The organism is Kocuria rosea (genome assembly GCF_023715525.1).
Lineage (GTDB): Bacteria > Actinomycetota > Actinomycetes > Actinomycetales > Micrococcaceae > Kocuria > Kocuria rosea_A.
The window spans coordinates 111,680-169,350 of the sequence record NZ_JAMBOG010000004.1; the positions used below are offsets into that span (position 1 = coordinate 111,680).

The 57,671-nt window shown below is 73.2% G+C and carries 40 protein-coding genes, 1 tRNA gene and 3 pseudogenes (2 of these 44 running past the window's edge); 10 read left to right on the top strand and 34 right to left on the bottom strand.

Going from position 1 to position 57,671, the window contains the following annotated elements; all coding sequences use genetic code 11:
• A protein-coding gene (locus tag M3185_RS04130; protein WP_251332408.1) for a MarR family winged helix-turn-helix transcriptional regulator crosses the window boundary here: on the bottom strand, positions 1-329 show its 5' portion. 238 nt of this gene lie to the left of the window's left edge; 329 of the gene's 567 nt are visible here — the first part of the coding sequence; the start codon lies at positions 327-329; its stop codon lies beyond the left edge, outside the window.
• A 959-nt stretch (positions 330-1,288) separates the two neighbouring features.
• The gene (locus M3185_RS04135) at positions 1,289-1,513 is read right to left on the bottom strand and encodes a hypothetical protein (protein ID WP_251332409.1); all 225 of its coding nucleotides are present in this window, start codon (positions 1,511-1,513) and stop codon (positions 1,289-1,291) included.
• A 512-nt stretch (positions 1,514-2,025) separates the two neighbouring features.
• Between M3185_RS04135 and M3185_RS04140 the strand changes: the two genes are divergently transcribed.
• From M3185_RS04140 to M3185_RS04155, 4 genes are read left to right on the top strand one after another with little or no spacing between them, the layout of a single operon-like run.
• The gene (locus M3185_RS04140) at positions 2,026-2,685 is read left to right on the top strand and encodes an MBL fold metallo-hydrolase (protein ID WP_251332410.1); all 660 of its coding nucleotides are present in this window, start codon (positions 2,026-2,028) and stop codon (positions 2,683-2,685) included.
• Positions 2,679-3,665 (top strand): bile acid:sodium symporter family protein, encoded by a 987-nt coding sequence (locus M3185_RS04145; RefSeq protein ID WP_374238458.1) that lies wholly within the window; start codon positions 2,679-2,681, stop codon positions 3,663-3,665. The genes M3185_RS04140 and M3185_RS04145 overlap by 7 nt, the downstream gene beginning before the upstream one ends.
• An 18-nt stretch (positions 3,666-3,683) precedes the next feature.
• Complete coding sequence (locus tag M3185_RS04150; RefSeq protein WP_251332412.1) at positions 3,684-7,220, top strand: DUF3376 domain-containing protein; 3,537 nt, start codon at positions 3,684-3,686, stop codon at positions 7,218-7,220.
• Entirely contained in the window at positions 7,217-9,829 is a 2,613-nt protein-coding gene (locus M3185_RS04155; protein ID WP_251332413.1) for a DEAD/DEAH box helicase, read from the top strand. The genes M3185_RS04150 and M3185_RS04155 overlap by 4 nt, the downstream gene beginning before the upstream one ends.
• Positions 9,830-9,913: 84 nt before the next feature.
• On the opposite strand, the gene M3185_RS04160 is transcribed toward M3185_RS04155, so the two are convergent.
• From M3185_RS04160 to uvrB, 3 genes and pseudogenes are all read right to left on the bottom strand, one after another.
• Positions 9,914-11,245 (bottom strand): TerC family protein, encoded by a 1,332-nt coding sequence (locus tag M3185_RS04160; protein WP_251332414.1) that lies wholly within the window; start codon positions 11,243-11,245, stop codon positions 9,914-9,916.
• A 533-nt stretch (positions 11,246-11,778) separates the two neighbouring features.
• Positions 11,779-12,768, bottom strand: a pseudogene (locus M3185_RS04165) (TerC family protein); the annotation flags it as partial.
• 317 nt (positions 12,769-13,085) lie between these two features.
• Complete coding sequence (gene uvrB, locus M3185_RS04170) at positions 13,086-15,206, bottom strand: excinuclease ABC subunit UvrB (RefSeq protein WP_251332415.1); 2,121 nt, start codon at positions 15,204-15,206, stop codon at positions 13,086-13,088.
• Between the two features lie 150 nt (positions 15,207-15,356).
• Here uvrB and M3185_RS04175 point away from each other — a divergent pair, with 150 nt between their 5' ends.
• The gene (locus M3185_RS04175) at positions 15,357-16,211 is read left to right on the top strand and encodes an SDR family oxidoreductase (RefSeq protein WP_251332416.1); all 855 of its coding nucleotides are present in this window, start codon (positions 15,357-15,359) and stop codon (positions 16,209-16,211) included.
• Positions 16,212-16,341: 130 nt separating this feature from the next.
• Here the strand turns inward: M3185_RS04175 and M3185_RS04180 are convergent, their stop codons facing one another.
• The 7 genes from M3185_RS04180 to M3185_RS04210 form a co-directional block, all read right to left on the bottom strand.
• Positions 16,342-17,340, bottom strand: coding sequence for a sugar phosphate isomerase/epimerase family protein (locus M3185_RS04180; RefSeq protein WP_251332417.1), 999 nt, complete (start codon positions 17,338-17,340; stop codon positions 16,342-16,344).
• A gap of 46 nt (positions 17,341-17,386) precedes the next feature.
• Positions 17,387-18,562, bottom strand: a complete 1,176-nt coding sequence (locus M3185_RS04185; RefSeq protein WP_251332418.1) for a Gfo/Idh/MocA family protein — start codon at positions 18,560-18,562, stop codon at positions 17,387-17,389.
• Positions 18,559-19,428, bottom strand: coding sequence for a sugar phosphate isomerase/epimerase family protein (locus M3185_RS04190; RefSeq protein ID WP_251332419.1), 870 nt, complete (start codon positions 19,426-19,428; stop codon positions 18,559-18,561). The genes M3185_RS04185 and M3185_RS04190 overlap by 4 nt, the downstream gene beginning before the upstream one ends.
• A 103-nt stretch (positions 19,429-19,531) precedes the next feature.
• Positions 19,532-20,782 (bottom strand): substrate-binding domain-containing protein, encoded by a 1,251-nt coding sequence (locus M3185_RS04195; protein ID WP_251332502.1) that lies wholly within the window; start codon positions 20,780-20,782, stop codon positions 19,532-19,534.
• Positions 20,782-21,879 (bottom strand): ABC transporter permease, encoded by a 1,098-nt coding sequence (locus tag M3185_RS04200; RefSeq protein ID WP_251332420.1) that lies wholly within the window; start codon positions 21,877-21,879, stop codon positions 20,782-20,784. The genes M3185_RS04195 and M3185_RS04200 overlap by 1 nt, the downstream gene beginning before the upstream one ends.
• Positions 21,876-22,886 (bottom strand): ABC transporter permease, encoded by a 1,011-nt coding sequence (locus M3185_RS04205; RefSeq protein ID WP_251332421.1) that lies wholly within the window; start codon positions 22,884-22,886, stop codon positions 21,876-21,878. The genes M3185_RS04200 and M3185_RS04205 overlap by 4 nt, the downstream gene beginning before the upstream one ends.
• Positions 22,883-24,391 carry a sugar ABC transporter ATP-binding protein gene (locus M3185_RS04210; protein WP_251332422.1) on the bottom strand — a complete coding sequence of 503 codons (1,509 nt, stop codon included), beginning with the start codon at positions 24,389-24,391 and terminating at the stop codon, positions 22,883-22,885. The genes M3185_RS04205 and M3185_RS04210 overlap by 4 nt, the downstream gene beginning before the upstream one ends.
• A 115-nt stretch (positions 24,392-24,506) precedes the next feature.
• Here M3185_RS04210 and M3185_RS04215 point away from each other — a divergent pair, with 115 nt between their 5' ends.
• From M3185_RS04215 to M3185_RS04225, 3 genes are all read left to right on the top strand, one after another.
• Positions 24,507-25,727 (top strand): ROK family transcriptional regulator, encoded by a 1,221-nt coding sequence (locus tag M3185_RS04215; RefSeq protein ID WP_251332423.1) that lies wholly within the window; start codon positions 24,507-24,509, stop codon positions 25,725-25,727.
• Positions 25,728-25,939: 212 nt separating this feature from the next.
• Positions 25,940-26,773, top strand: coding sequence for a hypothetical protein (locus M3185_RS04220; RefSeq protein ID WP_251332424.1), 834 nt, complete (start codon positions 25,940-25,942; stop codon positions 26,771-26,773).
• Positions 26,774-27,462: 689 nt separating this feature from the next.
• A complete protein-coding gene (locus tag M3185_RS04225; RefSeq protein ID WP_251332425.1) occupies positions 27,463-27,612 on the top strand; it encodes a hypothetical protein in 150 nt (49 codons plus the stop codon).
• 55 nt (positions 27,613-27,667) lie between these two features.
• Here M3185_RS04225 and M3185_RS04230 read toward each other — a convergent pair whose 3' ends face one another.
• The 5 genes from M3185_RS04230 to coaE form a co-directional block, all read right to left on the bottom strand.
• On the bottom strand, positions 27,668-28,534 hold the full coding sequence (locus M3185_RS04230) for a fructosamine kinase family protein (protein WP_251332426.1): 867 nt from the start codon (positions 28,532-28,534) through the stop codon (positions 27,668-27,670).
• A 38-nt stretch (positions 28,535-28,572) separates the two neighbouring features.
• Positions 28,573-30,963 carry an ATP-binding cassette domain-containing protein gene (locus M3185_RS04235; protein WP_251332427.1) on the bottom strand — a complete coding sequence of 797 codons (2,391 nt, stop codon included), beginning with the start codon at positions 30,961-30,963 and terminating at the stop codon, positions 28,573-28,575.
• Between the two features lie 168 nt (positions 30,964-31,131).
• Positions 31,132-31,959: a DUF1206 domain-containing protein gene (locus M3185_RS04240; protein ID WP_251332428.1), complete on the bottom strand. Its 828-nt coding sequence runs from the start codon at positions 31,957-31,959 to the stop codon at positions 31,132-31,134.
• 80 nt (positions 31,960-32,039) lie between these two features.
• Positions 32,040-32,312 carry a hypothetical protein gene (locus tag M3185_RS04245; protein ID WP_251332429.1) on the bottom strand — a complete coding sequence of 91 codons (273 nt, stop codon included), beginning with the start codon at positions 32,310-32,312 and terminating at the stop codon, positions 32,040-32,042.
• 76 nt (positions 32,313-32,388) lie between these two features.
• Positions 32,389-32,985: a dephospho-CoA kinase gene (gene coaE / locus M3185_RS04250; RefSeq protein ID WP_251332430.1), complete on the bottom strand. Its 597-nt coding sequence runs from the start codon at positions 32,983-32,985 to the stop codon at positions 32,389-32,391.
• A gap of 114 nt (positions 32,986-33,099) precedes the next feature.
• Here coaE and M3185_RS04255 point away from each other — a divergent pair, with 114 nt between their 5' ends.
• Positions 33,100-33,807 (top strand): IMPACT family protein, encoded by a 708-nt coding sequence (locus tag M3185_RS04255; protein ID WP_251332431.1) that lies wholly within the window; start codon positions 33,100-33,102, stop codon positions 33,805-33,807.
• A gap of 95 nt (positions 33,808-33,902) precedes the next feature.
• Here the strand turns inward: M3185_RS04255 and rpsA are convergent, their stop codons facing one another.
• The 4 genes from rpsA to M3185_RS04275 form a co-directional block, all read right to left on the bottom strand.
• A complete protein-coding gene (gene rpsA, locus M3185_RS04260) occupies positions 33,903-35,369 on the bottom strand; it encodes a 30S ribosomal protein S1 (protein ID WP_251332432.1) in 1,467 nt (488 codons plus the stop codon).
• A 172-nt stretch (positions 35,370-35,541) separates the two neighbouring features.
• The gene (locus M3185_RS04265; protein WP_251332433.1) at positions 35,542-36,948 is read right to left on the bottom strand and encodes a GNAT family N-acetyltransferase; all 1,407 of its coding nucleotides are present in this window, start codon (positions 36,946-36,948) and stop codon (positions 35,542-35,544) included.
• 56 nt (positions 36,949-37,004) lie between these two features.
• On the bottom strand, positions 37,005-39,905 hold the full coding sequence (gene polA / locus M3185_RS04270; RefSeq protein WP_374238459.1) for a DNA polymerase I: 2,901 nt from the start codon (positions 39,903-39,905) through the stop codon (positions 37,005-37,007).
• 53 nt (positions 39,906-39,958) lie between these two features.
• Positions 39,959-40,534 (bottom strand): ANTAR domain-containing response regulator, encoded by a 576-nt coding sequence (locus M3185_RS04275; RefSeq protein ID WP_251332503.1) that lies wholly within the window; start codon positions 40,532-40,534, stop codon positions 39,959-39,961.
• A gap of 263 nt (positions 40,535-40,797) precedes the next feature.
• Here M3185_RS04275 and M3185_RS04280 point away from each other — a divergent pair.
• Positions 40,798-40,879, top strand: a tRNA-Leu gene (locus M3185_RS04280).
• 39 nt (positions 40,880-40,918) lie between these two features.
• On the opposite strand, the gene M3185_RS04285 is transcribed toward M3185_RS04280, so the two are convergent.
• From M3185_RS04285 to M3185_RS04345, 13 genes and pseudogenes are all read right to left on the bottom strand, one after another.
• Positions 40,919-41,374, bottom strand: a complete 456-nt coding sequence (locus M3185_RS04285; RefSeq protein ID WP_251332435.1) for a PaaI family thioesterase — start codon at positions 41,372-41,374, stop codon at positions 40,919-40,921.
• 14 nt (positions 41,375-41,388) lie between these two features.
• A complete protein-coding gene (gene pyk / locus M3185_RS04290) occupies positions 41,389-42,867 on the bottom strand; it encodes a pyruvate kinase (protein WP_251332436.1) in 1,479 nt (492 codons plus the stop codon).
• Between the two features lie 243 nt (positions 42,868-43,110).
• Positions 43,111-44,574, bottom strand: a complete 1,464-nt coding sequence (locus M3185_RS04295) for a glutamate synthase subunit beta (protein WP_251332437.1) — start codon at positions 44,572-44,574, stop codon at positions 43,111-43,113.
• Positions 44,567-49,237 (bottom strand): glutamate synthase large subunit, encoded by a 4,671-nt coding sequence (gene gltB / locus M3185_RS04300; RefSeq protein ID WP_251332438.1) that lies wholly within the window; start codon positions 49,235-49,237, stop codon positions 44,567-44,569. The genes M3185_RS04295 and gltB overlap by 8 nt, the downstream gene beginning before the upstream one ends.
• A 302-nt stretch (positions 49,238-49,539) precedes the next feature.
• Positions 49,540-50,415 (bottom strand): prolipoprotein diacylglyceryl transferase, encoded by an 876-nt coding sequence (gene lgt / locus M3185_RS04305; RefSeq protein ID WP_251332439.1) that lies wholly within the window; start codon positions 50,413-50,415, stop codon positions 49,540-49,542.
• Positions 50,416-50,481: 66 nt separating this feature from the next.
• Positions 50,482-51,288: a tryptophan synthase subunit alpha gene (gene trpA, locus M3185_RS04310; RefSeq protein WP_374238463.1), complete on the bottom strand. Its 807-nt coding sequence runs from the start codon at positions 51,286-51,288 to the stop codon at positions 50,482-50,484.
• Between the two features lie 59 nt (positions 51,289-51,347).
• Positions 51,348-52,607, bottom strand: a pseudogene (gene trpB / locus M3185_RS17320) (tryptophan synthase subunit beta); the annotation flags it as partial.
• A gap of 102 nt (positions 52,608-52,709) precedes the next feature.
• A pseudogene (gene trpC / locus M3185_RS17325) lies at positions 52,710-53,546 on the bottom strand (indole-3-glycerol phosphate synthase TrpC); the annotation flags it as partial.
• 92 nt (positions 53,547-53,638) lie between these two features.
• On the bottom strand, positions 53,639-53,896 hold the full coding sequence (locus M3185_RS04325; RefSeq protein WP_251332440.1) for an HGxxPAAW family protein: 258 nt from the start codon (positions 53,894-53,896) through the stop codon (positions 53,639-53,641).
• A gap of 140 nt (positions 53,897-54,036) precedes the next feature.
• Positions 54,037-54,639 carry a Trp biosynthesis-associated membrane protein gene (locus tag M3185_RS04330; RefSeq protein WP_251332441.1) on the bottom strand — a complete coding sequence of 201 codons (603 nt, stop codon included), beginning with the start codon at positions 54,637-54,639 and terminating at the stop codon, positions 54,037-54,039.
• Positions 54,632-56,233, bottom strand: a complete 1,602-nt coding sequence (locus M3185_RS04335) for an anthranilate synthase component I (protein ID WP_251332442.1) — start codon at positions 56,231-56,233, stop codon at positions 54,632-54,634. The genes M3185_RS04330 and M3185_RS04335 overlap by 8 nt, the downstream gene beginning before the upstream one ends.
• Before the next feature lie 69 nt (positions 56,234-56,302).
• Positions 56,303-56,677, bottom strand: a complete 375-nt coding sequence (gene hisI, locus M3185_RS04340) for a phosphoribosyl-AMP cyclohydrolase (protein ID WP_251332443.1) — start codon at positions 56,675-56,677, stop codon at positions 56,303-56,305.
• Between the two features lie 75 nt (positions 56,678-56,752).
• Positions 56,753-57,671, bottom strand: partial view of a helix-turn-helix transcriptional regulator gene (locus M3185_RS04345; protein ID WP_251332444.1) — the 3' portion only. Its footprint extends 41 nt past the window's final position; only the last 919 of its 960 coding nucleotides appear in the window; its start codon lies beyond the right edge, outside the window; its stop codon occupies positions 56,753-56,755.

A 57,671-nucleotide genomic window follows, 5' to 3' on the forward strand; every position in this document is an offset into this window, starting at 1 on the left:
TCCACGACCGCCTGGACCTCGGCCCGGCCGCGCTCCGTGATGGCCACCAGGGCGGCCCGGCCGTCCACGGGGTCCGGGGTGCGCTCCACAAGCCCGGCCTCCTCCAGCCCTGCGAGCTGGCGGCTGAGCCCGGACGGGCCGAGTCCGGTGTCGGAGGCCATGGCGGTGGCGCGCCGCGGGCCCGTGCCGTCCAGGTAGTACAGCAGTGCCACGGCGGTGGGGTTGAGCGGGCGCTGGCCGGGCTCGGTCTTGGTCACGCGCTTCATGACGCGCTGCAGCTCGAGCAGGTCGCGGACCAGCTCCACGGCGGTGTCGTGGGAGACGGGCAAGGGACACTCCTCCTCGACGAGGCGGTCGGCAGGACGAACGGGGGAACGACGACAGGGCACTGGACCTGCACGTCCCGCAGCGGCTCGCACCGGTCCCGCGGGGATCGCGTCGACGGCGCCGTCCGGTGAGCACAGCCGGCAGCCCAGATGATTTGTTGCCTCACGCAACTTTACGGGCTCGGGCGGCGGTCCACAAGGCGCGACAGGGTGCGTCCCGTCACGTCCGGCCGGCGGGGACCGGCGGAGGAGTCCCTCGGAGCCGAGGCCGGAGCGGCGCGGGAACGGGCGGGCCGGAGCGCCCGGACGGCCGCTCTCGTCGGGTCGCGGCGCTCCTGGCCCGCGGACGGTCGACGGCAGGAACCGGCCGGACAGTGGACGGCGGAGCGGCCGGCTACGCGGGGCCGGGCGACGCGGCCGGTGCGGCAGATGGTCTGGCGGAGGCCGCGGGGTGTCCGCCGGGGGCCTCGGACGTGTCCGAGACGGTGGAGCAGCCGACCGGGGCGGGCCTCACGGGAACCGGCACGACCGGTGAGAGCTTTCCCGGCATGGCACCGCCCTTCGATCCGCCGGCCGGTGCTGAGCCCGGGCCTCCTCCCTCCATGTTCCCTAAAGCGAACCCAAAGCGCCAGGGCCGGAGATCACGATCCGGCCACCGGCGCGTCCTGCACCCCTCCCCCACGGGTCACAGCAGCGGCCCTGGTCCCGGCGAGCAGGGCGGCGGCCCGCCCATCGCCCCCGACGGACCAGCGCCGGCACGACGCCGAGCGGGTCGTCACTGCCGGGGGGCTCGATGCGCTCCGCGCCCCGGACGGGGCCGAGGTCGGCGGGCCGCGGAGGCCTGTGGCCGCCCGACTGGCTCCCTGGGAGATTCCTGAGCAGCCCGTGTTGCAGCACGGGTCTCTTCCATCAGCCGGAGGGAAGGACGGTAGGGGCATCGGTGCCTGAACCTGATCCCCGAGTTATTCGCCCGTGTAGTAATCCACGGTCCCGGCGTTGACCATCTTGCACTCATTGACAGCACCGGACGTGACCGGCAGGTAGAGCTCACGGAAGGCTTCGTAGCAGGACATTCCGTTCTGCCACTCGGCGTACGCCTGGTCGTAGTAGAACTGACCCGGGTCAGGGGCTTCAGCCTCTTCAATGGCCTTGCCGATCACCGGATCGATGTAGCCCTGTTCAATCACGTGGCAGGTCTGCACTTCCCGGAAGTCGTCGGGGTGTACTGCGGGCAGAACTACCCGTAGGCCCTCGCGCCACAGGCCACAGCCTGAAAGGTTTCGTCCTGGGTCATCGGTATCTGAGCCTCAGAAGCCGGGTAGCAGGGGCTTCCGTGGCCTCCGGGGTGGACGCAGCAGAAGGGGCCTTGGACGGCTTATGGCTGGCCGGCTTGCGGAGTCGCGGTGACGCCGGCAGAGGCCGTAGGAGAGGCGCTGGGGCTTTCCTGGGGCGGCCAGGAGGCGTTGCTGCAGCCGGTGACAGTAAGTGCGATTGCCGCAGTTGTGGCGGCAAGTCGGAAGGCGGTCTTCAAGGTGGCCCCCTTCCCCGGTGAGTGATTTGGCCTCAGTAAGGAACCTGCCGGAGAGGGCGACACACCTGGGCCTGTCGACGGCTCCTGTGCGGCGCTCCCCGCCCTGCCGCCGCACCGCTCCTACGGGCGAAGTGGCACGGACTACAGCGCGGGAGTACGGTCGTGCCCATGCACGCAACACGTACTCAGGTGATCGATCTGAGCGAGGTCACGATCCGCTACATACAGGTCGGGGAGATGGACAACAACGTCTACCTGCTCACCTCCAAGGACGAGGGCACACAGGTCCTCATCGACGCGGCCGACGACGCCCGGGCCATCGCCGGCCTCGTGGGCGCCGGCAACGGCGACTGCTCCGCCTCCTACGGCAACCTCCAGCTCATCATCACCACCCACTCCCACTGGGACCACGTGCGCGCCCTCGAGGAGGTCAAGTCCCGCTCCGAGGCCATGACCGCGTGCGGCGCCGACGACGAGGCCGACATCGCGGTGCCCATGGACCTCACCTTCGAGGACGGCGACACCGCCGAGTTCGACGGCTTCGACCTGGAGGTCATCGGGCTGCGCGGGCACACCCCCGGATCGATCGCCCTCGTCTACCGCGACCCCGCGGGCCCGGCGCACATCTTCTCCGGCGACTCGCTGTTCCCGGGCGGCGTGGGCAAGACTAGCAGCCCCGAGGACTTCCGCCGGCTGATCACCGACGTCACCGAGCGGATCTTCGAGCGGTTCGACGACGACACCGTGGTCCACCCCGGCCACGGCAAGCCGACCACCCTGGGGGCCGAGCGCCCGCACCTGGACGAGTGGCGAGCCCGGGGATGGTGAGCGCCCAGGACACCGCGACCCCCACGACCGACGCCGACCGCGGCGCCTACGCCGCCGTCCTGATCTTCCCCGCGCTCGTCCTCGTCGGCGGGCTCGTGGGCTTCCTCGCCCCCGGCTCCGTGAGCGGGCTCTCCGGGTGGGTCAACCCGCTGCTCGGGATCGTCATGTTCGGCATGGGCCTGACCCTGCGCCCCGTGGACTTCGCGCTCGTGGCCAGGCGGCCCCTGCCCGTGCTGCTCGGCGTCGTGGCGCAGTACGTGCTCATGCCCCTGATCGCCGTCGTGGTGGTCCTCGCGCTCCGGCTCCCGGCGGAGATCGCGGCCGGGGTGATCCTCGTGGGCTGCGCCCCCGGGGGGACGGCCTCCAACGTGGTGTCCTACCTGGCGCGCGGCGACGTCGCGCTCTCCGTGGCCATGACGTCGATCTCCACCCTGGTCGCCCCGATCCTGACCCCCCTGCTCACGCTGTGGCTGGCCGGACAGTACATGCCCCTCGACGGCGCCTCGATGGCGTGGTCGATCGTCAGGATCGTGCTGCTGCCCGTGGTCCTGGGCCTGGCGGTGCGCCTGCTCGTGCCCCGGCTCGTGGAGCGGGCCCTGCCGGTCCTGCCGTGGCTGTCGGTCACGGCGATCTCGCTGATCGTCGCGATCGTCGTCTCCCGCAGCGCCGACAGGATCGTCGAGGCCGGCCTGCTGGTGCTCGCCGCCGTGGCCCTGCACAACGGCCTGGGCCTGGGCCTCGGCTACCTGGTGGGCGTGGTCACCCGCCAGCCGGTGGCCGCGCGCCGGACCGTCGCGATCGAGGTGGGGATGCAGAACTCGGGGCTCGCCGCGGGACTCGCCGCGCAGTACATGAACCCCCTCTCCGCCCTGCCCGGTGCGGTGTTCTCGGTCTGGCACAACCTCTCCGGCGCCGTGTTCGCCCTGCTCTGCCGCCGCGCCGACGCCCGCCGCGCCGACGCCCGCCGCGCCCGCCGCTGAGCACCGGCCCACGCCCGCATGGCCCCGGAGGAGCAGCCCGCCCCGGGACTCGGCCTGCCCCTCACCGTCGTGCCGCCCTCGCGCTCCCTGGTGGCGGCCACCGCGGGCCGGGCCCCGGCGTTCGGGCGCACCCTGCGCTGCGCCCTCGCGCTGCGCGGCGGAGTGAGCCTGGCCGTGTGGATCGGCGGGGCCGTGGCCGAGCTGGACGTGCTGCGCCGGATCCGCATCCACCGGGACGGCGCGGGGAGCCTGCACGCCTACCTGCTGCAGCCCGCCGAGGCCGCCGACCCCCGGCTCGCGGAACGGGCGGCGGTCTACGCCGGGCTGCTCGCCGGCGCCGGCTACGACCGCGTGGAGTTCGACGTCCTCGCGGGCGCGAGCGCGGGCGGGCTCAACGCGGTGGTGCACGCCGTGGCCCAGCGCGCGGGGGCCGGCCTGGACCCCCTGGGCCGGCTGTGGGAGGACACCGCCGGGCTCTCCCGGCTGCTGCGCCCGCTCGGGCCGCTCCCGGTGGACTCGATGCTGCGCGGCGACGGGTACCTGTGGCCGCGGCTGGCGGAGGTCCTCGCCGCCGTGCACACGGGTCCGGAGCACCACCCCGACCTGGTCGCCGAGCACGTCACGGTGGAGCTCTCCGCCACGGTGCTCGACAGCGACCCCACCGCCCGAGGAGAGGCCGCGGAGGGCCGCGGCGACTTCCGCTTCGCCTCCCCCGACCCGGGCTCCCCCGCTCCCCCGCTGGGCAACGGCATCCCTGCCCGCCCGCCGCGCGGCGCGGCCGGCGAGGCCGCCGACGACGAGGCCGAGCGTGCCGCGGCCCTGTCCCGGCTCGCCTACGCCGCGCGTGCGACCGCCTCGTTCCCCGGCGCCTTCGAGCCCGCGGCGGTGTGGTCCGCCGCCACGTCCGGGCCGCTGCGCAACACGCCGCGGCCCGACCTCAGCCACGCGTTCTCGGCCCACCGGGCCCCGGAGGAGCTGCCGTACCGGGTGGTCGACGGCGGGGTGTTCGACAACGTGCCCATCGACCGGGCGATCGAGGCCGCCCGGACCCGCCGGTCCCTGCGCCACGCCGACCGGTGCCTGCTCTACCTGGACCCGGACCCCCCGCACCGGGCGGGGCCGTCCTCCCGGCACCTCGACCTCCCGCGCCTGGTCCGGACCCTGGGGGTCACGCTCACCCGGCTCCGGCGCCGGGAGACGGGCGAGGACGAGGTGCTGGCGCTGTCCGACCTCCTCGCGGAGCAGCTGGTCGAGCGCGGGCGGCGGAGCCAGCTCGCCCCGCTGCTCCACGAGTGGGGCACGGCACAGCGGGAGGAGCGCCGGCGCGCCCACCTGCGCTACCGGGCCCGCGCGGACGCGCACCTGCTCGGCGCGGTCCTCACGCGCCCGGCCGAGTGGCAGCTCACCTCGACGCTGGCCTCCCGCTCGGTGCTGCGGGCGCGCACCCCCGCGGAGCTCGCCCCCCTGACGGAGGAGCTGGTGCGCCGCGGCGACGCCCTCTCCCGCGGCCCGCTCGGGGCCGCCGCCGCCCGCGCCGTGCTCGGGGGCCCGCAGGCCCTGGTCGACGCCGCGTCCTGCGTGCTGTCCTGGGTGCGCTTCCTGGAGGACCTCGCCCCGACGCCGGAGCGGACCCCCGCGCCCCTGCGGGGCCTCGACTCCGCACCGGCCCGCGCCGGCGCGTACCGGGTGCTCGCGGTGGCCGTGCACGAGCGGGACAAGGTGCTCCGCGACGTCCTCGCCGCGACGGCGGCCCCCTCGGCCCCCGTCGAGGCCGCCGCGCCGGTGTGGCTGCGCCCGGTGGCCCTGGAGGGCTGGTGGGCCGAGCTGGACACCGTCGTCGACGGCCTCCGGGCCCTGCACCCGGCCCTGGAGGCCGCCGCCGGCGCGCCTGGCGCGGAGGACTGGCGGGCCCTGTGGTGCGAGTCCCCGTGGCGCCGGATCCCCGCCCCGCCGGCTGCGCTCGGGGCGCCCGACCTGCCCCCGGCCCTGGCGGCGGCCGGGATCCCCGGCACGGTCTCCGGGATCGCCTACGGGGAGATCCGCGGGGACCAGCTGCCGTCCCGCCCCGCCGACGTGCCGCGGCTGCGCCGGGGCTGGGCGGACCAGCGGATCCAGCGGGCCCTCGACGCCGCCGGCGCCACCGACGCGCAGCTGCGCGAGGTGCTCGCCGCCGACCCCGGCCGCCTCCCGGCCGGCAGCAAGCTCGCCGGCACGGGCCTGGCCAACTTCCGCGGCTTCCTCGCCACCGCGTGGCGGACCAACGACTGGTGGTGGGGCCGGCTCGACGCCGCCGCCGGCGTCGCCGGCTTCCTGCGTGGCCTGCCCGCCCGGCCCGCGGCCGGCACGGAGGGGTCCGCCGAGCCCGCGGTGCCGGCCGCCGAGCACACCGGCCCGGCGGCGGAGCCTCCCGCGGTCCAGGGGCTCCAGGAGAGCCTGCTGCGCCAGCTGGGCGACGGGGACGCGGACCGGGCCCGCGGCGTGCTCGGTGGCGGCGCCGACGGCCTGGACCGGCTCGCTCCCGGCTACCGCATCGCGCTGGCGTCCCGGAGCCTGCGCGTGCTCGGCCGGGCCCTGGCCGGCACGCCGGACCTGCCCCGCGGGGTGTGGGAGCTCGGGCTGTTCCTGCTCCAGCCCCTCCTGGTCCTGGCGCCGCTGCTGCTGACGCCGGTGCGGGCGGCCCTGGCCCTCGTCGTGGGCGCGGCGGCGCTGCGGCTCGCCGCGGCCCCGGCGCCGGACGGGTCGACGACCGGGAGCGTGCTCGTCGTCCTCGCGGCCTCGGTGCTCGGCCTCTCCCTCGTGCGCACGGCCCGGCGCTCCCGGCGGCGCTGGACGCGGGTCCTCGCGGCCGCCGGCGCCTCTCCGCCCCGGCCCCGCGCGGTGGCCGGCGTCCCGACGGCGGACACCGCCGCAGGGGACGTCACTGCGGCGGACGTGGCCGCCGCCCGGCGGGGTGCCGTCCGCCGCGCCGCCGTGAGCGGCACCGCGGCCGCCGCCCTCCTGCTGCCCGCAGCGGCCTGGGCGTCCAGCGGCTCCGCCCTGGCGCTGCTGCTGACCGCCGTGCTCGTCCTGGACCGGACCGCCGCGGCGCTGTGCCTGCGGGTGCCGGGCCGGGGTGCCGCCGACGAGGTGCTGCGCGCGGGCGGCGTCGTGCTCGCCGCCGTCGGGGCGTGGGCCCTCGGCGCCCTGGCCCTGGTGCTCGGGGACGGGCTCCCCTGGGTCCCCGGCACGGTTCCGGCCCGCGCGGCGGTGGTGGCCCTCGCCGCGGCCGGGCTCGGGGCCCTGGTGCTCACCGGGTTCCTCCGCCCCGCCTGGGCGGCGCTGCTGTCCCTGGCCGCAGGAGCCGCCGGCGGCGGCGCCGCCGCCCTCGTGTGGTCGCTGGCGGGCGCGCCCGGCCAGGCGGGCGCCGGCCTCCCCGCCGCGGCCGCGGCCGTGCTCGCGGGGGCGGCGGTGCTGTGGTGGGCGCCCGCCGAGGGCATGCTGCGCCCCTACGGGCCGGAGGACGAGCTCGTCCCGGCCCGACCCGCAGGGCGCCCGCGGATAAGCTGGAGGGGATGAAACTCCTCGAAGCCCTCTCCCCGCAGCTCGGCACGCCCGGCCACTCCTACTACCGCGGCGACTACGTCACCAACCCCCTGACCGGCGACGAGGTGTACGAGGGCTTCCTCGGGTGGATCGCCTCCCGGGACATGGAGCTCTACCCCGCCCAGGACGAGGCCGTCCTCGAGTTCGCCGGCGGCGCCAACGTCGTCCTGGCGACCCCCACCGGCTCGGGGAAGTCGACCGTGGCGGTCGCCGCGCACTTCGCGGGCCTCGCCGCCGGGCAGCGCTCCTACTACACCGCGCCCATCAAGGCTTTGGTGTCCGAGAAGTTCTTCGCGCTCGTGGAGATCTTCGGCGCCGAGAACGTCGGGATGGTCACGGGCGACTCCGCCGTCAACGCGGACGCGCCCATCGTGTGCTGCACCGCCGAGATCCTCGCCAATGTGGCCCTGCGGGAGGGCCGGGACGCCGACGTGGGGCCCGTGGTCATGGACGAGTTCCACTTCTACTCCGACCCGCAGCGCGGCTGGGCGTGGCAGGTGCCGCTGCTCGAGCTGCCGCAGGCGCAGTTCCTGCTGATGAGCGCCACCCTCGGGGACGTCACCCGCTTCGAGGAGGGCCTCACGGCGCTCACCGGGCGTCCCACGACGACGGTGTCCTCCGCCGAGCGGCCCATCCCGCTGCACCACTACTGGTCCGAGGAGCCCATCCACGACGCCCTCGAGGAGTTGCTCGCCACGAACCAGGCGCCGGTGTACGTGGTGCACTTCTCCCAGCTGCAGGCCATGGACCAGGCGCAGAACCTGATGTCCGTCAATGTCCTGTCCAAGGAGGAGAAGGAGCGCATCGGGGAGCTGATCGGCGGGTTCCGCTTCGCGGCCGGCTTCGGCAAGACCCTCAACCGGCTGGTGCGCCACGGCATCGGCGTCCACCACGCCGGGATGCTCCCCAAGTACCGCCGGCTCGTGGAGCAGCTCGCCCAGACGGGGCTGCTCAAGGTGATCTGCGGCACCGACACCCTGGGCGTGGGCATCAACGTGCCCATCCGCACCGTGGTGATCACCGCGCTGTCCAAGTTCGACGGCGAGCGCACGCGCCGGCTCAACGCCCGCGAGTTCCACCAGATCGCCGGCCGGGCCGGCCGCGCCGGCTACGACACGGCGGGCACCGTCGTGGTCCAGGCCCCCGAGCACGTCATCGAGAACAACCGGGCGCTGAAGAAGGCGCAGGCCAAGTTCGGCGACGACCAGAAGAAGCTGCGGCAGGTGCCGCGGAAGAAGCCGCCGCAGGGCTTCGTCTCCTGGGGGAGGCCGACGTTCGAGACGCTCGTGGCCTCCGAGCCCGAGCCGCTCACGTCGTCGTTCACGGTCACCCACTCGATGCTGCTCAACATCCTGCAGCGCCCCGGGAACCCCGTGCAGGCGGCGTGGCACCTGCTGACCCACAACCACGAGACCCGGCAGCGGCAGCGGGCGCTGCTCAAGCAGGCGATCGGCATCCTCAAGGAGCTGCGGGCCGCGGGCGTCGTCGAGAAGCTGGAGACCCCCGACGAGGAGGGCCGCACCTGGCGCCTGACCGTGGAGCTGCAGGAGAACTTCGCGCTCAACCAGCCCCTGTCCCCCTTCGCCCTGGCGGCCCTGACCCTGCTGGACGCCGAGGACCCGGACTACGCGCTCGACGTCGTCTCGGTCATCGAGGCGACCCTGGAGAAGCCCCGCCAGGTGCTCAACCTGCAGGAGAAGAAGGCCCGCGGCGAGGCCGTGGCCGCGATGAAGGCCGAGGGCCTCGACTACGACCAGCGGATGAAGGAGCTCGAGGAGGTCAGCTACCCCAAGCCCTTGGAGGAGCTGCTGACCCAGGCGTTCGAGACCTACCGCACGAGCGCCCCGTGGGTCGCCCAGTTCGAGCTGGCCCCGAAGTCCGTGGTCCGGGACATGTACGAGCGGGCGATGACGTTCGGCGACTACGTCCAGTTCTACGGCCTGGCCCGCTCCGAGGGCATCCTGCTGCGCTACCTCTCCGACGCGTACAAGGCGCTGCGCCAGACCGTGCCGCTGGACATGCTGCGGGAGGACCTCGAGGACCTCATCGAGTGGCTCGGCGAGCTGATCCGCCAGACCGACAACTCCCTGCTGGACGAGTGGGAGAAGCTCGCCGCGGGCGAGGAGTCGCCCATGGGCACCTCCGCGGACTCCCTCGAGGAGCTCATCGACGAGCAGCCGCCGGCGATCACCGCGAACACCCGGGCCTTCCGGGTCATGGTGCGCAACGCCCTGTTCCAGCGCGTCGAGCTGTTCGCCGCCGAGAAGGACAAGGTGCTGGGCGCCCTCGACGGCGAGCACGGCTGGGACCGCGACCGGTGGGCGGACGCCATGGACGCGTACTTCGGCGAGTACGACGACCTCTACACCGACGCCCAGTCGCGCGGGCCCGCCCTGATCCGCATCGACGAGCACCCCGAGGGCCTCGACGGCTACTGGACCGTCGTCCAGGTCTTCGACGACCCGGACGGCCACCACGACTGGGGGATCAACGCCCGCATCGACCTGCGCGCCTCCGACGAGGACGGCTTCCCGGCCGTGGTCCTCGACAACGTCGGGCCGATCACCGAGACCGGCCGCTGACGCGGCTCCGGCACGGGTGAGCCCCGGTTCCACCGGTGCGGTGGAACCGGGGCTCACCCGGGGGACACCGACGGCGGCGCCGGATCAGGCCGGGCTGCTGCCGCCCGGCCCGCGCCCCGGATCCGGGGTCGTGGTGCCGGCCGTGGCCTGGGCGTCGGCCCGCTCCCCCTCCACGGACTCGGCCTCGGCCGGGGGCACCGGCTCCGGCTCGGGGGCCACACCGGTCCGTTCGTACTGGCGGTGCTTGCCGCGGGCGCGGTCCAGCAGGTCGCGGAACTGCTTCTCGGACGCGACGAGCTCGTTGCGGTACCGGGCCGGGACCGTCTCCAGCCGCTCCTGGTAGCGGCCGGCCTTGGCGGCGAGCCGGAGACGCTGCTCCTCCGGGGCGTCCTGGGGCAGGGTCACGTACTTCTCGGCGGTCGTCTGCAGCCCGTTGATCACCCGCAGCGCACGGCCCTTGGGGCTGAACAGCGACGCGAGCACGGTCACGGCCAGCACGCCGACGATCACGGACAGGGACGTCCCGATGGTGACCTCGACGACGTCCACGTGCTCGCCCCCGTTGATGAAGGGCAGGGTGTTCTCGTGCAGGGCGTGGATGATCAGCTTCACGCCGATGAAGCCGAGGATGATCGCCAGGCCCCAGGACAGGTAGATGAGCCGATCCAGCAGGCCGTCGATGAGGAAGTAGAGCTGGCGCAGGCCCATCAGGGAGAACGCCACGGCGGTGAACACCAGGTAGGTCTCCTGGGTCAGGCCGAAGATCGCCGGGATGGAGTCGAAGGCGAAGAGGATGTCGGTGCCGCCGATGGCGACCATCACCAGCAGCATCGGGGTCATGGCCCGCTTGCCGTGGTGGACGGTGAACAGCTTGTCGCCGTCGTAGTGGTCGGTGGTGTGGATGAAGCGCTTGGCCAGCCGCACCACGACGTTGTCCCCCTCGTCGTGCGACCCGCCGGAGAGCTCGCCCTTGATGAGGGAGCCGGCGGTCAGGATGAGGAACAGCCCGAAGATGTAGAAGAGCCAGGCCCAGGCGTTCAGGGCGGCGGCCCCGATGAAGATGAAGGCCGTACGGGCGACGAGCGCGAAGGTGATGCCGAAGAGCAGGACCTTCTGCTGGTCCGCGCGCGGGACCTTGAACGAGGCCATGATGACGAGGAACACGAAGAGGTTGTCGACCGACAGGGCCTTCTCCGTGATGTAGCCGGCGTAGTACTCCCCGGCGTAGCGCCCGCCCCATCGCAGGAGGACGAACAGGCCGAACAGGAGCGCGACGCCCACGTAGATCGCGGACCAGACCGCGGCCTCCTTGAGCTTCGGCTCGTGGGCTCTGCGGACGTGGAAGACGTAGTCGAAGAGGAGCATGCCGACGATGAGAGCCATCGTCACCGTCCACACGGTGGGTGAGACGTCCATAATTCTGCCTTCGGGGTCGAGAACGGTCTCGCCGTAAGTCTCTCCGCCGCTTCCCGGGCCCGGACGGTCCGGCCAGTCTGAGCCGGTCGGTTCCGCCGTGCTGGGATCGGCCGCTGCGTCCGGCCGGGCACCGTGTGCTCGGCGTGCTGACGTCCGCAGCGCTGAGGGATACTCCCCTAGGCTGGGTCCAGTCTAACGGAGCCCCTCCCCGACGCACGCGAAAGGGCCTGTCCCGCCGCGCGGCGGGACAGGCCCTTCGGTGCTGCCGGGGCCTCCGGGCCCTGTGGATCAGTGCGCCGGGGCGCTCAGCGCTCGGTCTCCCGGGGCTCGACGGAGCTGGAGCCCTCGCTCTCGGCGTGGTGCTCGTCGACCGACTTGCCGGTGTGCTCGTGCAGGTCGGGCACGTCCAGGGGCGCGCGCTCCACGGCGGCCCGGGCGGCGTGGTGCTTGCGCACGAGGTCGGCCTGCACCAGGCGGATCTCCTGGGTGGGGGTGCCCTCCGGGATGCCCCGGTAGACCTCGATGGCCCGGTGCAGCTCGGCGACGGCGTGCGCGGCGCGGCCCTTCGGGCTGGCCATCGACGCGATCGTCGCGACGGCGATGATCGCCACGATCACGCCGAGGGACACGAACGTGGGGATCTCCGGGGCCCACTCGATGTGCTGGCCGCCGTTGATGAAGGGCAGCTCGTTCTCGTGCATGGCGTGCAGGATGAGCTTCACGCCGATGAAGGCCAGGATCAGGGACAGGCCGTGCTTGAGGTAGATGAGGCGCTCCATCAGCCCGCCGAGCAGGAAGTAGAGCTGGCGCAGGCCCATGAGCGCGAAGATGTTGGCCGTGAACACGATGAACGGGCTCTGCGTGAGGCCGAAGATCGCGGGGATGGAGTCGAAGGCGAACATGAGGTCGGTCACGCCGATGGTGACGAACACGATCAGCATGGGGGTGAAGACCTTTTTGCCGTTCACCACCGCACGCAGCTTGCTGCCGTTGTACTCCTCCGTCATGGGGACCACGGTGCGCAGCTTGCGGATGACCGGGTTCTCCTCGGTCTCGTCCTCGCCGTCGTCCTTGGCCTGGTGGTAGGCCGTCCACAGCAGGAAGACGCCGAAGATGTAGAAGACCCACGAGAAGTTCGCGATGATCGTGGCGCCCAGCAGGATGAAGATCCCGCGCAGGACCAGCGCGATGATGATGCCCACCATCAGCACCTCCTGCTGGTACTTCCGCGGCACGGCGAACCGGGTCATGATCACGATGAACACGAACAGGTTGTCGATGCTGAGGCTGTACTCCGTGATCCAGCCGGCGATGAACTGGGTGCCCGGCTCGACGCCGGCGAACACGAACATCAGGGCGCCGAAGACGAGGGCGAGGGCGACGTAGATGCCCACCCAGATGCCGGCCTCCTTCATGGAGGGCTCGTGGGGGCGCTTGACGACCATGAGGAGGTCGAAGAGCAGGATCAGGCCGAGGACGACGAACGAGCCGATCTCGAACCACGCTGGTAGTTGTGTGTGCACGCGAGTACTTTCGCTTCGAGGTGGCGGCACCCGCCGTCCGCCGCGTCCCGGGACGCGGCGGTGAGGGCACCGGAATGAGCCGCAAGTCTCTCCGCCGTCCTCGCGGGCCGGGGCCCGCGTGCCGAGGCCGACCGTTGCGTCCGGCCGGACCCCATTGGCCGGCGTGCTGACGTCCGCAACGCTTCGGGATACTCCCCTACGCGCTGAGCAGTCTATCCGAAGCTGAAAGAACGCTTGGAACGCCTCCGTCCGGCGGCGTCTCGGACGGGGCCCCGGGCCGGGTGCCGGTCGGCATCCCGGAGGGCCTGGGCGGCGCCTCAGGCGTGACCGGCCTGCTGCATCTGCCGCAGCTCCTTCTTCAGGTCGGAGAGCTCGTCGCGGATCCGGGCGGCCAGCTCGAACTGCAGGTCCTCGGCCGCGGCCTGCATCTGCTGGGTCATCTGCGCGATGAGGTCCACGAGGTCCTCGGCCGGCGCGGCCGTGATCCCGTCCTGGCGCAGCTTCTGCTCCGCGGCCGCCGCGGCGTCGCGCCCGCCCCGCTTGCCGGTCGGGGCCGTCTTCTTGCCGGCGGCCGCGCGCTGGGCCAGCAGCTCGCGGGTGTCCTCCTCCTCGCGCTGGAGCTGGTCGGTGATGTCCGCGATCCGCTTGCGCAGCGGCTGCGGGTCGATCCCGTGCTCCTTGTTGTAGGCGACCTGGATCTCCCGGCGCCGGTTGGTCTCGTCGATGGCGGTGGCCATCGAGTCGGTGATCCGGTCGGCGTACATGTGCACCTGCCCGGAGACGTTGCGGGCGGCGCGGCCGATGGTCTGGATGAGGGACGTCGTCGAGCGCAGGAAGCCCTCCTTGTCCGCGTCGAGGATCGCGACCAGGGAGACCTCGGGCAGGTCCAGGCCCTCGCGCAGGAGGTTGATGCCCACGAGCACGTCGAAGGCGCCCATCCGCAGCTCGCGCAGCAGCTCCACGCGGCGGAGGGTGTCGACGTCGGAGTGCAGGTACTGCACCTTGACCCCGTGCTCCATGAGGTACTCGGTGAGGTCCTCGGCCATCCGCTTGGTCAGCGTGGTGACCAGGACGCGCTCGTCGCGCTCGACGCGCAGGTTGATCTCGTCGAGCAGGTCGTCGATCTGGCCCTTCGTGGGCTTGACGATGACCTCTGGGTCCACGAGCCCGGTGGGGCGGATGATTTGCTCCACGTAGCCGTCGGCCTGGGAGAGCTCGTACTTGCCCGGGGTCGCGGAGAGGTAGACGGTCTGCCCGATCCGGCCCAGGAACTCGTCCCACTTCAGCGGCCGGTTGTCCATCGCGGAGGGCAGCCGGAAGCCGTGCTCCACGAGCGTGCGCTTGCGGGACATGTCTCCCTCGTACATCCCGCCGATCTGCGGGATGGTCACGTGGGACTCGTCGACCACCAGCAGGAAGTCGTCGGGGAAGTAGTCGATGAGGCAGTGCGGGGCGGATCCCCGCGGGCGGCCGTCGATGTGCAGCGAGTAGTTCTCGATGCCGTTGCAGTAGCCCATCTGCTCCATCATCTCGAGGTCGTAGGTGGTGCGCATGCGCAGCCGCTGGGCCTCGACGAGCTTGTTCTGGGACTCCAGCTCCTTGAGCCGGGCGGCGAGCTCGGCCTCGATGGACTTGATCGCCGTGGCCATCCGGTCGGCACCGGCCACGTAGTGGGAGGCCGGGAAGACGTACATCTCCTCCTCCTCCCGGATGATCTCCCCGGTGAGGGGGTGGAGGGTGTAGATGGACTCGATCTCGTCGCCGAAGAACTCCACGCGGACGGCGTGCTCCTCGTACATCGGGATGATCTCCACGGTGTCCCCGCGCACCCGGAAGGTGCCGCGGTGGAAGTCGACGTCGTTGCGGGCGTACTGCATGTTCACGAACCGGCGCAGCAGCTCGTCGCGGTCCATCTCGTCGCCCTTGCGCAGCGTCACCATCTGCGCCACGTACTCCTCGGGGGTGCCCAGGCCGTAGATGCAGGACACGGTGGCGACGACGACGACGTCCCGGCGCGTGAGCAGGGCGTTGGTCGCGGAGTGGCGCAGCCGCTCGACCTCCTCGTTGATGGAGGAGTCCTTCTCGATGAAGGTGTCCGTTTGCGGGACGTAGGCCTCGGGCTGGTAGTAGTCGTAGTAGGAGACGAAGTACTCGACCGCGTTGTTGGGCAGCAGCTCCCGCAGCTCGTTGGCGAGCTGCGCGGCGAGCGTCTTGTTCTGCACCATGACCAGCGTGGGGCGCTGGACGCGCTCGATCAGCCACGCCGCGGTGGCCGACTTGCCGGTGCCGGTGGCGCCCAGGAGCACGACGTCCTTCTCGCCGGCCTCGATGCGGGCGGCGAGCTCCTCGATCGCCTTCGGCTGGTCGCCGGCGGGGACGTAGTCGGAGATGACCTCGAAGGGGGCGACGACACGGTTGATCTTCTGCGCCAGGCTCATGCGTCCAAGGCTACGCGCCACCCCGGACACGCGAGCGGGGTTCCTCCGGAGGCGATCAGCCGGCCCGGGTGCGGAAATACGCCGGGGAACCGCCCCGTTGCACCGGACACACCACCGCGCCCGCGCACGGACCCCGTCGAGAGGAACCCCATGTCCATCGTCATCACCGGTGCCACCGGCCGGCTGGGCCGGCTCGTGCTCAGCTCCCTGATCCGCCTGGACGTCCCCCGCGAGGAGCTGGTGGCCGCGGGCCGCAACGAGGGCAAGCTCGGCGACCTCGGCGGGCTCGGGGTCCGGACCGTGCGGGTCGACTACGACGACGCCGCGAGCCTCGACGCCGCCTTCGAGGGGGCGGGCACGGTGCTGCTGGTCTCCAGCAGCGAGGTGGGCCGGCGCGTGGACCAGCACCGGAACGCGATCGAGGCGGCCGCCCGCGCAGGGGTCTCCCGCCTCGTCTACACCAGCGCCCTCGGGGCGGACCTCGGCCGGCTCATCCTCGCCGACGAGCACCTGGCCACCGAGCAGCTCCTCACCGACTCCGGGCTCCCGTACACGATCCTGCGCAACGGCTGGTACACGGAGAACTTCGAGCCGGCTCTGCGGCACGCCGAGAGCACGGGGCAGGTGCTGACCAACGCCGGCGACGGCCGCGTCGCCAGCGCGACCCGGGAGGACTACGCGGAGGCGGTCGCGGCGGTGCTGGCCCAGGACGGGCACGCGTGGCAGACCTACGAGCTGTCCGGGGACGAGGCGTGGAGCTTCGACGAGCTCGCGGCCGCGCTCACGGAGGTGCTCGGCCGCGAGGTCGTCCACCACCGCCTGACGCCCGAGCGGCACCTGGCGGCGCTGGAGGAGGCCGGGGTGGACGAGGACACCGCGCGGTTCCTGGTCGCCCTCGACGCCAACATCGAGGACGGCGCGCTGGAGCTGGTCACCGGCGACCTGTCCCGGCTGATCGGACGCCCCACCACTCCCCTGCTCGAGGCGCTGCGGGCCATGCGCTGAGCGCGCCCCGCCGGGCCGGGCGACCGGCCCGGCGGGGACCGGTGGACGGGGTGGCGCGACGCGTGCACGACCCGGCTGACCGTCCGCTGTCGGCCCCGGCGGGCGGGCAGCGGGCGGGAGCAGGAACCCTCTACTGCTCGAAGGCCGCGTCGAACGAGGCGCCCGAGGGGCCGAAGTCGAAGCCCTTGAGGAACGCCAGCGCCTCCGGTGCCCCGCGCAGGCGGTCCATCCCGGCGTCCTCCCACTCCACGGAGATGGGCCCGTCGTAGCCGATCGCGGTGAGGGCGCGGAAGCTGTCCTCCCAGGGCACGTCCCCGCGGCCCGTCGAGACGAAGTCCCACCCGCGGCGCGGGTCCCCCCAGGGCAGGTGGGAGGAGAGGATGCCGTTGCGCCCGCCGCCCACCCGCAGCTTCGTGTCCTTGCAGTCCACGTGGTAGATCCGCTCGGCGAAGTCCGAGATGAACGCCACCGGGTCGATCCGCTGCCACATGAAGTGGCTGGGGTCCCAGTTCAGCCCGAAGGCCTCCCGGTGGCCGACGGCGTCGAGGGCCCGCTGCGTGGACCAGTAGTCGTAGGCGATCTCGGTGGGGTGCACCTCGTGGGCGAAGCGCACCCCGCACTCGTCGAAGACGTCGAGGATGGGGTTCCACCGGTCGGCGAAGTCCTGGTAGCCGGCGTCGATCACGTCCTGGGACACCGGGGGGAACATCGCCACGTACTGCCAGATGGAGGACCCGGTGAAGCCCACCACGGTGTCCACGCCGAGCCGCTGCGCCAGGCGCGCCGTCAGCTTCATCTCCTCCGCGGCCCGCGCGCGCACGCCCTCCGGCTCCCCGTCGCCCCAGACCCGGGGCCCGACGATGGACCGGTGCCGGAAGTCGATGGGGTCGTCGCACACGGCCTGGCCCTTGAGGTGGTTGGAGATCGCCCAGACCTTCAGCCCGTGGCGCTCCAGGATGTCCAGCCGCTCCCGGACGTAGGCGTCGTCGTCCCACCGCCAGGCGTCGAGGTGCTCCCCGGAGACGGCGATCTCCAGGCCGTCGTAGCCCCAGCCGGCGGCCAGCGCGGCCACCTCCTCGAGCGGGAGGTCGGCCCACTGGCCGGTGAACAGCGTGTAGCGGTGTCCCATGGAAGTCCTTTGCCGTCGGGAGGGTGTGCGTGTCGGTCGGTCGGGGTCAGAGGTCCACGGCGGCGCCGGCGCGGGCCGCGCTGGTCTCGACGGCGTCGAGCACCCGCTGGACCTCCAGGCCGTCCTCGAAGGACGGGGAGACGGCGGCGCCCGACGCGATGGCCTGCAGGAAGTCGGCGGCCTGGCTCGTGAAGGTGTGGTCCCAGCCCAGGGTGTGCCCGGCCGGCCACCACGCCCGCACGTAGGGATGGGACTGCTCGGTGACGAGGACCCGGCTGTAGCCCTGGGCCTCGGCCGGGGCGGTGGCGTCGAAGAACTGCAGCTCGTTGAGCCGCTCCAGGTCGAAGCGCAGCCCGCCGGAGGAGCCGTACACCTCGATCTGCAGGGCGTTCTTGCGCCCGGTCGCGCAGCGGGAGACCTCCAGGCTGGCCACGGCGCCGGAGGCCGTGCGCAGGGTGGCCCAGGCGGCGTCGTCGACGCTCACCCGCTCCGGTCCGTCGGCGCCGGCACGGGTCCTGACGAAGGTCTCGAGCGTGCCCGCGGCGGAGGTGACCGGGGAGCCCAGGAGGAAGCGCACCTGGTCGACGGCGTGGGAGGCGAGGTCGCCCAGCGCGCCGGAGCCCGCGGTCTGCCTGCGCAGGCGCCACGTCATGGGGGCGTGCTCGTCGGCGAGCCAGTCCTGCAGGTAGCTCGCGCGCACCTGCCGGACCTGGCCGATCCGCCCGTCGGCAATCAGGTCCCGCGCGAGCGCGAGGGCCGGCACCCGGCGGTAGTTGAAGCCCACCATGGACCGGACGCCGTGGGCCTGCGCCGCGGCCGCGGCGGCCACCATCCGCTCGGCCTCGGCCACCGTGTTGGCCAGGGGCTTCTCCACGAGCACGTGCTTGCCGGCCTCGAGGGCGGCCACAGCCATCTCGGCGTGCAGGTGGCCGGGCGCGCAGATGTCGACGACGTGGACGTCGTCGCGCTCCAGCACCGACCGCCAGTCGGTGGCGCTGCCCTCCCAGCCGTACTGCTGCGCGGCCGCGGCCACGTGCCGGGCGTCCCGGCCCACCAGCACCCTCTGCGCCACGCGCGGGGTGGAGTAGAAGGCGTTGACGTTGCGCCACGCGTTGGAGTGGGCCTTGCCCATGAAGGAGTAGCCAAGCACGGCGACGCCCAGGACGCCGGTGGCGGACCCGCGGTCGCGGACGCCGGCGGGGTCGGGCACGGTGGTGGTCATAGGTCGTCTCCTTGGCGCCGGGCGCCGGCCGAGCGCAGGAACTCGAGTCCCTGCTCCGCGAGTTGGTCCTGGGTCCGCGCCAGGGGCCGCCAGATGGAGGCGGCGGTGGCGATGCTGGCGTTGGACGCGGTGAAGCTCTCGATGTTCAGGGCCCCGGTGTAGCCCACGGCGTCCAGGGCCTCGAAGACGCCCGCCCAGTCCGTCTGGTCCCCGCCCGGGGCGCCCCGGTCGTTGCCGCAGACCTGGACGTGCACGAGGTGCTCCCCGGCCGCCCGGACGGCGTCGGCCGAGGAGCGCTCCTCGATGCCGAGGTGGTAGGTGTCCAGGGCCAGGCCCACGCCGTGGCCGAGCAGCGGCCCGAGGGCCTCCAGCGCCTGGGCGGTGGTGTTGAGCAGGGACGTCTCGTAGCGGTTGAGCGGTTCGATGCCGAGGACGACGCCGGCGGCCTCGGCCTCGGCGGCCAGGGGCGCCAGGTTCCGGCGCAGCTGCGCGTACGCCTCCGCCCGTTCCGCCGCGTCCATCCGCCACACCCGGCCCGTGTGCGCGTAGAAGGGCCCGCACACGGCCGGCGCGCCGACGTCGTGGGCCAGCTCGATGCAGGCACCGAGGTAGCGCTGGGTCCGGGCGATCACCGCGTCGTCGGCCAGGACGAGCTCCCGCCCGGGCGACATGGCGCCCACGATCCACGGCCGCAGGCCCGCGAGCGCGCCGCGCACCGCCCCGGCCGAGAGGTCGCCGGCGTTCTCCAGGGGCAGCTCGACGGCGTCGAAGCCCATGGCCGCGATCTTCTCCAGCAGCGGAGCCAGGTTCGCGTCGGTGAGCGGGGACTCCCACACCCAGGTGTTGACGCCGATCAAGCGCTGCACGGGCCGGCCTCCTCTCGGTTCCTTCTCGGTGGGGTGGGGGCCGCCCCGCCGGCCGGGGAACTCCCGGTGACGGGCCGGTGGCAGGCAGGGCGGCCGGTGCCGGTCAGGGGATGGTGCGCTCCCGCCAGACGTCGGGGTAGCCCGGGAGGTCCTCCCCGCCGAACTTGGCGTAGTGGCCGTCGGGCATCCCCTCGTTGTCGGCGAGGAACCCGGCCCGCTGGTCCTCGGTGATGGGCTCCTGCGGCAGGACCCACTCGGCGGGGACCTCCTCGCCGGCGAAGATCCGCTCGAGCGCCAGCAGCGGGGTGCGCCACTGGAAGTTCGAGTAGACCGGGGCGATCCCGGTCAGGCCGGTCTGCTCCCACTTGCGCAGGAAGCTCATCTCGTCCTCGCCGGTCATCACCGGGTAGTCCGCGCCGGCGTCCTCGAAGGCCTCGATGGCCGCGACGGCGCCGTCCCCGGCGTCCATCCACACGCCCTGCACGTCCCCGGTGGCGAGCTCGTCGGAGATGATCTTCTTGATCTCGGTGGGGTCGGCGCCGGTGAAGTAGTCCGTGGCCTCGATCCCGTTCTCCTCGAAGATCTTCTCGGCCGCGGCCCAGCGCTGCTCCAGCACGTCGACGCCCGGGAGGATGCGCAGGGCCACCACCTTGTCGCCCTCCTGGAGGTTGTCCACCAGGAAGGTCGCGGAGTCGATGCCCCAGGCGAAGCCGCCGATCGGGTGGATGAACGTCGTCGCGCAGTCGGTCTCCACCCCGCGGTCGAAGACGACCACCGGCTTGCCGGTCTCGCAGGCGCGCTCCACGGCGGGCGTCAGGGCGGCGGTGGAGTTGGGCGAGATGATGAACGCGTCGCAGTCGCCCTCGGCGATGAAGTAGTCGATGTCGGCGATCTGCGTGTTGTCGTCGTCCTGCGCGTCCCGGGTCTCCATCTCGGAGATCACCCCGCGGTCCTGGAGCACCTTGAGCTGCTCGTTCATGGTGATCCAGCCGGTCTGGCGCCACGGGTTGGAGATGGAGGCGTTGGAGAAGCACGCCTTCTGCGGTCCCTCGGCCGCGAGGTCCGCCGTCGCCGTCATCTCACCGTCGATGTACTGCGTCCAGGGCTGCTGCGGATCCCCCTCGAAGGAGGCCGTGCGCTGGTCGAACTGCCGGTCGTACTCCGCCTGGTCGAACCACTCGTCACCGCCCTCCGCGGCCGGGGTGGCGGCGCCCTCCGCGGCGGGGGAGGCGGCGTCCCCGCCCTCGGTGGCCGCAGGCGGGTTCTCGATCGACGAATCGGTGGTGCAGGCGGTCAGGCCCAGCAGCGCTGCCGCTGCCACCACGGTGGCCTTGGTCTGGATGCTTCGGCGCATCATCTTCCTTCCTCATCGGTGCCCACGGTGGGCTCTGGTGCCAGGACACGCTGTTCTTCGTGGGCGGCTCGCCCGCGTCCGCGCCTCCGGCGTTGCCAGGTCTGGGTCCCGGCCGCGACGGCCAGGATGATGATCACGCCCTGCACGGTCTCCCGCCAGGTGGACTCGACGCCCAGGAAGTTCAGGAGCGCGAAGAGGGTCTCCAGCGCGAAGGCGCCGGCCGCCGCGGAGAGCACCCAGCCGCGTCCGCCGCCGAGCACGACCCCGCCGAGGACGACGGCCGTGATGGCCGTGAACTCGTAGCCCCGCCCCACGGAGGGGTGCACCCCGGCGTAGCCGACGAGGATGATCCCCGCCACGGTCGCGGCCAGGGAGGAGAGCATGAACGCGCGGGTGCGGATCCACCAGACGCGGGCGCCCGTCAGGGCCGCGGCCCGGGGGTTGTCGCCGACGGCGATGAGCGTCCGGCCGTAGGGCCGGCGCATGAGCCACACGGCGCCGGCGGCGACGACGGCGAGGACGACCACGGGGTAGGGCAGGATCTCCAGGACCGGGATCCCGTCGATGCCGCCCCGGCCGATCCGGCGGAAGCTGTCCGCCGGGTTGCCGGTGGCCGCGCCGCCGGTCCAGTAGAGCACCAGCCCCAGCAGGGCGAGCATCGTGCCCAGGGTGACGATGAAGCTCGGCACCTTGAGCAGGGTGGTCAGCAACCCGTTGACGAGGCCGACACCGGCGCCGAGGAGCAGCATCAGCACCAGGACGGGCACGGTCCGGCCGTCGTCCTGGCCGACGAGGTTGCCCGCCAGGAACACCTGGGCCGTGACCACCGAGCCCATGGAGAGGTCGAACTCCCCGGAGACGATCACGAAGTACTGTCCGATGGCCGCGATGGCGATCGGCGCCGTGCGGCCGGCGAAGCGGATCAGGGACCCCGGCTCGCCGAAGGACGGGTTGGCCGCGACGACGGCGGCCAGCAGGACGGCGAGGAGCACGAACACGGCCCCGCTGGGCGTGCGCAGGGAGCGCAGCACGCGCCGGCCCCACGGGGAGCGGTTGTGCGGCAGGACCGCGGCCCGGTCCGTCACGGCGGTGCTCATGCGGCGACCTCCTGCTCGGTGCGGGCCCGTGGGTGGCCGCCGAAGCGCGCGGGCCGGCTGATCACCCGGCGCCGCGCGTAGACGGCCACGGCGACCACGATGACGATGCCGCGGACGACGTCCTTGAGGAAGGGGTTGATCTGCAGGACGCTCATGATGTTGTCGATCATCGCGAAGATCAGCACGCCGCCCAGCGTGCCCACGAGGGAGCCCTTCCCGCCCGAGAGCAGCGTCCCGCCGAGGACGACGGCGGCGATGGAGAGCAGGTCGTAGCCGCCCTGCGAGCCGATCGTGGGGCTGCCCACCCCCAGCCGCGACGCGAGGAGCAGCCCCGCAAGCCCGGCCATGAACGAGCACACGACGTGGGCGGCGACGATCGGCGTGCCGGTGCGGATGCCGGACATCCGGGCCACCTCGATGTCGCCGCCGACGGCGTAGACGTGATGTCCCAGGCGGGTGCGCTGCAGCATGAGCAGCACCACGCCCGCGCAGGCCAGCATGATCAGGGTGGAGACCGGGACCGGCCCGATGCCGGTGGCCCCGACCAGGCGGAAGGCCACGGGCGTCTGCCCGGAGCTGCCCTGGTAGTTGGTGGCGAGGTAGCCGCTGACGATCAGCCCGGTGCCCAGCGTGGCGATGAAGCCGTGCACCTTCAGCCCGGAGACCACCAGGCCGTTGACCAGGCCGATGGCCGCCGACACGACCAGCGCCACGACGACCCCCGCGACGATGTTGCCGGGCCGGCCGGCCATGATCCCGGCCGCCAGCAGGCTCGAGAGGCTGACGACGTAGGGCACCGACAGGTCGAGGCTTCCGACGAGGATCACGAGCGTCTGCCCGATGGCGATGAACCCCAGGACGCTGGTCCCCGTGAGGATCGAGGAGATGTTGCCCGCGCTGAAGAAGCTGCGCCCCGTGGCCCCCACGAGCGCCGTGCCCGCGACCACGGTGAGCAGCGCCACCAGGTAGACGATGTGGGTGGACGTCAGCCGTGCGTAGGCGTTCATGGGCGTGCCCTTTCCGTGCGGGCGCCGGTGGCCACCTGCAGGACCTGTTCCTCGGTGGCGTCCGGCGGGAGCTCCCCGGCGATCCGGCCGTCCCGCATGACGAGGATCCGGTCCGACATCCCCAGCACCTCCGGCAGCTCGCTGGAGACCATCAGCAGGGCCTTGCCCTCGGCGGCGAGCATGCGCATCAGGTTGTAGACGGCGATCCTGGCGCCCACGTCGATCCCGCGCGTGGGCTCGTCGAGCAGCACGACCTGCGGGTCCACGGCGAGCCACTTGGCGAGGACCACCTTCTGCTGGTTGCCGCCCGAGAGGTACTGGACCTCCTGGTCGAGGTCCCGGGCCACGACCTCCAGCGAGGACAGCACGGCGGGGACGTCGCTCCTCGCCTCGGCGTCCCGCCGGGGGAAGACCGCCCGGACGACGCCGAGGGCGTTGTCCAGCACGGACTGGTCGAGGCTGAGCCCCTGGGCCTTGCGGTCCTCCGTGATCAGGGCGACGCGCCGGCGGATGGCCTGCCGGGGCGAGGAGGCCGTGTACGGCCTGCCGTCCAACTCCATCCGCCCGCGGGTGAACGGGTGCGCCCCGAAGACCGCCTCCACCAGCTCCGTGCGCCCGGAGCCCTGCAGCCCCGCCACCCCCACGATCTCCCCCGCGCGCAGCGTGAGCTCGATGGAGTCCAGCTGCTCGTTGCCGCCGTCGTGGACGGCCAGGAGCGGCCTCCCCACGGCGGTGCCGGGCAGCCGCTCCGGGAAGTAGGCCGAGATCGAGCGGCCGACCATCATGCGCACCAGGGCGGCGTCGTCCAACGCCGCCGCGGGCCGGGAGCCCACGATGCGCCCGTCCTTCAGGACGGTGATGGTGTCGCAGAGGTCGAAGATCTCCTGGAGGCGGTGGGAGACGTACAGGATCGCGGTGCCGCGGGCCTTGAGCCGGCGGATGATCCCGTAGAGCAGCTCGACCTCGGGCCCGGCGAGGGCGGCGGTCGGCTCGTCCATGGCGATGATGCGCGCGTCGTAACTGATGGCCTTGGCGATCTCCACGATCTGCTGCTGCGCCACCGAGAGGGAGCTGACCGTGCTGGTGGGCCGGATGCTGGTGATGCCCAGTTCCCGGAGCAGGTCGGCCGTCCCGGCGTTCATGGCCTTCCTGTCGACGAACAGGCCACGCCGCGGCTCCCGGCCGAGGTAGACGTTCTCGGCCACCGTGCGGTCGGGGAGCAGATTGAACTCCTGGAACACCGTCGACAGCCCGGCCAGGTGGGCCTCGGTGGGGTGGCGGAACTCGACGGAGCTGCCGTCGATCTCCACGGTGCCCCCGTCGGGCTGATGCACCCCCGCGAGCACCTTCATCAGGGTGGACTTCCCCGCCCCGTTCTCGCCCACGAGCCCGTGCACCTCACCGGCCCGGAGCTCGAGGTCGACGTCCTGCAGCACCGGCACCCCGAAGAAGCCCTTCGACAGGCCGGTGACCCTCAGCACCGGCCGATCCGTGTCCTCGTTCATGCCGTCACTGTGACACGCACCACACACTTCCGTCGATGATCAAGCAAAAGTCGCCCGGTGCCGGTGCTTTTGTTACGTGCTTGACCCGCAAAAGGGGTCGTGGTCCACTGACGAAGTGCTGAAGAGTCCACCTCCGCCGTCGTCGCCGCGGGCGTCGACGGCGCCCGCCCCCGGAGCCAGTGAGGTCTTCCAACTGCTGCGCGACGGGCGGCCGCGGACGCGGGCGGAGCTCGCCCAGCTCACCGGGCTGGCCCGCTCCACCGTGGCCTCCCGCGTCGAGACCCTCATGAGCCTCGGGCTCGTCGCCCCGTACGGGGGCGCCGCCTCGACCGGCGGGCGGCCGCCGTCCCTGTTCGCCCTGAACCCCGGCGCCCGGGTGGTGGTCGGGGCGGACATCGGCGCCACGCACGCGCGGGTGGTCCTGGCCGACCTCTCCGGCGCCGAGCTGGCCGCGGAGCACCGGGCCCTGGCCGTCACCGACGGGCCGGACGCCGTGCTGGGCCGGCTCGTGGACACCGTCGGGACGCTGCTCCGGAACGCCGGGCGCCCCGCCTCGGAGCTGGCCGCCATCGGCATCGGCCTGCCGGGACCCGTGGAGCACCAGACGGGCCGGCCCATGAACCCGCCGATCATGCCGGGCTGGGACCGCTTCGACGTGCCCGGCCTGGTGCGGCGCAGCTACGACGTCCCGGTGCTCGTCGACAACGACGTCAACATCATGGCTTTGGGCGAGCAGCGCTTCTACTGGCCCGACGTCACCGAGCTGATGTTCATCAAGGTCGCCACCGGCATCGGCGCCGGGATCATCTCCGGCGGCTCGCTGCGGCGCGGCGCGCAGGGCACCGCCGGGGACCTCGGCCACGTCCGCGTGCCGCGCGGGGGTGAGGTCGTGTGCCGGTGCGGCAACACCGGATGCCTCGAGGCCCTGGCCGGCGGCCCCGCCCTGGCCGCGGCCCTCAACGAGGCAACCGCGGCAGGCGTGAGCACCAACCAGGACGTGGTGGAGCTGGTGCGCTCGGGCGACGCGGGGGCCCTCCGGGTGATCCGCCAGGCCGGGCGGGACATCGGGGACGTGCTCGCGACGTGCGTGAACCTGGTCAACCCCTCGGTGATCGTGATCGGCGGGAGCCTGGCCCAGGCGGGCGAGCAGCTGCTGGCGGGCATCCGGGAGGTCGTCTACCACCGGTCCCTGCCGCTGGCGACCGAGCAGCTACGGATCGTCGCGTCCGTCGCCGGGCAACGGGCCGGGGTCCTGGGGGCGGCCGTGCTGGGCATCGACCACGTCCTGTCCCCCGAGGCCGTCGAGGCCGCGTGCGCGGGCCTGCCGGCCACCTGAGGATCCCGCCCCAGGTCAGCCCGCGCTCCCCGGTCCCCGAACGGCTCCCGCCCACGCCCGGGCGAGCGCTGCGGGAACGGCCGGGCCGCACCGGAACGTGACGGTGGTCGCCCAATGCGGTGTTCTCCCAGGTCACCCGGGATAATGGGCGGAGCCGGCCCGCTCGACGCCGCAGCGGATCGGCCCCGATCCCGACGACCGGAACAGGACCTATGAGTTTGCAGCCATCTCGCACCGAGACCCCGCCCACCGACGAGCAGCCCGAGAAGAAGGCCCCGGCGCTGAACATCGCCGGCCTGATCGCCGGCGCCGCCTCGGCCGCCACGGTCGCCGTGATCGGTGGTCACCTCAGCGTCGCCGGCACCGTCCTCGGCGCCGCCCTGATGAGCCTCATCTCCGGTGTGGTGCTCGCCGTCTACAACGCGTCGCTCGAGAAGAGCCGGCACGGCCTGAAGAAGGTCCACGCCACCGTCGCCCAGCGCCTGTTCTCGCGCAAGGGCCCGGAGCACCCGGACCGGCAGGGCAGCACCAGCGTGGTCGAGGACGGCGACGCCCCGGCCGCGGCCCGGCCGCGCCTGAAGTCCGTCCTCATCAGCGCCGGGGCCGTCCTGGGGCTGGCGGTCGTGGCGGTCTTCGGCATCCAGTGGCTCACCGGCACCGAGCTCTCCAGCGGAACGGGCCAGATCCAGCGCACCGTCACGGGCACCGACCAGGTCGCCGTGCGCACGCCGCAGACCACCCTGCCGGGCACCACGACGGAGGACGAGCCGGCGCCGGGCACCACCGAGCTCACCCCGGCCGAGGTGCCGACGGCCGGGCCCACGCCGGCCGAGGTGCCGACGGCCGGGCCCACGCCGGCCGCGGACGTCCCGGCCGAGGAGGCCCCCGCGGGCGGGGCGGCCGGCTCCGGCGGCGAGCTCCCGGACTCGGGCGGGCAGCAGCCGGGCACCGGACAGCCGGGCACCGACAGCGGGGCCGCGGACTCCGGGGCGGCCGCGCAGCCGGGGGCGGCGGCGGACGCCGGGGCGGCCCCCGCCGCTCCCTGAGTGCCGCCACGCTCGGCTACCACCACGTGACTGACCGTTGATCCTGCATTGACCGTGCCAGGATGGCAGCGCCGGCTCCGGCGTCCCGTTGCTCTGGTCCTCCGGGAGGCGATCATGCCGGCCGGCGTGTCCCAGGGTGCCCGCGCGGAGGCACCGTCCCGTTCCCCCTCCCTGCGCAGCCGGATCCCGGTCCGGTTCCTGGCGGCCTCGGCCGTCGTGGCCGGGCTGGTGGCCGCCGGGGCGGCCGTGCCGGCGGAGGCGGCCACGACCTACAGTGCGCCGCTGCGCACGGCGGTCGGGGCCCTGCCGGTCGCGGCCGAGTCGAACACCGGCTACGACCGGGACCGCTACTTCGGGGACCGGAGGGACACCGACCGCGACTGCCAGAACACCGCTCGGAGGTGCTGCAGGCCGAGCCCAGGTGCGCACCGCCTTCCCCACCGCGCGCGGCTACACGGTGCGGTCCGGCAGGTGGGTGACCACCGGGGACGACCGCACGCACTACTCGGCTTCGGCCGTGCAGATCGACCACACCGTGCCCGTGCACGAGGCGTGGGGCTCCGGGGCGCGGAACGGGACCCCGGCGCGGCGGGCGGGCCTTCTACGACGCCCTCGGCGACTCCCGCACGCTGAGCGCCCGGGCGTCCTCCCTGAACTTTTCCAAGGGAGCGCGGGGACCGGAGCAGTGGATGCCGCCGAGGAACCCGTGCACCTACGTCGGGCAGTGGGTGGCCGTGAGGATCCGGTGGGGCCTGGAGGTCGACAGCGCCGAGAAGGCCGCCCTGACCCGCCTCGCCGGCTTTTGCGCCGACGTCACCATCAGCGTCGCCAGGGCGTAGCCGGGCCGGCGCCCCGTCCGTCCCCCGCGCCGGACGGGGCGCCGGCCGTCGCGGGTCATCCCCGCAGCCGCAGCAGCGCGCTCGTCGCCGCGCTCCCGTACCCCCCGCCGAAGCGGACGGCGTGCACGAGCAGCGGCGGCAGCTGGTACCACGGCACCCGCGCCTCCCACCCCGGCGCGAGCGGGTGCTCCGCGGCGTAGGCGGCCAGGCACTCTTCGCCGAAGCCGCCGAACAGCAGCATCATCGCGAGGTCGCCCTCCCGGTGCCCCCAGTACGCCGAGGGGTCGACCAGCCAGTTGCGCCCGTGCACGTCCACGAGGCGGTTGCCGGTCCACAGGTCCCCGTGCACGAGCGTGGGCGGCTCCTCCGGGCCGGCGAGCTCCCGCGCCCGGGGGGCCAGGTCCTCCAGGAGCTCGGCGGCGCGCGGGGCGATCCGTCCCGCCTCGACCGCGGCGCGCATCAGCGGCCGGATCCGCCCGTCGAGCAGAAACGCCGCCCAGTCGTCCGTCGGGGACATGTCGAGCCCGGACGAGCCGATCCGCCCGGGCAGCCCCGGGTCGAGCGCGCCGAAGGCCTCGCCGTGGACGCGGTGCAGCGCCGCCAGGCAGCGCCCGAAGGCCGCGTCGGCCCCGGCCGGCCGCCGCGCGGCCTCCTCGATCCACTCCAGGACGATGCCGTCGTCGCTCCAGCGCACGACCTCCGGCACGCCGAGCAGCCCGGGGGCGTGCTCCCGCAGGGCCCGCAGCCCGGCGACCTCCACGGCCATCGTTCCGGCGGGCGGGTCCGCCACCGTCTTCGCGAACAGCGGGCCCCGGGCCGTGTCGAGGCGGAACGCCGCGGCGGTGTCGCCGCCGCCGATCGGCGTCGCCCGTTCGGCGCCGAGGCCCTCGACGAGGTCCGGGGGCAGCGGGAGGCAGCTCATGGTCCCGTGCTGCTCCGCGCCGGGCGGACGGGAGGCCGTCACCGCGGTCCGGCGCCGACGTAGGCCGCGAGGTGCTCGCCGGTGAGGGTCGCACGGGTGGCCACGAGGTCGGCCGGGGTGCCCTCGAAGACGATCCGGCCGCCGTCGCGGCCGGCGCCGGGTCCGAGGTCGACGATCCAGTCGGCGTGGGCCATGACCGCCTGGTGGTGCTCGACGACGACGACGGACCTGCCGGAGTCGACGAGCCGGTCCAGCAGCCCCAGCAGCTGCTCCACGTCGGCGAGGTGCAGGCCGCTGGTCGGCTCGTCGAGGACGTAGACGCGGCCCTTCCCGCCCAGGTGGGTGGCCAGTTTGAGGCGCTGCCGCTCGCCGCCGGACAGGGTGGTCAGCGGCTGCCCCAGCGAGAGGTAGCCGAGCCCGACGTCGGCGAGCCGCCGCAGGACGGTGTGGGCCGCGGGGGTGCGTGCCGCGCCGGTGCCGAAGAACTCCTCGGCCTCCGTCACCGGCATCGCGAGCACCTCGGCGATGTCCCGGCCCCCGAAGGTGTGCTGCAGCACCGACGCCTGGAACCGCCTGCCCTCGCACTCCTCGCAGGTGGTGGCGACGCCGGCCATCATCGCCAGGTCGGTGTAGACGACGCCGGCGCCGTTGCAGACGGGGCAGGCGCCCTCGGAGTTGGCGCTGAACAGCGCCGGCCTCACCCCGTTGGCCTTCGCGAACGCCTTGCGGATCGGGTCCAGCAGCCCCGTGTACGTCGCCGGGTTGCTGCGCCGCGAGCCCTTGATCGCGGTCTGGTCGACCGACACCACGCCGTCCCGGCCGGTCACCGAGCCGCGGATCAGCGAGCTCTTCCCGGACCCGGCCACGCCGGTGACCACGCACAGCACCCCGAGCGGGATGTCGACGTCGACGTCGCGCAGGTTGTGGGAGGTGGCGCCGCGGATCTCCAGGGCACCGGTGGGCACCCGGACCGTCGGCTTGAGGGCGGCCCGGTCGTCGAGATGGCGCCCGGTGAGGGTGCCGGCGGCCCGCAGCCCCTCGACCGGGCCCTCGAAGCAGACGGTGCCGCCGGCCGCGCCGGCCCCGGGGCCGAGGTCGACGACGTGGTCGGCGATCACGATCGTCTCCGGCTTGTGCTCCACGACCAGCACGGTGTTGCCCTTGTCGCGCAACCGCAGCAGCAGGCCGTTCATCCGCTGGATGTCGTGGGGGTGCAGGCCGATGGTGGGCTCGTCGAAGACGTAGGTGACGTCGGTCAGCGGGGACCCGAGGTGGCGGATCATCTTGGTGCGCTGGGCCTCGCCGCCCGAGAGCGTGCCCGAGGAGCGGTCGAGCGAGAGGTAGCCCAGCCCGATCTCCACGAACGAGTCCAGGGTCTTCCGCAGCGCCGCGAGCAGCGGCGCCACCGACGGCTCGTCCAGCTCGCGCAGCCACCGGGCCAGGTCACTGATCTGCATCGCGCACGCGTCGGCGATGCTGATCCCGTTGATCCTCGACGACCGGGCCGCCGCGCTGAGGCGGGTGCCGCCGCACTCGGGACAGGCGGTGAACGTCACCGCCCGGTCCACGAACGCCCGGATGTGCGGCTGCATCGCCTCCCGGTCCTTGGTGAGGAAGGACTTCCGGATCCGCGGGATCAGGCCCTCGTAGGTCAGGTTGATGTTGTCGACCTTGATCTTGGTCGGTTCCTTGTGGAGCAGGTCCTGGAGTTCCTGCTCGGTGTACTCGCGGATCGGCTTGTCCGGGTCGAGGAAGCCGGAGCCGCCGAAGATGCGGCCGTACCAGCCGTCGGCGCCGTAGCCCGGGATCGTGAGCGCGCTCTCGTTGAGCGACCGGTTCTCGTCGTAGAGCTGCGACAGGTCGAAGTCGGTGACGGAGCCCATCCCCTCGCAGCGCGGGCACATGCCGCCGGTGATGCTGAAGCTGCGCCGCTCCTTGACGGTCTTCCCGCCGCGCTCGAACGCGACCGCGCCCGCTCCGCTGACGGAGGCGACGTTGAAGGAGAACGCCTGGGGCGAGCCGATGTGCGGCTGCCCGAGGCGGCTGAAGACGATGCGCAGCATCGCGTTGACGTCGGTGGCGGTGCCGACCGTGGAGCGGGGGTTGGCGCCCATCCGCTCCTGGTCGACGATGATCGCCGCCGTGAGCCCCTCCAGCAGGTCGACCTCCGGCCGCGCCAGCGCCGGCATGAAGCCCTGCACGAAGGCGCTGTAGGTCTCGTTGATCATCCGCTGCGACTCCGCCGCGATCGTGCCGAACACGAGCGAGCTCTTGCCCGAGCCGGAGACCCCGGTGAACACCGTCAGCCGGCGCTTCGGGATCTCGACGCTGACGTCCTGGAGGTTGTTCTCCCGCGCCCCCTGCACGCGGATCAGGTCGTGGCTGTCGGCAGCGTGCGGCTGCTCGTGGGTCCTCGTGGCCATGCTCATCGCGTCTCCATCGTGCGGCGGGGCCGCCTCCGCGGTCGTCCCCGCGTCGCCCGGCTCGATCGGCTCGGCTCCGAGCATACGTCCGGGCCCCTCCGTGGCCGCGGTGGACGCGGCGCTCGCGGAGCTCCGGGCGGTGGTGGGACCGGCCCGCGCGGCGCGGCCGGGGGCTCACATGCGCTGGTACTTCGCCCGGACCACCATGAACAGCCCGTAGCAGATCAGCCCCACGGCGACCGCGCCGAGCATCCACACGCCGTAGGGCTGCTGCTGCAGGGACTTCAGGGCTCCGTCGAGCCCGGTCGACTCCTGCGGGTCGTGCTGCACCGTGGCCACGACGACGAGCGCTCCGAGCAGCCCCAGGGCGATGCCCTTCGCGACGTAGCCGGCCTTGCCGAGGTTCTTCACGGCGGTGCCCGCCCGGCCCGGGGGCAGGCGCTGGAGGTTCTTCAGGAACGTGGCGGTCACCCCGCGGTAGACGAAGTAGCCACCACCCACGAGGATCCCCGCGCCGACGGCGATCAGCAGCGCCGCGCCCCCGGGGTTCGCCATGAGCCGCGCGGTGAGCGAGCCCGCGGACCCGCTGCTGCTGCTGGTGCCGCCGAGCGCGTGGACGCCGAAGGTCGCACCGACCGCACCGTACACCACGGCCTGCCCGCCCTCCTTCAGCACCTGCTTGGCGCGGTCCTTGCCCCCGTGCCGCCGCCCGCTGACGACCGCCTTGCTCAGCAGGAACAGCGCGAGCGCCGCGCAGCCGAGGAAGCACGCCCACAGCAGGAGGCCGCCGCCCGGGGTCCTGGCCAGCTGGGCGACCGCGCCGCTCTGGTCGGCGGAGCCGGAGCCGCCGGAGGCGATGCGCAGGGCGATCACCCCGATCATGAGGTGGAGCAGCCCGGACGCGGCGTAGCCGGCCCGTGCGGCGGCCACGAACCCGGGCGAGTCCGTGACGCTCTCGGCGGCGTCCGCCGCCCTCCCGACCTCTCGACCGACCTCGCCCATGACGCCTCCCGGGTGTGTGGGACCATCCTCCCACTCCCCTGCGCCGGCGTCACGGGCCAGAAGTGTGGTCGGCGGGAGGCTCAGTTGCGCTCGGTGCCGGTGGGAGGAGACTCCGGCGAGTCGTCCCGGTGGTAGAGGTACTCGTTGCCGTGCTCGTCCTTCTCCACGACGAAGTGCTCCTGGACCTGCGCGTACCACTGCTCGGCCCGGCGGACGTGCTGTTCTCCCGAGACGTCGAGGTCGCTGCGCTCCGCCGCCCCGTAGATCCGGAGCGCGAGGTCGTTGAGCCGGTCGACGATGCGGTAGCCCGAGGACGGCTGGTCGTCCTCCGAGGTGTGCTTCTGCTTCGACATGGCGTCCCCCTGGTGCCCTGTGATCGAGGACACCATTTTACCGCCGCGGGCACCCGGAGGCACAGTGCCGGGCGGCTCAGCGGCGCGGCTCGACCTCCGCGGCCCACCACGCGTCGACGCGCTCGCGCAGGTCCTCCACGGTGCCGTCGTTGACGAGCACCGTGGAGGAGACCGCGGCGCGCTGGTCGTCGGTGGCCTGCGCCGCGATCCGGGCGCGGGCGTCGGCCTCGGCCATGCCCCGGTCCTCGACCATCCGCCGGACCCGCTCCCGCTCGGGCGCCTGGACGGTGAGCACCAGGTCGAACCGCCCGTGCTGACCGGTCTCCACGAGCAGCGGGATGTCCTCGACGAGCACGGCGTCCTCCCCCGCCGCGGCGGCCAGCCGTTCGGCCTCCCGGCGCACGAGCGGGTGGACGAGCGCGTTGAGCCGGGCGCGGGCCTCCGGGTCCGCGAACACGAGCGCCCCGAGGGCGGGCCGGTCCAGCCGTCCCTCGGCGGTGAGCACGCCGGGGCCGAACTCGGCGACGATGCCCGCCAGGCCCGGCTGCCCCGGCTCCTGCAGCGCCCGGGCGATGGCGTCGGCGTCGACCACCGTGGCCCCGAGCTCGGCGAGCCGCCGGGAGACCGTGGATTTGCCCGAGGCGATGCCGCCCGTGAGTCCGATCGTCAGCATGGGGCCATGCTATGCGCACCGGCCGGTCCCGCCCGGACCCCGGGCGCCGTGGCCGCCCGTCACCGCTCGCCGGAGCCGGCGTCGAAGGCCCGGGCCCGCCCTAGAGTGGGAGCCATGGACCCCGACCCCCGGCTCAGCCGCGCCACCCGCTACACGACGCTCGCCGCCGGCACCGAGGCGGTCGCGGACCTGGAGATCAGGCGCTCCCGGTTCCTCGCGGTGCTCCGCCGGGCGGGCACCGAGGCCGAGGCCCGTGCGCTGGTCGACGAGCTGCGGCGGCGCCACCACGACGCCCGCCACCACTGCTCGGCGTTCGTGCTGGGCCCCGACCGCGACGCCCAGCGCTCCTCCGACGACGGCGAGCCCGCGGGCACCGCCGGGATCCCCATGCTCGAGGCGCTCGTGCTGCGCCGCACCGGCACCGACGACCACGGCCGCGACGTCACGGACCTCTCCGACGTGAGCGCGGTGGTGGTCCGGTGGTTCGGCGGGACCCTGCTGGGGGCGGGCGGGCTCGTCCGGGCCTACTCCGAGGCCGTCTCCCGGGCCCTCGAGGGCGCACACCTGGTGACCCGGCAGCGGATGCGCCGCTACCGGCTGCCCGTCTCCCACGCGGACGCCGGGCGGGTCGAGAACGAGCTGCGCGTCGCCGGCACCACCGTCCTGGGCACCGACTACGGGCCGGCCGGGGCCGAGCTCGGCCTGGCCCTGCCCGACGACGACGACGCGGCCGCCGCGCTGGCCGCCCGGGTCGCGTCCGTCACCGCCGGCGCGGCACGCCTGCGCCCGGACGGCGTTGACTGGGTGGACCTGCCCCGCTGATCCGCGCCGCGCGGACGACGACGGCCCCCACCCGGTCGGGTGGGGGCCGTCGTCGTCAGTGCAGTGCGGAACTGCCTACCGGGTGCTCAGAGGGCTCAGGCGCCGGTGAGCTTCTCGCGCAGCGCGGCCAGGGCCTCGTCGGAGGCCAGGGTGCCGGCGTCGGCGGCCGGGGCCTCGGAGGAGTAGCTGGTCGGAGCCGCGGACGAGGAGGAGGACGAGGTGGTGCCGCCGGCAGCGGCCTCGGCGTCCTCGGCCAGCGACTTGCGGACCTGCTCCTTGTGGGCCTCCCAGCGGGCCTGGGCGTCGGCGTACTGCTGCTCCCACGCGGCGCGCTTGTCCTCGTAGCCCTCGATCCACTCGTTGGTCTCGGGATCGAAGCCCTCGGGGTACTTGTAGTTGCCCTGCTCGTCGTACTCGGCGGCCATGCCGTACTGGGCCGGGTCGAACTCGGTGGAGTCCGGGTCCACGCCCTCGTTGGCCTGCTTGAGGGACAGCGAGATGCGGCGGCGGTCCAGGTCGATGTCGATGACCTTGACGAACAGCTCGTCGCCCACGGAGACGACCTGCTCGGCCATGTCCACGTGGCGCTGGGCCAGCTCGGAGATGTGCACCAGGCCCTCGATGCCGTCCTCGACGCGCACGAACGCACCGAAGGGCACCAGCTTGGTGACCTTGCCCGGCACGACCTGCCCGAGGGCGTGGGTGCGGGCGAACAGCTGCCACGGGTCCTCCTGGGTCGCCTTCAGCGACAGGGAGACGCGCTCGCGGTCCATGTCGACGTCCAGGACCTCGACGGTGACCTCCTGGCCGACCTCGACGACCTCGGACGGGTGGTCGATGTGCTTCCAGGACAGCTCGGAGACGTGCACCAGGCCGTCGACGCCGCCCAGGTCCACGAAGGCACCGAAGTTGACGATCGAGGAGACCGTGCCCGTGCGGACCTGGCCCTTCTCGAGCTTGTGCAGGAAGTTGGAGCGGACCTCGGACTGGGTCTGCTCGAGCCAGGCACGGCGGGACAGGACCACGTTGTTGCGGTTCTTGTCCAGCTCGATGATCTTCGCCTCGATCTGCTGGCCGATGTACGGCGCGAGGTCGCGCACGCGGCGCATCTCGACGAGGGAGGCGGGCAGGAAGCCGCGGAGGCCGATGTCGAGGATGAGGCCGCCCTTGACGACCTCGATGACGGTGCCGGTGACGACGCCGTCGTCCTCCTTGATCTTCTCGATGTCGCCCCAGGCGCGCTCGTACTGAGCCCGCTTCTTGGACAGGATCAGGCGGCCTTCCTTGTCCTCCTTGGTGAGGACCAGAGCCTCGACCTCATCACCCACGGTCACGACCTCGTCCGGGTCGACATCGTGCTTGATGGAGAGCTCGCGGGACGGGATGACGCCCTCGGTCTTGTAGCCGATGTCGAGAAGGACCTCGTCGCGGTCGACCTTGACGACGGTGCCCTCGACGAGGTCGCCGTCGTTGAAGTACTTGATGGTCGCGTCGACGGCGGCGAGGAACTCCTCCTCGGATCCGATGTCGTTGACGGCGACCTGCGGGGTGGTGGTGGTCATGTAGTAGGGGCTCCGATGTGGATAGTTTTTGATCAGTCGGAACGGAGAATGTCCGGCCGGACCGCGGCCGTTCCGAAGGATTGCTGGACAGGGCGCGTGCAGAACACGCACCCGGTAAGTGTACGGACGGGACAAAACCGGGTCAACACGCGTGCGCCCGCCCGGGGTGCGCTCAGAACTGTGTCACGCCGTAGGGCGCCGTGGGGGTCTCCATGAAGTCCTGCAGGTCCCGCAGCGCGTCGTCGTCGCGGGCGACGATCAGCCCGGCCTGCGCCAGGGTGCTCGCCTTGACCGCGCCGAGGTAGAGGGAGCCCAGCACGTCCGCGCGCATCGCGACGTCGGCCCCCTCCGGCAGCTCCACGGCGGGCACCGACCGCCCGGCGGCGTCGTCGGGGGTGCGGGGGCGGTCGGCCACCCGCTCCACCACGGGCCGCCCGCTCGTGGTGTCGAGGGCCCAGATCCCGTCGGCGTAGCCCATCGCGTCCACGAGCGAGAGCACGATCCGCCCGCGGGGGGTGTACGGGCGGGCCTCGAGCGCGGCGGCGGGGTCGAGGACGCGCAGCCAGATCTTGTCGAACTCGGCCGTGACCCGGTACTTGGCGCGGTCGACCATGGCCCACACGAGCGGGTCCTCGACGGGGGCGCGGCCGAAGCGGACCTGGTCCACGAGGTCCAGGGAGGTCACGAACTCCCACAGCGCGATCGACACGTCGGGGCTCGCCCCGACCAGGTCGAGCACGGTCAGCGTCAGCGGGTAGGACGTGTTGGCCTCGAACCGGTAGGTCACGTAGCCGTCGGGTGCCATGGCGTCGTCGTAGTGCACCGCGCAGCGGACCTCCGGGTCCGACTTCTGCGCGTTGATGGCGTACTCCCCCGTGTACTCCCGCCAGTGGTAGGAGACGCGGCTGACCGACCCGTGCGACGTCTCGTGGAAGCGCTGGAACAGCCGCGGCGCGAGCGCCCGCACGGCCTCGTGGTCGGCCATCTCCACGCTGCCCACGGTGGGGGCCTTGAGCTGCAGCCGGGTGGTGGCGTCCACCTGGACCTCCCGGTTGAAGGTCGCCGCCCCGAAGCCGAACCGCCCGTAGATCGTGGCCTCGGTCGCGGTCAGCAGCGCCACCGGGTAGCCGTCCTGCCGGGCGCGGTCGAGGTCCGCGGTCATCAGCCGGCGCAGCAGCCCCCGCCGGCTGTGCGTGGGCCGGACCGTGACCTCGGAGATCAGCCGGGCGGGCAGCAGCCGGCCGCGGCCCACGTTGAGGGAGCCCTCCCACGAGGCGAACGTGGCCACGGGCCGGTGCGTGGGCAGCGCCGCGGCCGGGACCGCGCGGGGGTAGGCCCCCCGCAGCCGCACCTGCTCGGCGTGCATCCACGCCAAGGTGTGCTCGAGGGTCTCCTCGGTGGGCTCCGACTGGTGGAAGCCCTGCCGGATGGCCCGCACCCACTCCGCGGCGGCCCGGTTGTGCGCGAGCCCGCCGGGGCCGACCCCGAATTGCGCGAACGTGTAGTCGTGCCCGCCGGCCGAGCAGGACCCGGTCACCGTGCCGGGCGCGGTCGGTGCGGTGCTGGGCTGCTCGTCCATGGGGTTCCCTCGTTCGTCGGTCGGTCGCGGCGCCGGGGCCCGGGGCCCGGGGCAGGTCAGTGCGCGGCCTCGTGCCAGGAGCGGCCCGCGCCCACGTTGACCTCGAGCGGCACGGTCAGCTCGGCCGCCCCGCCCATCTCCTCGCGCAGCACCCGCTCCACGGGCTCCCGCTCCCCGGCGGCCACCTCGACCACGAGCTCGTCGTGGACCTGCAGCAGCACGCGCGAGCCCAGGGACTCCTCACGGAAGCGGCGGTCGACGCCGAGCATGGCCTTCTTGATGATGTCCGCGGCCGAGCCCTGGATCGGGGCGTTGAGGGCGGCCCGCTCCGCCACCGAGCGCAGCTGGCGGTTGTCGCTGGAGAGCTCCGGCAGGTACCGGCGGCGGCCGTCGATGGTGGCGGTGTAGCCGTTGCGGCGGGCCTCCTCCACGACCCCGCGCAGGTAGTCGCGCACCGCGCCGAAGCGGGTGAAGTAGTCGCTCATCAGCGTGCGGGCCTCGTCCACCGGGATCCCCAGCTGCCGGGACAGCCCGAAGGAGCTCAGCCCGTAGACCAGGCCGTAGCTCATGGCCTTGACCTTGGAGCGCATCTCGGAGGTGACCTCCTGCGGGGCGACGCCGAAGATCTTGGCGCCCACGAACCGGTGCAGGTCCTCCCCGTGGCGGAAGGCCTCGATGAGCGCCTCGTCCCCGGACAGGTGCGCCATGATGCGCATCTCGATCTGGGAGTAGTCGGCGGTCAGCAGCCCCTCGTAGCGCCGCCCCTCCGCCGGGGCGCCCACCACGAACAGGGCGCGGATCCGCCGCCCCTCCTCCGTGCGCACGGGGATGTTCTGCAGGTTGGGGTTGGTGGAGGACAGCCGGCCGGTCGCGGCGACGTTCTGCATGTAGGTGGTGTGCACCCGCCCGTCCTCGGCGATGGCCTTCTGCAGCCCCTCGACCGTCTGGCGCAGCTTGTTGGCGTCGCGGTACGCGAGCAGGTTCGCGAGGAAGCGGTGGCCCCGGGAGTCGGGGTCGGTGCGCAGCAGCAGCTCGGCCACGGCGTCGGCGTCGGTGGTGTAGCCGGACTTGATCTTCTTGGTCCTCGGCAGGCCCAGCTCCTCGAACATCACCTGCTGCAGCTGCTTGGTGGAGCCGAGGTTGATCGGCTCGCCGATCTGGGCGAGCGCCTGCTCCTTGGCCTGCTCGATCACCCGGGCGAAGTCGTCGAGCAGCGTCTGGACCCCCTCGGCGTCCACGGCGATGCCGGCGAGCTCCATCCGGCCCAGCACGGCGGCCAGCGGCAGCTCGAGGTCCTCGAGCAGGGAGGTCTGCTGCGTCTCCGCCAGCTTGGCCAGCAGGTGCTCGGAGAGCTGGACGGTGGCGACCGCCAGCTCCGCCTCCCACCGCAGCGCGGCCGGGGCGGGCCAGGAGGGGCCCTCCAGGGACAGCTCCTGCTGGCCGTCCGCCGGCGGGGCCTCCGCCGCCGGGGGCGCCACCGCGAGGCCCAGCTGGTCCTCGAGCAGGGCCGCGAGCTCGTAGCCGCGGCGCGCCGGCTGCAGCAGGTACGCCGAGAGCTGCGGGTCGTCGACGACGCCCTCCAGCCGCAGCCCGCGCACGGCCAGGGACTTCCAGACGTCCTTGAGCCCGACCACGACCTTGGCGCGCCCGGCGTCCGCGAGCCAGCGCTCCAGCGCGGCCTCGAGCGCGGCGTCCGCGGCCGAGAGGTCCAGGAACGCGGCGGACGGGGCCTGTCCGCCGCGGGCCAGGACCACCCCGGACAGCTCGCGGGCGCCGGGGACCAGGGCGTCGTCGTCACGGTGCAGGGCGCGCAGGACGACCGGGCCCTGCTCGGCGGCCAGCCACTGCTCCAGCTCCTCGGCGGTGCCGGGGCGCTGCACCTCCCCCAGGCCGAGGTCGGCGGGGGCCGCGCTCGCCTCCTCCGGGCGGCCGAACGCGTCGAAGACCCGCCCGCGCAGGCCCTCGCCGAACTCCAGGTCGTCGAAGACCTCCCCCACGGCCTCGGCGTCGGGCACGGGCAGGGTCGCGTCGGCGAGCTCGATCCCCAGGTCGAGGTCGGTCACCAGGCGGTTGAGCCGGCGGTTGCGCTCGACGTCCGCGCGGTGCTCCCGCAGCGCCTCGCCCTTCTTGCCCTTGATGCTGTCCGCGTGCCCCAGCAGCGAGGCGACGTCCCCGTAGGCGAGGATCCACTTGGCCGCGAAGCCGGCCCCGACGCCCGGCACGCCCGGGAGGTTGTCGGCCTGCTCGCCGGTGAGCGCGGCGAGGTCCGGGTAGTGCCGCGGCGGGACCTTGTACTTGTCCACCACGGCGGCGGCGTCCATGTGCTTGAGGTCGGACGGGGTGCGTCCCGGGTAGACGACGGTGACGTGCTCGTCGATCATCTGGAAGGCGTCCCGGTCCCCGGAGAAGACGAGGACCTCGAAGTCCTGCTCCGCCCCGCGGCGGGCCAGGGTGGCCAGGACGTCGTCGGCCTCGTGGCCCTCCGCGGTGACCACCGGCACCCCGAGGGCGTCGAGGATCCGCCGGATCTGCGGGATCTGCCCCTGGAACGCCTCGGGCGTCTCGTCGCGCCCGCCCTTGTAGTCCGCGTACTCCTGCGAGCGCAGGGTGGGACCGGCCAGGTCGAAGGACACCACCAGGTGCGTGGGGCGCTGCTCGCGCACGAGCTTCACCAGCGTGTTGAGGAATCCGTAGACGGCCTCGGTGTGCCGGCCGTCGGAGGTCACGAACGCCGGGCCGCCGCCGTACTCCGCGGCCCGGGACAGGGCGAAGAACGCGCGGAAGGCCAGGGAGTGGCCGTCGACCAGCAGCAGCTTCCGCTCGGGCCGGGAGACCGGCCGGGGGATCTCGACGTCGACCGGGCTGCCGGTCTCCGTCCCGACGGTCACGGTGCGGACGGCGGTCTCGGGGCTCGCGTCGGTCTGCGTCTGCTGCGTCGTTGTGCTCACGGACCCCATCCTAGGGCCCGTCCCGGACGCCCGCGGGGCAGGCCCGGCTCAGGAGGCCCGGTTCAGGAGACCTGGTTGATGATGGCCTCGGCGACCTCGCGCATGGACAGCCGCCGGTCCATCGAGGTCTTCTGGATCCAGCGGAACGCCTCGGGCTCCGTCAGGCCCATCTTGGTGGTGAGCAGGGACTTCGCCCGCTCCACGAGCTTGCGGGTCGCGAACTGCTCCTTCATGTCGGAGACCTCCCGCTCGAGGGCGGTGATCTCCTCGAACCGGGAGATGGCGATCTCGATGGCGGGGACGACGTCGTCGACCGTGAAGGGCTTGACCACGTAGGCCATGGCCCCCGCCTCGCGGGCCCGCTCGACGAGCTCGCGCTGGCTGAAGGCCGTGAGCAGCACGACCGGGGCGATCCGCTCCGAGGCGATCTGCTCGGCCGCGGTGATCCCGTCCAGGACGGGCATCTTCACGTCCATCAGCACGAGGTCCGGGCGGTGCTCGCGGGCCAGCTCGACGGCGCGCTGGCCGTTGTCGGCCTCCGCGACGACGTCGTAGCCCGCCTCGCCGAGCATCTCGACGATGTCCAGGCGGATCAGGGCCTCGTCCTCGGCGACCACCACGCGCCGCGCCCGGCGCAGGGCGGAGCCGGCGGCCTCCGCGGGGGCGGTGCCGCCCCGGACCTCGGTGTCCTCCGCCGGGGAGGGGTTCGGCTGCTCCGTCACGCTGACTCCTTGACTGGTGGAACCACGGGTCCCCGCGGCGGGGTGGGCCGCGGGGGGTCGGCACGCGCGCGCCGGTGCCCGGCACCGCGCGCCCCGTCCGTGGTCCCAGCCTATAACTGTTGTACAGTGGTCGAGCGCAGGAGCCGCCCCGTCCGTCCCGACGTGGACTGCGACCAGCGGCCCAAGTGGCGGAATTGGCAGACGCGCCGCACTCAAAATGCGGTTCTTCACGGAGTGTGGGTTCGAGTCCCACCTTGGGCACGAGCACCCCGGACCCCGGTCCGGGGTTTTTCCGTGCCCTCAGCCCGCCGGGCGCTCCCGGACGAGGTTCGTCACCCGTGCCGTGGACAGCCGCCAGCCGGCGTCGTCGGTCACGACGACCTCGTGCACGGTCAGGGTCGAGCCCAGGTGCAGCGCGGTGCACGTGCCCGTCACCGTGCCGGCGGCGACCCCGCGCTGGTGCGTCGCGTTGATGTCCACGCCCACGGCGTAGCGCGCCGGGCCGGCGTGCACGCTCGCCGCCGTGGAGGCGAGCGTCTCCGCGAGCACGCAGTGCGCTCCCCCGTGCAGGAGCCCGCCGGGCTGGGTGTTGGGCTCCACGGGCATGGTCGCGACCGCCCGCCCGGGCGTGAGCTCCGTGAACCGGATGCCCATCGCCCGGGCGAGCCCGCCGATCCCGTGGCCGGGGAAGCTCGCGTGCAGCTCCTCGGGCACGCCGTGCTCGCGCAGCTCCCGCGCGTGCTCCTCCGGGGTCATGCCCGCACCGCCGCTCAGGCCTCGCGCCAGGGGCCGACCCGTTCGCGGCGGCCCTGCTGGTCGATGAGCTCCCCGGCGTCGGCGAGGTCCCCGACCCGGTGGACCTTCACGAGGTTGGTGGTCCCGGCCACCCCGGGGGGCGAGCCGGCGCAGATCACGACCATGTCGTCCTTGCCGGCCAGGCCCCTCTCCTGCAGGTGGCGGTCCACCTGCCGGGTCATCTCGTCGGTGTGGTTGACCTTCGCCACCTGGATCGGCTGCACCCCCCACAGCAGGGCCATCAGCGCCAGCACCACCGGCTCCGGGGTGAAGGCCAGGATCGGGTGCGCCGGGCGCAGCCGCGACAGCCGGCGGGCGGAGTCCCCGGACTGGGTGAAGGTGCAGATGTAGCTCACATCCAGCTGCCGGGCGATCGTCACCGCCGCCCGGGTCACCGCCCCCCCGCGGGTGCGCGGCTCGGTGCCCAGCCCCGGGACCCGCTCCAGGGCCTGGGACTCGGTGGCCTCGATGATCCGCGCCATCGTCTCGACGGTCTCGATCGGGTACTTGCCCACCGAGGTCTCCCCCGAGAGCATCACCGCGTCGGCCCCGTCGAGCACCGCGTTGGCGCAGTCGGAGGCCTCCGCCCGGGTCGGGCGGGGGTTGTCGATCATCGACTCCAGCACCTGGGTGGCCACGATCACCGGCTTGGCCCAGCGCCGGGCGAGCTCGATCGCGCGCTTCTGCACGATCGGCACCTGCTCCAGCGGCAGCTCCACCCCCAGGTCCCCGCGGGCGACCATGATCCCGTCGAAGGCGTCGATGATCTCGTGCAGAGCATCCACCGCCTGGGGCTTCTCGATCTTGGCGATCACCGGCAGGCGCTGGCCCTCCTCGTCCATGATCTCGTGCACCCGCACGATGTCGGCCGCATCGCGCACGAAGGACAGGGCGATCAGGTCCACCCCGCGGCGGATCGCCCAGCGCAGGTCCTCCTCGTCCTTCTCCGACAGCGCCGGCACGCTCACGGCCACCCCGGGCAGGTTGATGCCCTTGTTGTTGGACACCGGCCCGCCCACCACCACCTCGGTGGTCACGGTGGTGTCGGACACGGCGGTGGCGACCAGGGCGACCTTGCCGTCGTCGATCAGCAGCGGGTCCCCCACCCGCACGTCCCCGGGCAGGCCCTTGTGGGTCGTGGAGCAGATCTCCTGAGTTCCCTCGACGTCCTCGATGGTGATGGAGAACACGTCCCCGGGGGCCAGCTGGTGCGGGCCGTCGGCGAAGCGGCCCAGCCGGATCTTCGGCCCCTGCAGGTCGGCCAGCACCGCCACCGTGCGGCCCAGCTCCGCCGCCGCCCGGCGCAGGTTCTCGTAAGAGGCGTCGTGGACCGTGTGGTCGCCGTGGCTCATGTTCAGCCGGGCCACGTTCACCCCGGCGCGGATCGCCCGGGAGAGGTTCTCGTAGGAGGAGATGGCCGGACCGATCGTGGCCACGATCTTCGCTCGTCGCATGTGTGCCGCCTTGGGTAGTCGGGTGTCCCGCGGGAGGACGTGCACCAGAAAGCGGCCGGGACGCCGCGCGGGGCGCGGCGGGGCTCCCGGCCGCTCTGCCTGGACGTCCGCCCCGGGGGCGGGGAGGTCGTCCTCAGCCTATCAATGCCCCCGGGGCTGTCGAGGACCGTAGCCGCCCGGGGGACGACGACGGCGCGGGCCGCACCCGGACAGGTGCGGCCCGCGCCGTCGTGCGGGCAGGTGCTACACGCTGAGGTCGATGGCCCGGTCGGTGGGGGCCACGGGCTCCGGCAGGCGGGTGGAGCCCAGCAGGAACCGCTCGACGGCGGCCGCGCAGGCCCGGCCCTCGGCGATCGCCCACACGACCAGGGACTGGCCCCGGCCGGCGTCGCCGCACGAGAACACGCCGTCCACGTTGGTCATGTACTGGTCGTCGCGGGCCACGTTGGTCCGCCCGTCCAGCTCGGCGCCGATCTGCCCGACGATCTCCTCGGACTCGTTGCCGGTGAAGCCCAGCGCCAGGAACACGAGGTCCGCGGGGATCACCCGCTCGGTGCCCTCCCGGGGGGCGCGGCGGCCGTCGGGCAGGTACGCGGTCTCGGCGACCTTCAGGCCGGTGAGCTTCCCGTTCTCGCCCACGAACTCCACGGTGGAGGCCATGTAGGTGCGGTCGCCGCCCTCCTCGTGGGAGGTGGAGACCTCGAAGACCCGCGGCATCATCGGCCAGGGGTCGGCGTCGGAGCGGTCCGCCGGCGGCTTGCGGCCGATGGCGAGGGACGTGACCGAGGCCGCGCCCTGCCGGTTGGCGGTGCCGATGCAGTCGGAGCCGGTGTCGCCGCCGCCCAGGACGATGACGTTCTTGCCCTTCGCGTCGATCTGGCCCTCGACCTCGTCGCCGGCCACCACGCGGTTGGCCTGCACGAGGTAGTCCATCGCGAAGTGCACGCCCTCGAGGTCGCGGCCCGGGATGTCCAGGTCGCGCGGGCGGGTGGCGCCGGTGGCGACGACCACGGCGTCGTAGCGGCGCTTGAGCTGGTCCCAGGTGATGTCCTTGCCGATCTCGACCCCCGGGCGGAAGCGGGTGCCCTCGGCGCGCATGACGTCGAGGCGCCGGTCGAGGACCTCCTTCTCCATCTTGAAGTCCGGGATGCCGTAGCGCAGCAGCCCGCCGATGCGGTCGTCGCGCTCGTAGACGGCCACGGTGAACCCCGCCTGCGTCAGCTGCTGGGCCACCGCGAGGCCGGCGGGGCCGGAGCCCACGACCGCCACGGTCTTGCCCACGAGCCGCTGCGGGACGAAGGGCTTGACGATCCCCTCGTCGAACTCCATCTCCCCGATCGAGTACTCGATCTGCTTGATGGTCACCGCGGGCTGGTTGATCCCGAGCACGCACGAGGACTCGCACGGGGCCGGGCAGACCCGCCCGGTGAACTCCGGGAAGTTGTTGGTGGCGTGCATGCGCTCGACCGCCTCGGCGTCGATGCCCCGCCACACGAGGTCGTTCCACTCGGGGATCAGGTTGCCCAGCGGGCAGCCCTGGTGGCAGAAGGGGACGCCGCAGTCCATGCACCGGCCGGCCTGCTGCTGCAGGACGCCGCGGTCCTGCGCCTCCTGGACCTCCTTCCAGTCCATGATCCGGACCGGCACGGGCCGCTTGGGGCGGTCGACGCGCTCGGTCACCTTCAGAAAACCGCGCGGATCAGCCACGGGTCGTCACCTCCAGGATCTTGTGCCAGGTCTCGTCGCCGTCGGGGTCCTGCCCCGTGGTGCGGGCCTCCTCGCGGATGCCCTGCACCGCGGCGTACTCGCGCGGGAGGACCTTGGTGAACCGCGAGAGGGTGGCCACGGGGTCGGCCAGCAGGCGGTCGGCGAGCTCGGAGCCGGTCTCTTCGGCGTGCTTCTTGATGAGCGCGAGGACGGTCTCGGCGTCCGCCTCGTCGAGCGGGAGCAGCTGCAGCTCGCCGCTGTCCCGGGCCTGCTTGTTGACCGAGGTCTCGGCCAGGTCGATGACGTAGGCCACGCCGCCGGACATGCCGGCGCCGAAGTTGCGCCCCGTGCGGCCGAGCACGAGGGCCAGGCCGCCGGTCATGTACTCGCAGCCGTGGTCGCCGATGCCCTCGACCACCGCGGTGGCCCCGGAGTTGCGGACCAGGAAGCGCTCGCCCACGGTGCCGCGCAGGAAGATCTCCCCGCTCGTGGCGCCGTAGCCGATGACGTTGCCGGCGATGACGTTCTCGGACGCCTCGAACACCGCGTCCCGCTCGGGGCGCACGATGATCCGCCCGCCGGACAGGCCCTTGCCGGTGTAGTCGTTGGCGTCGCCCTCCAGGCGCAGGGTGATGCCCTGCGGGAGGAACGCGCCGAGCGACTGGCCGGCCTGACCGGTGAGCGTGACGTCGATCGTGTCGTGGGCCAGGACGTCCGTGCTGAACGTCTTCGTCACCACGTGGCCGAGCATCGTGCCGACGGCGCGGTCGGTGTTGATGATCCGCTGCTGGATCCGCACCGGCTCCCGCTTCTCCAGGGCGGCCCGGGACAGGCGGATGAGCTCGTTGTCGAAGTGCTTCTCGAGCTCGTGGTCCTGCCCGCGCATGCTCCGCACGGCCGCGCCGGCGTGCTCGAGGGCCGTCGAGTGCAGGATCGGCGTCAGGTCCAGCCCGTGGGCCTTCCAGTGGTCGATCGCGGCCCGGGTCTCCAGGACCTCGGCGTGCCCGACGGCCTCCTCGATCGAGCGGAACCCGAGCTGGGCCAGGTACTCCCGGACCTCCTCGGCGATGAACTCGAAGAAGTTGATCACGTGCTCGGCCTTGCCGGTGAAGCGCTTGCGCAGCTCCGGGTTCTGGGTGGCCACGCCCACGGGGCAGGTGTCGAGGTGGCACTTGCGCATCATGATGCAGCCCTCGACGATCAGCGGCGCCGTGGCGAAGCCGAACTCCTCCGCCCCCAGCAGGGCGGCGATCACGACGTCGCGGCCGGTCTTGAGCTGGCCGTCCGCCTGCACGACCACGCGGTCCCGCAGCCCGTTGAGCATCAGCGTCTGCTGGGTCTCGGCGAGGCCGAGCTCCCACGGGCCGCCGGCGTGCTTGAGGGAGTTCAGCGGGGCCGCGCCGGTGCCGCCGTCGTGGCCGGAGACGAGCACGACGTCGGCCTTGGCCTTGGTCACGCCCGAGGCCACGGTGCCGATGCCGATCTCGGAGACCAGCTTCACGTGGATGCGGGCCTGCGGGTTGGAGCGCTTGAGGTCGTAGATCAGCTGCGCCAGGTCCTCGATCGAGTAGATGTCGTGGTGCGGCGGCGGCGAGATGAGGGACACGCCCGGGGTGGAGTGCCGGGTGCGGGCCACCCACGGGTACATCTTCTGGGCCATCAGCTGGCCGCCCTCACCGGGCTTGGCGCCCTGGGCCATCTTGATCTGGATGTCGTCGGCGTTGGTGAGGTACAGGCTGGTCACGCCGAAGCGCCCGGAGGCGACCTGCTTGATCGCCGAGCGGCGCTCGGGGTCGAGCAGGCGCTCGACGTCCTCGCCGCCCTCGCCCGTGTTGGACTTCGCGCCCAGCCGGTTCATGGCGATCGCCAGCGTCTCGTGCGCCTCCTGGGAGATGGAGCCGTAGCTCATGGCCCCGGTCTGGAAGCGCTTGACGATCGAGCTGACGGGCTCGACCTCCTCCAGCGGCACGGGCTTGCGGTCGGAGGCGAAGCCCAGCAGCCCGCGCAGGGTCATCAGGCTCTTCGTCTGGTCGTCGACAAGCTTGGTGTACGACTTGAAGATGTCGTAGCGGCCCGTGCGCGTGGCGTGCTGCAGGCGGAAGACCGTCTGCGGGTTGAACAGGTGCGGGGCACCGTCCCGGCGCCAGTCGTACTCGCCGCCGGTCTCGAGCTCCCGGAACGGCTCGGTGACGCCGTCCGCGGGGTAGGCGCGGCGGTGGCGGGAGGCGGTCTCCTCGGCGATGACGTCGAGGCCGATGCCGCCGATCTGGGTGTGGGTGCCCGTGAAGTAGTCGTCGACGAGCTCCTTGGACAGCCCGATGGCCTCGAAGACCTGGGCGCCGCAGTAGGACGAGACCGTGGAGATGCCCATCTTGGACATGATCTTCTGCACGCCCTTGCCGAGCGCCTTGAGCAGGTGGTGGACCGCCTGCTCAGGGGTGACGCCGGTGACGTCGCCGCAGCGCACGAGCTCCTCGGCGGACTCCATGGCCAGGTACGGGTTGACCGCGGAGGCGCCGTAGCCGATGAGCAGGGCCACGTGGTGGACCTCGCGCACGTCGCCGGCCTCGACGACCAGGGCGACCTTGGTGCGGGTCGCCGAGCGCAGCAGGTGGTGGTGCACCGCGGAGGTCAGCAGCAGCGAGGGGATGGGGGCCCACGCGCCGTTGGAGTCGCGGTCGGAGACGATGATGTACTCCACGCCGCGGGCCACGGCCGCGGAGACCTTCTCGCAGATCTCGGCGATCCGCGCGCGCAGGGAGTCCGCGCCGCCGTCGGGGCGGTACAGGCCGCGGACCCTGAGGGCCGCGGGCATCCCGTCCTCGCCCTCGATGTGCAGGAACTGGTCCAGCTGGTCGTTGTCGATGACCGGGAAGTCCAGGGCGATCTGGCGGGTGCGCACCCGCTCGGTGGTCAGCAGGTTCCCGGACGGGCCGATGGACCCGCGCAGGCTGGTGACGAGCTCCTCGCGGATCGCGTCCAGCGGCGGGTTGGTGACCTGGGCGAAGGACTGCACGAAGTAGTCGAACAGCGACCGCTGCCGCTCGGCGAGCACGGCGATGGGGGTGTCGGTGCCCATCGCGTAGATCGGCTCCGCGCCCTTGGACGCCATGGGGCCGATGATCATCTTCAGCTCCTCCTGCGTGTACCCGAAGGTCTTCTGGCGCAGGGTGACGGAGGAGCGGGGGTGGACCATGTGCTCGCGCTCGGGCAGGTCCTTGATGTCGACGATGTTGGCGTCGGCCCACTCCTCCCACGGGGCGGCGGAGGCGATCTCGGCCTTGATCTCCGCGTCCTCCACGATCCGCCCGCGGGCGGTGTCGACGAGGAACATGGTGCCCGGGGACACGCGGCCCTTGCGGATCACCTTGCGGTCCCCGATGTCGACGACGCCGACCTCGGAGGCGAAGACGACCAGGCCGTCGTCGGTGACCCAGAAGCGGCCGGGGCGCAGCCCGTTGCGGTCCAGCAACGACCCGACCTGCACGCCGTCGGTGAAGGCCACGGCGGCGGGTCCGTCCCACGGCTCCATGAAGGAGGCGTGGTAGCGGTAGAACGCCTTGCGGGCGGGGTCCATGGTCTCGTGGTTCTCCCAGGCCTCCGGGATCATCATCATCATGGCCTGGGTGACGGGCCGGCCCGCGAGCACGAGCAGCTCGGCGACCTCGTCCAGGGACTGCGAGTCGGAGGCTCCCTCCGAGCAGATCGGGAACAGCTCCTCGGGGCTACGGCCCAGCAGCGGGGACTTCAGCTGGGACTGGCGGGCGCGCATCCAGTTGCGGTTGCCCTTGACCGTGTTGATCTCGCCGTTGTGCGCGAGCGTGCGCATGGGCTGGGCCAGGGGCCAGGAGGGGAAGGTGTTGGTCGAGAAGCGCGAGTGCACGATGGCGAGCTCGGTGCTGAAGCGCTCGTCGGAGAGGTCCGGGTAGAACGGCTCGAGCTGCTGCGTGGTGAGCATGCCCTTGTAGACGATCGTGCGGGAGGACAGCGACGGGAAGTAGACGCCCAGCTTGTTCTGGGCGCGCTTGCGCAGCCGGAACGCCTTCTGGTCCAGGCGGCGGCGGGCGGCCTCGTCCTCGGGCTGCGGCGCGGTCTCGGCCACGAACAGCTGCACGAAGTAGGGCATCACCGCGCGCGCCGACGCGCCGACCACGGACTCGGCCACCGGCACGGGCCGCCAGCCCAGGACCTGCAGCTCCTCGGAGCCGGCGAGCTCCTCGAGGGCGGCCTGGAGCTGGTCGGCGTTCGTCCCGCCGGTGGGCAGGAACGCGGTGCCCGCGGCGTAGGCGCCCAGCGGCGGCAGCTCGAAGTCCACGACGGCGCGGAAGAACTCGTCGGGCAACTGGGTCAGCAGCCCGGCCCCGTCGCCGGTGCCCTCGTCGCCGCCCACGGCGCCGCGGTGCTCGAGGTTGCGCAGGGCGGTGAGCGCGGCGTCGACGATCCCGTGCTCCGGGGCGCCGTTGAGGGTCGCGACCACGGCCAGGCCGCAGGCGTCCTTCTCCTCGTCCGGGTGGTAGAGGCCCTGTTCCTGCGGCGCGTTCGAGAACTGCTCGAAGGGGGACGTCGCCTGCTCCTCGGCGGTCTCGGCGGGAGCAGCCGGACGGGGGTCCGTGCCGTCCTGGACGGAAGGGTCACCGGGAGTGCCGGCGGGGGTAGAGGTCATGACAGACGTCTCCTCACCATGAGATGCGGTCAACAGGAGCGGCCCCTGCGGCAGAGCCCCGATCGGGAGGTGCCGCCGGATCGTGAGCTGCCGTCGGCGCCCTCGAACGGTGGTCGATGAGGTGCCGAACGGCGGAAGGGCCCCGTTCCAAGAATGTCCGACGATGGACGGTCGTGGCGTGCGCGGGAGCGGGGGACGTGGTTCGCCCGTCGCCCGGTCGTGCGCCAGAGAAATCTAGCACCCCCATGTTACAAGTCTGAAAACTCTGGCGCCCCCGCGGCCCTCCGCCGCGGCCGGCGGCGTCAGGCCCGGCCGGCCTCCACGGGGTCGCGGCGCGCCCGGCGCCGGCGCAGCGTCGCCGCGGCGAACAGCACCAGGCCGAGCAGGACGAGCCCGAGGGCGGTCCACACGTGCACGCGCAGCCCGAGGACCACGAGGGAGGGGTCGATGCGCAGGAACAGCTCGATGAGCATCCGGCCCACGCCGTAGTGGACGAGGTAGAGGGCGAACAGCCGCCCCCCGTCCAGCCGGAACCTGCGGTCAAGGGCCAGCAGCAGCACCACGCCGGCCAGGTTCCACAGCGACTCGTAGAGGAACGTGGGGTGGAAGAGCGTGTCGGCGGGCAGCCCGGCCGGGAAGTTGGCGTTCGCGGGGTCGATCTCGAGGCCCCACGGCAGGGTGGTGGGGCGGCCGAAGAGCTCCTGGTTGAACCAGTTGCCCCAGCGCCCGACGGCCTGGGCCAGGAGCAGCCCCGGGGCCAGGGCGTCGGCGAAGACGGACAGCGGGATCCCGTGCCGGCGGCACACCCACCACGCCGCCAGCGCCCCGAAGGCCACGGCGCCCATGATGCCGAGCCCGCCCTCCCAGATCCGCAGGACGTCCAGGGGGTCGGCGCCGGGGCCGAAGTACCCGGCCGGATCCGTGATCAGCACGTGGTAGGCGCGGGCCCCCACGATCCCCGCGGGCACGGCCCACATGGCGATGTCCCAGACGATCTCGGGGTCGTGGCCGCGGGCCGCCCATCGGCGGGTGGTCAGCCACAGGGCCGCGGCGATGCCCGCGAGGATGCACAGCGCGTAGGCGTGGACCGTCAGCGGCCCCACGGAGAAGCCCGACCAGTCCGGGGACGGGAGGCCCCGGTGGACGGGCACGGACAGCAGGGCGGGGGGCAGCAGCATGGATCGGTCGCCTCGCGGGATCAGTGGGCTCGGGCGGGCGCCGCGCGGCGCCCGCCCGTCACCGTATCAGGCGCGCCCGGACAGCTCGCGGGCCAGCGCCCCCACGGCCTCGGGTCCGCCGTCGGCCAGGGCCTTGACCAGGGCGGTGCCCACGATCACGCCGTCGGCGTAGGCCCCGATCTCCTCGACGTGCTCGCGGCGGGAGACGCCCAGGCCCACGCACACGTTCTCGGCGCCGGCCGCGCGGGTGTCGGCCACGAGCTGCTCGGCGACGTCGGAGACCGCGTCCCGGGCACCGGTCACGCCCATCACGGAGACCGCGTAGACGAAGCCGCTGGCGGCCTTCACCACGAGGTCCAGCCGCTCGCGCGACGAGGACGGGGCGACCAGGAAGATCCGGTCCAGCCCGTGCCGCTGCGAGGCCTCGAACCACTCGGCGGCCTCGTCCGGGATGAGGTCCGGGGTGATGATCCCGGCTCCCCCGGCCGCGGCGAGGCGCTCGGCGAACGTGTCGACGCCCATCTGCAGGACGGGGTTCCAGTAGGTCATCACGACGGGCACGGCGTCGGTGCGCTCGGCCACCGCCCGGACCACCCGGAACACGTCGGCCACCCGGAAGCCGTGGGCGAGGGCCGTCGTCGTCGCGTGCTGGATCACGGGGCCGTCCATGACGGGGTCCGAGTACGGGATGCCGATCTCGATGACGTCCGCGCCGTTGGTGCCCAGGGCCACGGCCGCCTCGATGGACTCCTCCACGGTGGGGAAACCGGCGGGCAGGTAGCCGACGAGGGCCGGCCGGCCCTGCGCGCGGCACTCGGCGATGCGCGCGGCGAGCCGGGAGCTGGCCTCGGCGCGCAGCCCCGGCGGCAGGATCCGGGCGGCGAGGTCGGCGCCGGCCGGCCCGGACGGGGTCGTGTCGTTGCGGGTGGTGGTCACAGCTGTTCGCCCTTCTCGCCGAGCTCCTCCTCGGAGCTGCCGTCCGGGAGCATCCCGAACCATTCCGCGGCCGTGGCCACGTCCTTGTCGCCGCGCCCGGAGAGCGAGACGACGACGATCTTCTCCGCGGCGGCCGGCGCGCCGAGCTCCTCCACCCAGCGCCGGCCGATCTTCAGGGCCCCGGCCAGCGCGTGGGAGGACTCGATGGCGGGGATGATGCCCTCGGTGCGGCTCAGGAGCTTGAACGCGTCCATCGCCTCGGTGTCGGTGATCGCCTCGTAGCGCACCCGCCCGATGTCGTGCAGGTAGGAGTGCTCGGGGCCCACGGCCGGGTAGTCCAGGCCCGCGGAGATCGAGTGGGACTCCACGGTCTGCCCGTCCTCGTCCTGCATGAGGTAGGTCTTCGCGCCGTGCAGCACGCCGGGCCTGCCCAGGGAGATCGTCGCGGCGTGCCGGCCGGTCCCCACGCCGTCGCCCCCGGCCTCGAAGCCGTAGAGCTCCACGGCCGGGTCGTCCAGGAAGCCGTGGAAGATGCCGATCGCGTTGGACCCGCCGCCCACGCACGCGGCCACGGCGTCGGGCAGCCGCCCGGCGACGTCGAGGGACTGCTCGCGGGCCTCCTCGCCGATCTGCTCGTGGAAGTAGCGCACCATCGCGGGGAAGGGCGCGGCGCCGGCCGCCGTGCCGAGCAGGTAGTGGGTGGTGTCCACGGAGGCCACCCAGTCGCGCAGGGCCTCGTTGATGGCGTCCTTGAGGGTGCGGGAGCCGTTCGTCACGGGCACCACCGTGGCCCCGAGCAGCTCCATGCGCGCCACGTTGAGGGCCTGGCGGCGGGTGTCCTCCTCCCCCATGTAGACCACGCACTCCATCCCGAACAGGGCGGCGGCCGTGGCGGTGGCCACGCCGTGCTGGCCCGCGCCGGTCTCGGCGATCAGGCGGGTCTTGCCCATCCGCCGGGCGAGCAGGGCCTGGCCCAGGACGTTGTTGATCTTGTGGGAGCCGGTGTGGTTGAGGTCCTCGCGCTTGAGCAGCACCCGGCACCCGGCCTGCGCGCCGAAGCGCTCGGCCTCGGTGAGCAGGGACGGGCGCCCGGAGTAGTCGCGGGAGAGCCGCTGGAACTCGGCGGTGAACGCGGGGTCGGCCTTGGCCTTCTCGAAGGTGTCCGTGAGCTCGTCGAGGACGGCGATCAGGGACTCGGGCATCCAGCGCCCGCCGAAGTCGCCGAAGTAGGGCCCGGGCGCGTGGCGCAGGGAGGCGGCCCGCGCGGCGACGGCCTCGGCCTCCTCCGCGGGGGCGTGGCGGCGGGCGCGGGCGGCGGCGCCGGCCGCGCGGAAGCCCGCGATGGTCGCGGCGGGGTCCGCGCTGCGCACGAGGGCCTCGCCCACGAGCACGGCCCGGGCCCCGTGGGAGGCGTAGAGCGCGACCTGCTCCTCCCCCTCCACGCCGGACTCGGCGACGACCACGGCGTCCTGGGGCAGCCGGCCGGCGAGCCGGCCGAAGGTGTCGACGTCCACGTCGAGGGTCTTGAGGTTGCGCACGTTGACGCCCACGATGCGGGCGCCGGCGGCCACGGCGCGCTCGACCTCCTCGGGGGTGTGGGTCTCCACGAGGGCGTGCATGCCCAGCTCGTGGGTCAGCTCGAGGAAGCGGCGCAGCTGCTCGTCGGACAGGGCCGCCACGATGAGCAGCACGAGGTCGGCGCCGTGGGCGCGGGCCTCCCAGATCTGGTACTCGTCGACCGTGAAGTCCTTGCGCAGCACGGGCACGCCCACGGCCGCGCGCACGGCGTCGAGGTCCGCGAGGGAGCCGTTGAAGCGCCGCTGCTCCGTGAGCACCGAGATGACGGACGCGCCGCCGTGCTCGTATGCGGCCGCGAGCCGGGCGGGGTCCGCGATCTCGGCCAGCGCCCCCTTCGAGGGGCTGGAGCGCTTGACCTCGGCGATCACCTGGACGGCGTCGGCGCGGGGTCCCCGCAGCGCGGCCTCGGCGTCGAGGGCGGGCGGGCGCTGGGCGGCCAGCCGGCGGAGCTCGTCGAGGCCGACCTGTTCCCGGCGGGCGGCCATGTCCGCGCGGACGCCCTCGATGATGGCGTCCAGGACGGTCCCGGTGCTCTGTTGCGACATGCTTTCCTGTCCTCTCGGCGGCGAGGGCCGCCCTGCTGAGTGCTGCGGGAGGCTCGGGCCGGGCCCGGTCATCCGGGCGCGACGACCGGCCCCGGACGGGACCGGTCATCGGCGCCGCGCCCCGGGGCCGGCTCGCACCGGCCCCGGGCCCGGTCGTCGCGGGCCTAGTGGTGGCGGGCCTCGTGCTTGCGCTGCTCGGAGCCGGCGCCGTGGCCCATCGAGCGCAGCACCGCCCCGGCGACGAGGCCGACGACGACGAGGACGATGCCGATGATCAGCACGGGGGTGCTGCCCATGGTGAAGCCCACGACGCCGACGATGACGCCCACCGACATGATCCCGACGGTCGCCCAGGCGGCGAGCGTGTTGCCGTGCCCCACGAAGCCCGTGTGGTCGAGGACGATCTCGTTTCCGTTTGCCATGTTCTTGCACTCCCGACTTCCCGGCCGAGGCCCGGCCGGCCTCGATCCCGCGGTCCCGGTCCGGGCCCGGCGGTTGCTGACACTCTGTCCCGCCCCATTGTGCCACCCCTGGGCGCGCCCCGCGCACGCGGCACGGGGTCTCAGGCGGTGGGGTCCCGGCCCTCGGTGAGGGCGTCCCACGAGTCGATCTCGTCGCCGGTGCGGGCGCCGCCCGCGGCGGCCTCGGCGGCGGGGCGCTCGTAGCGCCGCGCCGCCGTCCAGGTGCGGCCCGCCACGAGCGCCCAGAGCCCGCACAGGGCCACGAGGCCCGCCGCGGCCGCGGCCAGCCACGGCCAGGCGGTCAGGGCGTAGTCGCCGCCGGCGTTGACCATGCCCGTGGTCTCCCCCACCACGGTCTGCGCGGCACCGGACGGGTCGGCCAGCACAGACGCGGCCGCGGCGAGCGCCCCCAGGCCCGCGAGGGCCACCACGACGGCCACGACCGGGCGCAGCGCGCGCCCGGAGATCGCGGTCGCCAGGGCGCCGGCGGCGGCGACGAGGCCCAGGGCCGTGACGGCCGGGGCGGCGTCGGAGCCCGCGACGTCGACGGTGATCGGCTCCAGCGTGGTCCGCACGGTCGCGGAGACCCACGTGGCGGCGGAGCACGCGAAGACCGCGAGCGCCGCGACGAGCGTGCCGAGCACGACCGGGGCCTTGCGGCTCAGGCGGGCGCGGGCCGGGGCCCGGTCCCGGGCATCAGCCACGCTCGGCCACCGCGTGCGTGTCCGTGGCGATCCGGTCGACGTCGAGCTCGTGCAGGCGCTCGGCGAGCAGCACCGCCCGCAGCGGGGCCGTGGCCTTGTTCAGGGACTCGAGCGCCTCCGTCTCCGGGTCCGAGTCCGCGACGATGCCGCCGCCGGCCTGGACGTAGGCCTTGCCGTCGACGAGCAGGGCCGTGCGGATGGCGATGGCCATGTCCATGTCCCCGGCGAAGTCCAGATAGCCGACCACGCCGCCGTAGACGGCGCGGCGCAGCGGCTCGTACTCGTCCAGCAGGCGCAGCGCCCGCGGCTTGGGCGCCCCGGAGAGGGTGCCGGCGGGGAACGTCGCGGCCAGGACGTCGTAGGCGGTGGCGTCGGGGCGCATCCGCCCGACGACGTTGGAGCACAGGTGCATGATGTGGCTGAAGCGCTCGACCTCCATGAACTCCGTGACCTCCACGGACCCGGGGACGGCGACCTTGGAGATGTCGTTGCGGGCGAGGTCCACGAGCATGAGGTGCTCGGAGCGCTCCTTCTCGTCCTGCAGCAGGTCCCGCTCCAGGGCGAGGTCCTCCTCGACCGTCCGCCCGCGGGGGCGCGAGCCGGCGATGGGGTGCGTGACGGCCTGGTCCCCCGAGACCGTGACGAGCGCCTCCGGGGAGGAGCCCACGACGGAGAAGGGCCGGCCCTCGGCGTCCTCGAAGCTGTAGAGGTACATGTAGGGGCTGGGGTTGATCGCCCGGAGCATCCGGTAGACGTCGAGGGAGTCGGCGGTGCACTCCGTCTCGAAGCGCCGAGAGACGACGACCTGGAAGATCTCCCCGTCCACGATCGCCTTCTTGCCCTCCACGATGGAGTTCATGAACAGCGTGCGGTCCCAGCTCTGGGAGACCTTGGCCTCGAGGTCCCCGCCGATCTCGTCGGTGCCGGTGAGCGTCGAGACGCTGACCTGCCCGAGAGGGCGGGCGAGCTTCTCCACCATGGCGTGCACCCGGGCGAGGGCGTCGGCGTAGGCCTCGTCGACGCGCTGGTCGGTGTCGTCGAAGTTGATGGCGTTGGCCACGAGCATGACGGTGCCGTCGGTGTTGTCGTGGATCGCGATGTCCGAGACGAGATTCATGGCCAGCTCGGGCAGGTGCAGGTCGTCCTCGGGCGGGTGGGGGAGCTTCTCCCAGCGGCGCACGGCCTCCCAGCCCACGAAGCCCACGAGGCCGGAGGTCAGCGGGGGCACGTCCTCGAAGCGCTCGGTGTGCAGCAGCGCCATCGTGTCCCGCAGGGCCTCGACCGGGCTGCCGCCCGTGGGGACCCCGGCCGGGACCTGGCCCAGCCAGTGCGCCTGCCCGTCCTTGGCGGTGAGGGTCGCCCGGGAGTTCGCGCCGACGAAGGAGTAGCGGGACCACACGCCGCCCTCGGCGGCCGACTCCAGGAGGAAGGTGCCGGGGCGGGCGGCCCCGTCCTCGAGGGCGAGGGCGCGGTAGAGGCCGATGGGGGTCATGGCGTCGGCGAGGATCTTGACGCGGACGGGGATGACGCGGCGCTCCGCGGCGAGCGCGCGGAACTCCTCGAGCGTGGGGCTGACGGTGCCCAGGTCCTGCATGGGTGTCGACCTGTCTTCCTGGTGACGGTGGAACGGGAGGATCGGGTGGGTGGGGCGCGGTGCGACCGGTCAGACGGCGGCGGCGGCGCCGAGGTCGCGGCCGTCGAAGCAGGTGCGCGTGCCGGTGTGGCAGGCCGCGCCGGTCTGGTCCACCTGCACCAGCAGGGCGTCGCCGTCGCAGTCCAGGTGCACGCTGTGCACGCGCTGCACGTGCCCGGAGGTGTCGCCCTTGCGCCAGTACTCCTGCCGGGAGCGGGACCAGAACGTCACGCGGCCCTCGGTGAGGGTCCGGCGCAGCGCCTCGTCGTCCATCCAGCCGAGCATGAGCACCTCCTTGGTGTCGTGCTGCTGCACCACGGCGGCCACCAGGCCGGAGGGGTCGCGCTTCAGGCGCGCCGCCACGGCGGGGTCGAGGACATCGGTTCCGGGGGTCTGCTCGCTCATCGCCCTCCATCCTAACGACCTGCCGCCCCGCGGCCGGTCCGGCGACCGCGGGGCCTGCTCGCCGGCGTCCGGGGCTCACCCGTGCAGGGTCGTCCCCGGTGACTGCCCGAACCGCCGGCGGTAGGCCGCGGCGAAGCGTCCCGTGTGGGGGAAGCCCCAGCGGGCGGCGATCCCCGCGACGGTCGCCCCGGCGGCGGGGTCGGCCTCCCGCAGGTCGCGGTGGGCGGCCTCCAGCCGGGCGTCGCGGAGATAGGCGATCGGGGTGGTGCCCAGCTCGCGGCGGAACGCCACCTGCAGCCCGCGCGGGCTCATCCCGGCGGCGCGGGCGATCCCGGCGAGGCCGATGTCCTCGTCGAGGTGCTCGTCGACGAAGGCCGTCGCCCGGCGGAGCCGTGCGGGCGCGACCCGGGCGGAGCCGGGCGGCGGGGACTGGGTGAGGAAGGTGTTCGGGAAGCAGTGCAGCAGCGCGGTGGCGAGGGACCGGAACGCCGTGCCCCGGACCAGGGGGTGCTCCATCGCCTCGGTGTTGGGCAGCACGTCCTGGTGGAGGTGGCGGACCTCGGCGAGCCAGTAGCGGGTCAGGGCCGGGGACGGCGGCGTCCACCCCGTGAACGCGAGCTGCAGCGACTCCTGCCCGAGCAGGCCCCGGGCGTGCTCCTGCACGGCCTCGGCGTCCAGCACCACGGAGCCCAGCTCGAGCATGCCTTCCCACCGGCCCCCGTAGACGCCCTGCGGGAGGAGGAACGGCAGGCGCGTGGTGATCCGGTCCTGGCCGGAGTCCACGGTGAGCCGCCCGGTGAGGACGTGGGTGACGGTGAACGTGCCGGAGACGTCGCCGGTGCCGGAGGACGCGGTCGTGCCCAGCCGGAAGCGGTGGGCCAGCAGCGGCCCCGCCGAGGCCGCGGAGACGCTGAACTCGAACGAGCCGTCCGTCGGCGCGCGCAGCCCCAGTCCCCGGTAGAGCTGGGCCATGGCGGCGATGCCCTTCTCGGGG

Coding starts and splice junctions, on each gene's coding strand:
- M3185_RS04140 (WP_251332410.1), top strand. CDS start 2,026: ATGCACGCAACACGTACTCAGGTGATCGATCTGAGCGAGGTCACGATC.
- M3185_RS04145 (WP_374238458.1), top strand. CDS start 2,679: ATGGTGAGCGCCCAGGACACCGCGACCCCCACGACCGACGCCGACCGC.
- M3185_RS04150 (WP_251332412.1), top strand. CDS start 3,684: ATGGCCCCGGAGGAGCAGCCCGCCCCGGGACTCGGCCTGCCCCTCACC.
- M3185_RS04155 (WP_251332413.1), top strand. CDS start 7,217: ATGAAACTCCTCGAAGCCCTCTCCCCGCAGCTCGGCACGCCCGGCCAC.
- M3185_RS04160 (WP_251332414.1), bottom strand. CDS start 11,245: ATGGACGTCTCACCCACCGTGTGGACGGTGACGATGGCTCTCATCGTC.
- uvrB (WP_251332415.1), bottom strand. CDS start 15,206: ATGAGCCTGGCGCAGAAGATCAACCGTGTCGTCGCCCCCTTCGAGGTC.
- M3185_RS04175 (WP_251332416.1), top strand. CDS start 15,357: ATGTCCATCGTCATCACCGGTGCCACCGGCCGGCTGGGCCGGCTCGTG.
- M3185_RS04180 (WP_251332417.1), bottom strand. CDS start 17,340: ATGGGACACCGCTACACGCTGTTCACCGGCCAGTGGGCCGACCTCCCG.
- M3185_RS04185 (WP_251332418.1), bottom strand. CDS start 18,562: ATGACCACCACCGTGCCCGACCCCGCCGGCGTCCGCGACCGCGGGTCC.
- M3185_RS04195 (WP_251332502.1), bottom strand. CDS start 20,782: ATGCGCCGAAGCATCCAGACCAAGGCCACCGTGGTGGCAGCGGCAGCG.
- M3185_RS04200 (WP_251332420.1), bottom strand. CDS start 21,879: ATGAGCACCGCCGTGACGGACCGGGCCGCGGTCCTGCCGCACAACCGC.
- M3185_RS04205 (WP_251332421.1), bottom strand. CDS start 22,886: ATGAACGCCTACGCACGGCTGACGTCCACCCACATCGTCTACCTGGTG.
- M3185_RS04210 (WP_251332422.1), bottom strand. CDS start 24,391: ATGAACGAGGACACGGATCGGCCGGTGCTGAGGGTCACCGGCCTGTCG.
- M3185_RS04220 (WP_251332424.1), top strand. CDS start 25,940: ATGAGTTTGCAGCCATCTCGCACCGAGACCCCGCCCACCGACGAGCAG.
- M3185_RS04225 (WP_251332425.1), top strand. CDS start 27,463: ATGCCGCCGAGGAACCCGTGCACCTACGTCGGGCAGTGGGTGGCCGTG.
- M3185_RS04230 (WP_251332426.1), bottom strand. CDS start 28,534: ATGAGCTGCCTCCCGCTGCCCCCGGACCTCGTCGAGGGCCTCGGCGCC.
- M3185_RS04235 (WP_251332427.1), bottom strand. CDS start 30,963: ATGAGCATGGCCACGAGGACCCACGAGCAGCCGCACGCTGCCGACAGC.
- M3185_RS04240 (WP_251332428.1), bottom strand. CDS start 31,959: ATGGGCGAGGTCGGTCGAGAGGTCGGGAGGGCGGCGGACGCCGCCGAG.
- M3185_RS04245 (WP_251332429.1), bottom strand. CDS start 32,312: ATGTCGAAGCAGAAGCACACCTCGGAGGACGACCAGCCGTCCTCGGGC.
- coaE (WP_251332430.1), bottom strand. CDS start 32,985: ATGCTGACGATCGGACTCACGGGCGGCATCGCCTCGGGCAAATCCACG.
- M3185_RS04255 (WP_251332431.1), top strand. CDS start 33,100: ATGGACCCCGACCCCCGGCTCAGCCGCGCCACCCGCTACACGACGCTC.
- rpsA (WP_251332432.1), bottom strand. CDS start 35,369: ATGACCACCACCACCCCGCAGGTCGCCGTCAACGACATCGGATCCGAG.
- M3185_RS04265 (WP_251332433.1), bottom strand. CDS start 36,948: ATGGACGAGCAGCCCAGCACCGCACCGACCGCGCCCGGCACGGTGACC.
- polA (WP_374238459.1), bottom strand. CDS start 39,905: ATGGGGTCCGTGAGCACAACGACGCAGCAGACGCAGACCGACGCGAGC.
- M3185_RS04285 (WP_251332435.1), bottom strand. CDS start 41,374: ATGACCCCGGAGGAGCACGCGCGGGAGCTGCGCGAGCACGGCGTGCCC.
- pyk (WP_251332436.1), bottom strand. CDS start 42,867: ATGCGACGAGCGAAGATCGTGGCCACGATCGGTCCGGCCATCTCCTCC.
- gltB (WP_251332438.1), bottom strand. CDS start 49,237: ATGACCTCTACCCCCGCCGGCACTCCCGGTGACCCTTCCGTCCAGGAC.
- lgt (WP_251332439.1), bottom strand. CDS start 50,415: ATGCTGCTGCCCCCCGCCCTGCTGTCCGTGCCCGTCCACCGGGGCCTC.
- M3185_RS04325 (WP_251332440.1), bottom strand. CDS start 53,896: ATGGCAAACGGAAACGAGATCGTCCTCGACCACACGGGCTTCGTGGGG.
- M3185_RS04335 (WP_251332442.1), bottom strand. CDS start 56,233: ATGCAGGACCTGGGCACCGTCAGCCCCACGCTCGAGGAGTTCCGCGCG.
- hisI (WP_251332443.1), bottom strand. CDS start 56,677: ATGAGCGAGCAGACCCCCGGAACCGATGTCCTCGACCCCGCCGTGGCG.